Origin of the sequence: Cupriavidus phytohabitans, from assembly GCF_017815025.1 — a bacterium.
In the GTDB taxonomy this organism is placed as follows: Bacteria; Pseudomonadota; Gammaproteobacteria; order Burkholderiales; family Burkholderiaceae; genus Cupriavidus.
Genome location: NZ_JAGIQB010000030.1, coordinates 1 through 55814 on the forward strand (window position 1 = coordinate 1; position 55814 = coordinate 55814).

54 protein-coding genes (1 of these 54 running past the window's edge) are annotated in these 55814 nt (G+C 67.3%); 25 read left to right on the forward strand and 29 right to left on the reverse strand.

Features of this window, described 5'->3' with window-relative positions:
- Positions 1 to 51: 51 nt before the first annotated feature.
- Positions 52 to 3237: an efflux RND transporter permease subunit gene (locus J8I34_RS20365; RefSeq protein WP_209806830.1), complete on the reverse strand. Its 3186-nt coding sequence runs from the start codon at positions 3235 to 3237 to the stop codon at positions 52 to 54.
- A gap of 103 nt (positions 3238 to 3340) precedes the next feature.
- The gene (locus tag J8I34_RS20370) at positions 3341 to 4588 is read right to left on the reverse strand and encodes an efflux RND transporter periplasmic adaptor subunit (RefSeq protein WP_209806831.1); all 1248 of its coding nucleotides are present in this window, start codon (positions 4586 to 4588) and stop codon (positions 3341 to 3343) included.
- 724 nt (positions 4589 to 5312) lie between these two features.
- On the opposite strand from J8I34_RS20370, the gene J8I34_RS20375 reads away from it, so the two are divergent.
- Complete coding sequence (locus J8I34_RS20375; RefSeq protein WP_029048501.1) at positions 5313 to 5792, forward strand: YbhB/YbcL family Raf kinase inhibitor-like protein; 480 nt, start codon at positions 5313 to 5315, stop codon at positions 5790 to 5792.
- 190 nt (positions 5793 to 5982) lie between these two features.
- Here the strand turns inward: J8I34_RS20375 and J8I34_RS20380 are convergent, their stop codons facing one another.
- Both J8I34_RS20380 and J8I34_RS20385 read right to left on the reverse strand, forming a co-directional pair.
- A complete protein-coding gene (locus tag J8I34_RS20380; RefSeq protein ID WP_209806832.1) occupies positions 5983 to 6927 on the reverse strand; it encodes a PDR/VanB family oxidoreductase in 945 nt (314 codons plus the stop codon).
- Positions 6924 to 7976 (reverse strand): aromatic ring-hydroxylating dioxygenase subunit alpha, encoded by a 1053-nt coding sequence (locus tag J8I34_RS20385; protein ID WP_209806833.1) that lies wholly within the window; start codon positions 7974 to 7976, stop codon positions 6924 to 6926. Before J8I34_RS20385 ends, J8I34_RS20380 begins: the two co-directional genes overlap by 4 nt.
- Positions 7977 to 8083: 107 nt before the next feature.
- On the opposite strand from J8I34_RS20385, the gene J8I34_RS20390 reads away from it, so the two are divergent.
- Positions 8084 to 9067, forward strand: a complete 984-nt coding sequence (locus J8I34_RS20390) for a LysR family transcriptional regulator (RefSeq protein WP_209772427.1) — start codon at positions 8084 to 8086, stop codon at positions 9065 to 9067.
- A gap of 174 nt (positions 9068 to 9241) precedes the next feature.
- Here J8I34_RS20390 and J8I34_RS20395 read toward each other — a convergent pair whose 3' ends face one another.
- The 3 genes from J8I34_RS20395 to J8I34_RS20405 all read right to left on the reverse strand — a co-directional run bounded on the left by J8I34_RS20395 (position 9242) and on the right by J8I34_RS20405 (position 11921).
- A complete protein-coding gene (locus J8I34_RS20395; protein WP_209806834.1) occupies positions 9242 to 9796 on the reverse strand; it encodes an AAA family ATPase in 555 nt (184 codons plus the stop codon).
- Between the two features lie 135 nt (positions 9797 to 9931).
- Positions 9932 to 10945, reverse strand: coding sequence for a hypothetical protein (locus tag J8I34_RS20400; RefSeq protein ID WP_245176031.1), 1014 nt, complete (start codon positions 10943 to 10945; stop codon positions 9932 to 9934).
- 241 nt (positions 10946 to 11186) lie between these two features.
- On the reverse strand, positions 11187 to 11921 hold the full coding sequence (locus J8I34_RS20405; protein WP_209806835.1) for a GntR family transcriptional regulator: 735 nt from the start codon (positions 11919 to 11921) through the stop codon (positions 11187 to 11189).
- A gap of 126 nt (positions 11922 to 12047) precedes the next feature.
- On the opposite strand from J8I34_RS20405, the gene J8I34_RS20410 reads away from it, so the two are divergent.
- Genes J8I34_RS20410 through J8I34_RS20420 form a run of 3 tightly spaced genes read left to right on the forward strand, consistent with a single transcriptional unit; the run spans position 12048 to position 15898 of the window.
- Positions 12048 to 13463: a class-II fumarase/aspartase family protein gene (locus tag J8I34_RS20410; protein WP_209806836.1), complete on the forward strand. Its 1416-nt coding sequence runs from the start codon at positions 12048 to 12050 to the stop codon at positions 13461 to 13463.
- Positions 13464 to 13508: 45 nt separating this feature from the next.
- On the forward strand, positions 13509 to 14498 hold the full coding sequence (locus J8I34_RS20415) for a tripartite tricarboxylate transporter substrate binding protein BugD (protein WP_029048496.1): 990 nt from the start codon (positions 13509 to 13511) through the stop codon (positions 14496 to 14498).
- Positions 14499 to 14503: 5 nt separating this feature from the next.
- Complete coding sequence (locus J8I34_RS20420; protein ID WP_209806837.1) at positions 14504 to 15898, forward strand: class II fumarate hydratase; 1395 nt, start codon at positions 14504 to 14506, stop codon at positions 15896 to 15898.
- Between the two features lie 46 nt (positions 15899 to 15944).
- Here J8I34_RS20420 and J8I34_RS20425 read toward each other — a convergent pair whose 3' ends face one another.
- Positions 15945 to 16553, reverse strand: a complete 609-nt coding sequence (locus J8I34_RS20425) for a cysteine hydrolase family protein (protein WP_209806838.1) — start codon at positions 16551 to 16553, stop codon at positions 15945 to 15947.
- A 170-nt stretch (positions 16554 to 16723) separates the two neighbouring features.
- Between J8I34_RS20425 and J8I34_RS20430 the strand changes: the two genes are divergently transcribed.
- Positions 16724 to 17698, forward strand: a complete 975-nt coding sequence (locus J8I34_RS20430) for a GlxA family transcriptional regulator (RefSeq protein WP_209772402.1) — start codon at positions 16724 to 16726, stop codon at positions 17696 to 17698.
- 6 nt (positions 17699 to 17704) lie between these two features.
- Positions 17705 to 18049, forward strand: coding sequence for a hypothetical protein (locus tag J8I34_RS20435; RefSeq protein ID WP_348635722.1), 345 nt, complete (start codon positions 17705 to 17707; stop codon positions 18047 to 18049).
- Between the two features lie 63 nt (positions 18050 to 18112).
- On the opposite strand, the gene J8I34_RS20440 is transcribed toward J8I34_RS20435, so the two are convergent.
- From J8I34_RS20440 to J8I34_RS20500, 13 genes are all read right to left on the reverse strand, one after another.
- Positions 18113 to 18556, reverse strand: coding sequence for a PaaI family thioesterase (locus tag J8I34_RS20440; RefSeq protein WP_245176032.1), 444 nt, complete (start codon positions 18554 to 18556; stop codon positions 18113 to 18115).
- Between the two features lie 28 nt (positions 18557 to 18584).
- Positions 18585 to 19376 carry an enoyl-CoA hydratase/isomerase family protein gene (locus tag J8I34_RS20445; RefSeq protein ID WP_245176033.1) on the reverse strand — a complete coding sequence of 264 codons (792 nt, stop codon included), beginning with the start codon at positions 19374 to 19376 and terminating at the stop codon, positions 18585 to 18587.
- Complete coding sequence (locus J8I34_RS20450; RefSeq protein WP_156914419.1) at positions 19363 to 20025, reverse strand: 4-carboxy-4-hydroxy-2-oxoadipate aldolase/oxaloacetate decarboxylase; 663 nt, start codon at positions 20023 to 20025, stop codon at positions 19363 to 19365. Before J8I34_RS20450 ends, J8I34_RS20445 begins: the two co-directional genes overlap by 14 nt.
- Before the next feature lie 2 nt (positions 20026 to 20027).
- Positions 20028 to 20690 carry an RraA family protein gene (locus J8I34_RS20455; protein ID WP_029048488.1) on the reverse strand — a complete coding sequence of 221 codons (663 nt, stop codon included), beginning with the start codon at positions 20688 to 20690 and terminating at the stop codon, positions 20028 to 20030.
- A gap of 5 nt (positions 20691 to 20695) precedes the next feature.
- Positions 20696 to 21358 carry an RraA family protein gene (locus J8I34_RS20460; RefSeq protein ID WP_195427601.1) on the reverse strand — a complete coding sequence of 221 codons (663 nt, stop codon included), beginning with the start codon at positions 21356 to 21358 and terminating at the stop codon, positions 20696 to 20698.
- Between the two features lie 63 nt (positions 21359 to 21421).
- Entirely contained in the window at positions 21422 to 22429 is a 1008-nt protein-coding gene (locus J8I34_RS20465) for a DODA-type extradiol aromatic ring-opening family dioxygenase (RefSeq protein ID WP_209772391.1), read from the reverse strand.
- Between the two features lie 15 nt (positions 22430 to 22444).
- Positions 22445 to 23674, reverse strand: a complete 1230-nt coding sequence (locus J8I34_RS20470) for a CaiB/BaiF CoA transferase family protein (RefSeq protein ID WP_051320552.1) — start codon at positions 23672 to 23674, stop codon at positions 22445 to 22447.
- A 16-nt stretch (positions 23675 to 23690) separates the two neighbouring features.
- The gene (locus J8I34_RS20475) at positions 23691 to 24110 is read right to left on the reverse strand and encodes a Zn-ribbon domain-containing OB-fold protein (RefSeq protein ID WP_051320551.1); all 420 of its coding nucleotides are present in this window, start codon (positions 24108 to 24110) and stop codon (positions 23691 to 23693) included.
- Between the two features lie 4 nt (positions 24111 to 24114).
- Positions 24115 to 25278 (reverse strand): thiolase family protein, encoded by a 1164-nt coding sequence (locus tag J8I34_RS20480; RefSeq protein ID WP_029048483.1) that lies wholly within the window; start codon positions 25276 to 25278, stop codon positions 24115 to 24117.
- Positions 25279 to 25297: 19 nt separating this feature from the next.
- Complete coding sequence (locus J8I34_RS20485) at positions 25298 to 26278, reverse strand: Bug family tripartite tricarboxylate transporter substrate binding protein (protein WP_029048482.1); 981 nt, start codon at positions 26276 to 26278, stop codon at positions 25298 to 25300.
- A 42-nt stretch (positions 26279 to 26320) separates the two neighbouring features.
- Positions 26321 to 27460 carry an acyl-CoA dehydrogenase family protein gene (locus J8I34_RS20490; RefSeq protein ID WP_209806839.1) on the reverse strand — a complete coding sequence of 380 codons (1140 nt, stop codon included), beginning with the start codon at positions 27458 to 27460 and terminating at the stop codon, positions 26321 to 26323.
- Between the two features lie 14 nt (positions 27461 to 27474).
- Positions 27475 to 28680 (reverse strand): acyl-CoA dehydrogenase family protein, encoded by a 1206-nt coding sequence (locus J8I34_RS20495; protein ID WP_029048480.1) that lies wholly within the window; start codon positions 28678 to 28680, stop codon positions 27475 to 27477.
- A gap of 10 nt (positions 28681 to 28690) precedes the next feature.
- Positions 28691 to 30853, reverse strand: coding sequence for an acetate--CoA ligase family protein (locus J8I34_RS20500; RefSeq protein WP_209806840.1), 2163 nt, complete (start codon positions 30851 to 30853; stop codon positions 28691 to 28693).
- Between the two features lie 470 nt (positions 30854 to 31323).
- On the opposite strand from J8I34_RS20500, the gene J8I34_RS20505 reads away from it, so the two are divergent.
- From J8I34_RS20505 to J8I34_RS20545, 9 genes are all read left to right on the forward strand, one after another.
- Positions 31324 to 32082 carry a GntR family transcriptional regulator gene (locus tag J8I34_RS20505; protein WP_084402498.1) on the forward strand — a complete coding sequence of 253 codons (759 nt, stop codon included), beginning with the start codon at positions 31324 to 31326 and terminating at the stop codon, positions 32080 to 32082.
- 11 nt (positions 32083 to 32093) lie between these two features.
- The gene (locus J8I34_RS20510) at positions 32094 to 32495 is read left to right on the forward strand and encodes a RidA family protein (protein ID WP_209806841.1); all 402 of its coding nucleotides are present in this window, start codon (positions 32094 to 32096) and stop codon (positions 32493 to 32495) included.
- 5 nt (positions 32496 to 32500) lie between these two features.
- Positions 32501 to 33505, forward strand: coding sequence for an amidohydrolase family protein (locus tag J8I34_RS20515; RefSeq protein WP_029048476.1), 1005 nt, complete (start codon positions 32501 to 32503; stop codon positions 33503 to 33505).
- A gap of 1 nt (position 33506) precedes the next feature.
- Positions 33507 to 34745 carry a Rieske 2Fe-2S domain-containing protein gene (locus J8I34_RS20520; protein ID WP_209806842.1) on the forward strand — a complete coding sequence of 413 codons (1239 nt, stop codon included), beginning with the start codon at positions 33507 to 33509 and terminating at the stop codon, positions 34743 to 34745.
- Between the two features lie 50 nt (positions 34746 to 34795).
- The gene (locus J8I34_RS20525; protein ID WP_029048474.1) at positions 34796 to 35791 is read left to right on the forward strand and encodes a tripartite tricarboxylate transporter substrate-binding protein; all 996 of its coding nucleotides are present in this window, start codon (positions 34796 to 34798) and stop codon (positions 35789 to 35791) included.
- Between the two features lie 53 nt (positions 35792 to 35844).
- Positions 35845 to 36813, forward strand: coding sequence for a PDR/VanB family oxidoreductase (locus tag J8I34_RS20530; RefSeq protein WP_029048473.1), 969 nt, complete (start codon positions 35845 to 35847; stop codon positions 36811 to 36813).
- Between the two features lie 66 nt (positions 36814 to 36879).
- Positions 36880 to 37677, forward strand: coding sequence for a crotonase/enoyl-CoA hydratase family protein (locus tag J8I34_RS20535; RefSeq protein ID WP_209806843.1), 798 nt, complete (start codon positions 36880 to 36882; stop codon positions 37675 to 37677).
- A gap of 4 nt (positions 37678 to 37681) precedes the next feature.
- A complete protein-coding gene (locus tag J8I34_RS20540) occupies positions 37682 to 39052 on the forward strand; it encodes a 3-hydroxyacyl-CoA dehydrogenase (protein WP_209806844.1) in 1371 nt (456 codons plus the stop codon).
- A gap of 223 nt (positions 39053 to 39275) precedes the next feature.
- Positions 39276 to 40355, forward strand: a complete 1080-nt coding sequence (locus J8I34_RS20545) for a porin (protein WP_209772325.1) — start codon at positions 39276 to 39278, stop codon at positions 40353 to 40355.
- 20 nt (positions 40356 to 40375) lie between these two features.
- Here the strand turns inward: J8I34_RS20545 and J8I34_RS20550 are convergent, their stop codons facing one another.
- The 4 genes from J8I34_RS20550 to J8I34_RS35255 all read right to left on the reverse strand — a co-directional run bounded on the left by J8I34_RS20550 (position 40376) and on the right by J8I34_RS35255 (position 43393).
- Positions 40376 to 41173, reverse strand: a complete 798-nt coding sequence (locus tag J8I34_RS20550) for a GntR family transcriptional regulator (protein ID WP_084402496.1) — start codon at positions 41171 to 41173, stop codon at positions 40376 to 40378.
- A gap of 145 nt (positions 41174 to 41318) precedes the next feature.
- Positions 41319 to 41699, reverse strand: a complete 381-nt coding sequence (locus J8I34_RS20555; protein ID WP_029048469.1) for a hypothetical protein — start codon at positions 41697 to 41699, stop codon at positions 41319 to 41321.
- Between the two features lie 342 nt (positions 41700 to 42041).
- Complete coding sequence (locus J8I34_RS20560; RefSeq protein WP_209806845.1) at positions 42042 to 43145, reverse strand: mandelate racemase/muconate lactonizing enzyme family protein; 1104 nt, start codon at positions 43143 to 43145, stop codon at positions 42042 to 42044.
- A 119-nt stretch (positions 43146 to 43264) separates the two neighbouring features.
- A complete protein-coding gene (locus J8I34_RS35255) occupies positions 43265 to 43393 on the reverse strand; it encodes a hypothetical protein (RefSeq protein WP_256441837.1) in 129 nt (42 codons plus the stop codon).
- 151 nt (positions 43394 to 43544) lie between these two features.
- On the opposite strand from J8I34_RS35255, the gene J8I34_RS20565 reads away from it, so the two are divergent.
- Genes J8I34_RS20565 through pcaD form a run of 3 tightly spaced genes read left to right on the forward strand, consistent with a single transcriptional unit; the run spans position 43545 to position 45794 of the window.
- Positions 43545 to 44684: a muconate/chloromuconate family cycloisomerase gene (locus J8I34_RS20565; RefSeq protein WP_209806846.1), complete on the forward strand. Its 1140-nt coding sequence runs from the start codon at positions 43545 to 43547 to the stop codon at positions 44682 to 44684.
- A 34-nt stretch (positions 44685 to 44718) separates the two neighbouring features.
- Positions 44719 to 44997, forward strand: a complete 279-nt coding sequence (gene catC / locus J8I34_RS20570; RefSeq protein WP_029048466.1) for a muconolactone Delta-isomerase — start codon at positions 44719 to 44721, stop codon at positions 44995 to 44997.
- Positions 44998 to 45011: 14 nt separating this feature from the next.
- Positions 45012 to 45794, forward strand: coding sequence for a 3-oxoadipate enol-lactonase (gene pcaD / locus J8I34_RS20575; RefSeq protein WP_029048465.1), 783 nt, complete (start codon positions 45012 to 45014; stop codon positions 45792 to 45794).
- A 31-nt stretch (positions 45795 to 45825) separates the two neighbouring features.
- Here pcaD and J8I34_RS20580 read toward each other — a convergent pair whose 3' ends face one another.
- On the reverse strand, positions 45826 to 47235 hold the full coding sequence (locus J8I34_RS20580) for an aminotransferase-like domain-containing protein (protein WP_245176034.1): 1410 nt from the start codon (positions 47233 to 47235) through the stop codon (positions 45826 to 45828).
- A gap of 152 nt (positions 47236 to 47387) precedes the next feature.
- Here J8I34_RS20580 and cyoA point away from each other — a divergent pair, with 152 nt between their 5' ends.
- Genes cyoA through J8I34_RS20610 form a run of 6 tightly spaced genes read left to right on the forward strand, consistent with a single transcriptional unit; the run spans position 47388 to position 53405 of the window.
- Positions 47388 to 48395: a ubiquinol oxidase subunit II gene (cyoA, locus tag J8I34_RS20585; protein WP_209806848.1), complete on the forward strand. Its 1008-nt coding sequence runs from the start codon at positions 47388 to 47390 to the stop codon at positions 48393 to 48395.
- Position 48396: 1 nt separating this feature from the next.
- Positions 48397 to 50373: a cytochrome o ubiquinol oxidase subunit I gene (cyoB, locus tag J8I34_RS20590; RefSeq protein WP_209806849.1), complete on the forward strand. Its 1977-nt coding sequence runs from the start codon at positions 48397 to 48399 to the stop codon at positions 50371 to 50373.
- A gap of 2 nt (positions 50374 to 50375) precedes the next feature.
- A complete protein-coding gene (gene cyoC / locus J8I34_RS20595) occupies positions 50376 to 51020 on the forward strand; it encodes a cytochrome o ubiquinol oxidase subunit III (protein WP_029048461.1) in 645 nt (214 codons plus the stop codon).
- The gene (cyoD, locus tag J8I34_RS20600) at positions 51017 to 51394 is read left to right on the forward strand and encodes a cytochrome o ubiquinol oxidase subunit IV (protein ID WP_029048460.1); all 378 of its coding nucleotides are present in this window, start codon (positions 51017 to 51019) and stop codon (positions 51392 to 51394) included. Before cyoC ends, cyoD begins: the two co-directional genes overlap by 4 nt.
- A gap of 26 nt (positions 51395 to 51420) precedes the next feature.
- Positions 51421 to 53130 (forward strand): nitrite/sulfite reductase, encoded by a 1710-nt coding sequence (locus tag J8I34_RS20605; RefSeq protein ID WP_209806850.1) that lies wholly within the window; start codon positions 51421 to 51423, stop codon positions 53128 to 53130.
- Positions 53131 to 53159: 29 nt separating this feature from the next.
- The gene (locus J8I34_RS20610; RefSeq protein WP_029048458.1) at positions 53160 to 53405 is read left to right on the forward strand and encodes a hypothetical protein; all 246 of its coding nucleotides are present in this window, start codon (positions 53160 to 53162) and stop codon (positions 53403 to 53405) included.
- A 74-nt stretch (positions 53406 to 53479) separates the two neighbouring features.
- Here J8I34_RS20610 and J8I34_RS20615 read toward each other — a convergent pair whose 3' ends face one another.
- The 3 genes from J8I34_RS20615 to J8I34_RS20625 form a co-directional block, all read right to left on the reverse strand.
- Positions 53480 to 54982 (reverse strand): tripartite tricarboxylate transporter permease, encoded by a 1503-nt coding sequence (locus J8I34_RS20615; protein ID WP_209806851.1) that lies wholly within the window; start codon positions 54980 to 54982, stop codon positions 53480 to 53482.
- A 9-nt stretch (positions 54983 to 54991) separates the two neighbouring features.
- On the reverse strand, positions 54992 to 55498 hold the full coding sequence (locus J8I34_RS20620) for a tripartite tricarboxylate transporter TctB family protein (protein ID WP_029048456.1): 507 nt from the start codon (positions 55496 to 55498) through the stop codon (positions 54992 to 54994).
- Positions 55499 to 55608: 110 nt separating this feature from the next.
- On the reverse strand, positions 55609 to 55814 hold the 3' portion of the coding sequence (locus tag J8I34_RS20625) for a Bug family tripartite tricarboxylate transporter substrate binding protein (protein WP_209806852.1). The gene runs 796 nt beyond the window's last position; the window shows 206 of its 1002 coding nt (coding positions 797-1002); its start codon lies off the right edge, out of view; the stop codon is at positions 55609 to 55611.

The window sequence follows — 55814 nt, forward strand, 5'->3', positions numbered from 1 at the left end:
CACCGAGGTAGCTCCCCTCTCCCGCTCGCGGGAGAGGGGAGCAAACACGCGCTATTCAGCGGACGCCATCGCCTGGTGTTCCACCGACGCCGACGCCTTGCGCCGCTCCCCCCGCGTCGCCAGCAAGCGCAACGCCACATAGAACACCGGCGTCAGGAACAGCCCGAAGAAAGTCACGCCGAGCATACCCGCGAACACCGCCACACCCATGGCCTGTCGCATCTCCGCGCCGGCACCGCTGGACACCACCAGCGGCACCACGCCCATGATGAAAGCGAACGACGTCATCAGGATCGGACGCAGCCGCAGTCGGCTGGCCTCGATCGCAGCCTCGACCACGGTGCGGCCGTGATGCTCCAGCTCGCGCGCGAACTCCACGATCAGGATCGCGTTCTTCGCGGACAACCCGACCAGCACGATGAAGCCGATCTGCGTGAAGATGTTGTTGTCGCCCTGCGTCAGCCATACGCCCGTCATGGCGGCCAGCAGGCTCGTCGGCACGATCAGGATCACGGCCAGCGGCAGCGTCAGGCTTTCATACTGGGCGGCCAGCACCAGGAACACCAGCAGTACGCACAACGGGAAGATCCACACCCCCGCATTACCGGCCAGGATGTCCTGGTAGGTCAGCTCGGTCCATTCGAAGCCGATGCCCTTCGGCAAGGTTTCGGCAGCGATGCGCTCGGCGGCGGCCTGTGCCTGGCCCGACGAGAAGCCCGGCGCCGGGCCGCCATTCAGGTCGGCTGCCGTGAAGCCGTTGTAGCGGATCACGCTATCCGGGCCAAAGCCCTGCCTGACCTGCACCAGCGACGACAGGGGCACCATCTCGCCGCTGGCGCTGCGCGCCTTCAGCTGCAGGATGTCCTCGGCATGCTGGCGGTACTGCGCATCCGCCTGCACCTTGACCTGGTAGGTCCGGCCGAACTTGTTGAAGTCGTTGACGTAGGCCGAACCCAGGTAGGTCTGCAGCGTATCGAACACATCGGTCACCGGCACGCCGAGCTGCTTGGCCTTGACGCGGTCGAGCTGCACGTCAAGCTGCGGCACGTTCACCTGGTAGTTGCTGAAGATGCCGGCGAGCTCGGGCGCGGCGCGCGCCTTCGCCATGAACGCGTTGGTCGCATTGAACAATTCGTCGTAGCCGAGCGCGGCGCGGTCCTCGATCATCAGCTTGAAACCGCCGATCGTGCCGAGCCCCTGCACCGGCGGCGGCGGGAACACGGCAATGAACGCGTCCTGGATCGCGGCATACTCCTTGTTCAGGTCCGCGGCAATGGCCTTGCCCGACAGCTCCTTGCCCTTGCGCTTCTCGAACGGGTCCAGCGTGACAAAGACGATGCCGGCGCTCGGGCTGTTGGTGAAGCCGTTGATCGACAAGCCCGGATAGGCAACGGCCGATTCCACGCCCGGGTGCTTGAGCGCGATCTCCGACATGCGGCGCGTCACGTCCTCGGTGCGGTCCAGCGTGGCGCCGTCCGGCAACTTGGCGAAGCTGACCAGGTACTGCTTGTCCTGCGCCGGCACGAAGCCCTTGGGAACCAGCTGGAACACGCCCCAGGCAGCCACCAGCATCACGGCGTAGACGCCAAATACCGAACCCTTGCGGCGGATCACACCCTTCACGCCACGGCCATAGCTTTCGGAGCTGCGGCCGAAGAAGCGATTGAAGCGGACGAAGAACTTGCCGAAGACCTTGTCCATGCCACGCGTCAGCCAGTCCTTGGGCGCGTCATGGCTCTTCAGCAGCAGGGCCGACAGCGCGGGCGACAACGTCAGCGAGTTGAAGGCCGAAATGATGGTCGAGATCGAGATCGTCAACGCGAACTGCTTGTAGAACTGGCCGGTCAGTCCCGTCATGAACGCCAGCGGCACGAACACGGCGATCAGCGTCAGCGCGATGGCGATGATGGGACCACTGACTTCACGCATGGCCTTGTAGGTGGCTTCCTTCGGCGACAGCCCTTCCTCGATGTTCCGCTCGACGTTCTCCACCACCACGATCGCATCGTCCACCACGATGCCGATCGCCAGCACCAGCCCGAACAGGCTCAGCGCGTTGATCGAGAAGCCGAACGCATGCATCAGGCCGAAGGTACCGACGATCGACACCGGCACCGCCAGCAGCGGGATGATCGATGCGCGCCAGGTCTGCAGGAACAGGATCACCACCAGCACCACCAGCAAGATCGCCTCGAACAGCGTGTGGACCACCGCATCGATGCTGTGGCGCACAAACTGGGTGGGGTCGTAGACGATGCTGTAGGCCACACCTTCCGGCATGTTCTGCTTCAGCTCGGCCATGGTCTTGCGCACCTCGTTCGAGATCTCGATCGCGTTCGCTCCCGGTGACTGGAAGATGAGCAGTGACAGCGCGGACTTGTTGTCCAGCTGCGAACGCAGCGCATATTCCGACGCACCCAGTTCGATGCGCGCAATGTCCTTCAGGTACGTGACCACACCGTCTGGCGAAGTCTTGACGATGATGTCGCCGAACTCCTCTACCGTCTGCAGCCGACCCTGCGCATTCACCGACAGCTGCAGGTCGGTGCCCGGCAGCGCCGGCGACTGGCCGAGCACGCCTGCCGCCACCTGCACGTTCTGCTCGCGGATCGCGCGCACCACGTCTGACGCGGCGAGCCCGCGCTCGGCGATCTTCTCCGGATTCAGCCACACGCGCATCGAGTAGTCCCCCGCGCCGAACAACCGCACCTGGCCCACGCCCTGGATCCGCGCGATGCGGTCCTTCACGTTGATCAGCGCGTAGTTGCGCAGGTAGGTCGTGTCATAGCGGTCGTTGGGCGAGACCAGGTGGACCACCATGGTCAGGTCGGGCGAGCTCTTGACCGTGGTGATGCCCAGGCGGCGCACGTCTTCCGGCAGGCGCGGCTCGGCCTGCGAGACACGGTTCTGCACGAGTTGCTGGGCCTTGTCCGGGTCGGTGCCCAGCTTGAAGGTCACCGTCAGCGTCAGCGTGCCGTCGGTATTGGCCTGCGAGTTCATGTAGAGCATGTCCTCGACGCCGTTGATCTGCTCTTCCAGCGGCGTGGCCACGGTCTCGGCGATCACCTTGGGGTTGGCGCCAGGAAATTGCGCGCGCACCACCACCGACGGCGGCACCACTTCCGGGTACTCAGAGACCGGCAGATTGAACATCGAGATGGCGCCGACCAGGAAGATCAGCACCGACAGCACGCCCGCGAAGATGGGGCGGTCGACAAAGAATTTAGAGAAATTCATCTTGGTCTCGGCAAAAGCAGTTCCCGCTGGCGGTCCGCCAAGGCGGAGGCCATGTGCAACCTCAGGGGAGAATTCCAGTTCGGGCTGTGGCGGAGGGCGGGACTCAGCTCACCGTGGCCTTGCCGGCCTCGCCGGCCTTCCCGTCAGCCTCGGCCTGCTTGCGGTCGGTCGAGCTGCCACGCGACTCCAGTTCGCTGCGGTAGGCCATCGCCACCGGCTTGGGGGTCACGGTGTCGCCGGGGCGCACGCGCGTCAGGCCGTTCACGACGATGTTCTCGCCCGGCTGCAGGCCCTTGCGGATCACGCGCAGCCCTTCGTAGGTCGGCCCCAGTTCGACTTCGCGGTACGCAAGCTTGTTGGCCTTGTCCACCAGCAGCACGAACTTCTTGCCCTGGTCGGTGCCGATGGCGCGGTCATTGACCAGCGCGGCGGGATACGGCGAGCCGCCGCCGAGCTTGACCTTCGCGTACAGGCCGGGCAGCAGGCGGCTGTCCTCGTTGTCGAAGACCGCGCGCACGCGGATGGTGCCGCTGCGCGTGTCGAGCCGGTTGTCTATCGAATGAATCCGGCCCTTGTGCGGATTGCCAGTCTCGTTGGCCAGGCCCAGGAATACCGGCAGGTCGCTCTTGCCGCCGCCAGCGCTCGGCGCCGTGTAGCGCAGGTAGCTCTGCTCATCGACATCGAAGCTCGCGTACACCGGCGACACCGATACCACCGTGGTCAGCGGCGGCGATGCCGCGCCGGCCGCCACGAGGTTGCCCACCGTGATCTCCGCACGCGACACCCGGCCTGTGACCGGTGCAACGATGCGCGTGTAACCCAGGTTCAGCTTCGCCACTTCCAGTGCAGCCTGCGCGCCACGGACGTCGGCCGACAACTCGCTGGCCGCGTTGATGCGCTCGTCGAACTCGCGGCGCGAGATCGCGTTGTCGTCGAGCAGGCGCTGGGCGCGCGCCTTTTCGGTCTGCGCATGCGACGCACGTACCTGCGCCGCCGCCAGCGCGGCCCCGGCGCGCGCCACTTCGGCCGCATACGGGCGCGGATCAATCGTGAACAGTGGGTCACCCTTCATCACGATCGAGCCGTCGCGGAAATGCACCGTTTCGATCGTGCCGGACACACGCGGACGGATCTCCACACGGTCCACGGCCTCGATGCGGCCCGAGAATTCATCCCATTCGGTGATGGTCTTGCCCACCACTGCCGCCACCTCAACCGCCGGGGCGGGCGGCGGCGTGGCAGCCTGTGCGTCCCCGCCGTGCCGGGGACGCAGTACCGAAGCTGCCACGCCGGCCCCCAGGATCGCCACGAGGGCAGCGGCGAGCAGCGTTTGTCGAGACTTGCGATTCATCCTTCTTCACTCCATGCATCGTTGAGACTCTCGAGTCGATGCGCCCTTCCCTCAATCCAGCCTCAAGCTGGAGGTCGCAGGTGCGCTAGTGGCCATGAAGGCTCCGATCGCAATTTCAGCGTATCGGAACATTCAGTCCCCGGCCCTTAGCCCAGTGCCGCGCACCCTGGCATATCGGTGGCACCCGAACGGCACCATAACTACGATCTTAATAGTCGTAGTTACAAGACGCAAGGAATTTGTGGTGGAGCAACGCTGTGCACCTCCATGTGCAGCAGTGGGATCTTGTCGCTGGCCGATGCCAACAGCCTGCGCAGCTGTCTGCGGCAGACCAGGGCCCGTGCGTGCGTCCAGCCCATCACGCCGGACCTAGCCAGCACTTTCAAGACGTGGATCCGGGCAGTACGTTTCGACGGGGCCCTGGTGTTATGGCCGGGGCCTTCACCAATGAGGCAGTCTGATGCGGCGCGACGTTTGGGGACGGGTGAACGGAACGCTCACTGACGGAAACAGCCATTCACTGCAGGCGTGGTCCATGGCTGTTGCGGGTCGGGGTTCGGAAGACTGCGCGGTTCCTTGCGCATGGGTTGTATCCGGGCTAAGTTGGAATTGCCGTCATGCGCCGGCGGGGGCAGATATGGTGCGATTGGCACTTCTACCGAGGTTGCTGGCCTTTGCGGCCATGCTGTTCGGAACAGCACTACTTGCCCAGCAGAGGCCATCGATGCCGCTCATACTGACATCCCCCGCGTTTGCCCAAGGCGGGGAGATTCCCACCGTGCACACGTGCGAAGGCGCCGATGTGTCACCTCCCCTGGCGTGGTCAGGCTTGCCACCCTCCACTGCCAGCCTGGTCTTGGTTGTCGATGATCCGGATGCGCCGGACCCGGCGTCACCGCAAATGACATGGGTCCATTGGCTCGTGTACAACCTGCCTCCTCAGCCCGGCTCGCTTGCGCAAGGTATGAGCCGGCATAGCTTGCCGCCCGGCGCTCGCGAAGGTTTCAACGACTGGCACCGCGCCGATTACGGCGGGCCGTGCCCTCCGGTTGGCCGGCACCGGTATTTCCACAAGCTATATGCCTTGGACGTCGTGCTGCCGGATCTCGGCAAGCCGGACAAGGCGGCGCTGGAACAGGCCATGCAGGGGCACATACTGGCCCATGCCGAACTCATCGGGACCTACCAGAAGCACGCGCGCTGACGTAGTCGTGCACCCGGCCCCGGCAGAGGCAGTGCGAAGGCACCGGTCTGCTCGCCGGCCGCGTACGGAAATATCAACGAAGGGGGCCGCCTTGGCGGCCTCGCCCGACTCGCGCGAACGCGACAGGATTGCCTGAGCTTCATCGGCCAAGAAGGGCACCTGGTTCAAGTCCATGCCCGTTCTCGCGCGCTCATATGTCCAAAACCAGCTCCGCGCACTTCGCTCGAGAGACGCAGATCAAGATCGACTTGTTTGCGATGCGCTCGTCTTCGCTCAACACGTAGTCGCGATGATCGGCCACGCCGGAAGCCAGCGGGACTTCGCAGCTTCGACACAACCCCTCGCGGCAGGAAGACGGAAGGCACACGCCGTTCGCCTCAAGTACCTCAAGGATGCTGGCACCTTGCGGGACCGTGAATCGTGCCCCATGCCTGAGCAGACGCACCTGAAACGCGTGGGGTTCGGCGGTCACTTGCGAACCGGCGCTGAACCGTTCGACATGCACGGCAAGAGGATCGATGCCGAGCGTCTGCGCGTGACCGCACACTGCATCCATCATGGCACCAGGCCCGCAGGTGTAGACATGCCAGCCCGATGGCATCCGCCGCAACGCCGCCTCGAAGTCGGCCCGGCCGTCATGTTCGTCATCGGCATGCAACACGATCCGATCCGCAAATGGCGCGAGCTGCTCAAGATACCCGGCATGGCGCCGCGAGCGCGCGCAATACAGCAGACTCCACGCGTACCCGAGGTCGATACACCGGCGGATCATGCTCAGGATCGGTGTAATGCCAATGCCTCCGGCTACAAACAAATGGCCTGGAGCCGCCTCCTCCAGCCCGAACAACGATCGCGGTACTCCCACATGCAGGGAATCACCGAGCCGCAACTGCTCATGGGCAAAACGGGAGCCGCCGCGAGACGCTGCAGCCAGACCGATGCCGAGCCAATAGCGGGTCCTGTCGGTCGACGAACTGGCAATCGAATATTGCCGCGTAAGGCCATTTGGAAAGCCTACGTCAACATGTGCGCCCGGTTCAAACGGCGGCAACGCCTCACGCGAAGGATGCTGAAGCTCGACACCGAGCACGCCTTCGGCCTCCAGCCGAAGGCCAGTCACGAGAAGTTCCATCATGCCGCCCTGGTCTGACTGTCCCGGGTCTGCGCAGACTCCTCGGCGAGCCTGCGTTCGACGACCCACCGGAACTGCGATAACGCTGCGTCGATGGAAAACGGGACCATCTTGAAGCCGGGTGCCAGAGCCAGCGAACGTTGCTGCGCCGTGATAATGTCGCGATCCTCATCGAACGCTGTGACCACGCTTTGGTGAATCGAACGCGTGACCTCCGGATTGTCGATCGCGAAATTGTGGGGATGCGCGAAGAAGTAATGCGTGGAGGTTTCCGTTTCCGGCGTCAGCGCCTGGCAACCGCGAAACTCCGCAGCATCGGCACGCGTTCCGTCAGGCGCACCGGTGCCCGTGGGCGCCATGCCCGAATCCATCAGCAGGATGGCAGGAATCGTGAAGTTGTAGATATTCCAGCGATCGACCCTGCCGGGCCAGTTCTTCACTTGCCTGGCGAATGGCGGCGCTTCCGTATTGATGGCCCAGCGCGTAATGCGCACGCCATCCTCCAGCCGCTCGACTTTGGGCTGTGCGGCGGCATAGTCCTCGCCGCCACCGAGCGTGGTGGGATGCACAAACGGCAAGTGCGAGAAATCGAGCAGGTTGTCGGCGATCAGCAGATAGTTCACGTCGTAGTGAATGTACCCGTCGAGGCTGCGCCAGGCGGGATCGGCGAGCCAGTGCGTATCGGGGATCAAATCAGGATCCGCCGCTTCGGGATCGCCCATCCAGATCCAGATCCAGCGGTTGCGCTCGACCACCGGAAATACGCGCACACGCGCCTGTGGCGGAATTCTTTGCTGCGCTGGCGCCTCGACGCACTTGCCAGACGTGTCGAACTTCAGGCCGTGGTACATGCAGCGCACGCAGTCGCCTTCCCGCCGACCGACCGACAACGGCGCTCCACGATGGCAGCAACGGTCCTCCAGTGCGTGAAGCGTACCGTCCTCGGAGCGGTACATCAGTACCGGAATTCCGATGATCGTACGACTGAACAGATCGCTTGCGCCGACCTCATTGTCCCAGCCAGCCACATACCAGGTGTTCCTGACGAACATGCATGTCTCCTGTTGAGTGAACGCCCTCTGCGAGGCGTGTTGACAGGAGATTAGGTAAGAGGCCAACATGCGTCAATATCATGCCAGTCATTGATGGAATGTACGACATGCATACTGACGATTTCGACTACAACCTGCTGACGGTGTTCGACGCCATGCTCCGCGAACGCAGCGTCACGCGCGCAGCCCAGCAGCTCGGCCTTACGCAGAGCGCAATGAGTCATGCCCTGAACCGCTTGCGCGAGTACTTCGACGATCCGCTGTTCGTCAAGACGTCCGCAGGGATGACGCCGACGACCAAGGCCGAAGCTCTGGCAGAGACCGTCCTCGATGTCATGACCGCAATGCGCACGCGCGTACTGCCGCAGGCGAGCTTCGATCCGGGATCGATGCAGCGCACCTTCACGCTCTGCATGACCGATATGGGTGAGCTGGTGTTCCTGCCGCCGCTGATGAAGCGGCTGCGCGTGGTGGCGCCGCGTTGCAAATTGCGTACGCTGCAGGTGCCGATTCCCCAGATCGAAGCGCTGCTGGCAGCGGGTGACGCTGACCTGCTGCTGGGTTCCGTGCAATCTGCGCCGGAATCGCTGTTTCAGCAGCAGCTGTTCATGCATGGCTTCGTGACCATCGTCAGCAAGAAGAACAGGCAGGTACGCGACGCCCTGACGCTCGAGCAATTCGAGTCGATGCCACACGTCGCCGTCAGCCTCGCCGGCCGGTCAAGCCCCTCCTACGATGAGGCATTCGAACGCCACGGGCTCAGGCGCAATATCTACCTTCATACGCCTCACTTTCTCACTATTCCACTGCTGATGGAGCAGCAACCCGAGCTGATTGCAACGGTGCCTGAAGAGCTGGCGAACGTCTTCAGCCGCTACGGCATCGTGCGGGTGGTAAAGCCACCCGTTGCGTTGCCTCCCTACGCACTGAGCCAGTACTGGCATCCGCGGTTTCACCACGATCCGGCGATAGTGTGGTTGCGTCAACTAGTGAAGCAAACTTTTGAGCGGTACCCGGAAACCGATCTGTCGCCGGACACCGTGCCGGCTCCATTTCGCGGCAAGCCAGCACGAAGAAAGCACAAGGCCTGACTACGTTTCGCTGCCGTGGTGGGACTAGAGTGGGCGGACGTCCACGATGACCGAAAGAGCGCCACAAATCCAGGCCGTCAGAATTGGCTGTTGTGCCCTTGTGGACGGCCCTTTGGGCCGCGCGCGATCGAACTTCGGCAACGGGTCGGTCAGCGACCCTCAGCCCCTGTTCGTCTATGCAAACAACTTCCGCATGCGTGTACGCAGAGCACCCAGGACAAAGTCGGCCCGCTCAACAACGGTGGCCTTCGGTACGATGCAGACATCGTAGCCAAGCGCCGGATACGCTTCAAGAAGCCGCGAGTACTCCGCCATGGCGTCGGCCAGGCCATGCCGCCGCTCTGAGTCCTGGATGTAGATCTCCGGCCAAGGTGGTACCAGGAAGGCGAGTTGGTGATAGTGCTGCGCCTCGCCTGCAAGCGCCTTCAACAGCGGTTCACCTGTGACATGCTGAAGCGCGGCCATCGCATCGACTAGCCCTCGGTCCAGGAAAATCCATTTATCGGATGGGCTTGCGGCCTTCAGGTCGCGCCTCGCCAGTTCAATCACACGATGCAGGAACGCCGTCATATCGACCCAAGGCAGTGCCCCTCCCCCGCTGCGCGTTTGTTCCGCCACGATGCGGCGGCCGGGCTCTTCTACCACCGGATAGCCACGTCGTCCAAGCTCCGCCAGCAGCGTGGATTTGCCACCGCCCGAACAGCCGGAAATGACAATAAGTCGATTCATCTTTCATCCTCTATAAAACGGGCGCCGCCATGTTGTGCCGGCGCTTGGCGGCGGCTCTTGGACGAAAGCATTGACCTCGTTGATCAGAGGTACCCTGGCTCCAAGGGCTCAAAGGGCTCAAAGGGCTCAAAGGGCTCAAGGGCGGCCGTCGTCAAAGCCAGCAAAGCGTATATCGGGCGCGTCGGCATTATGCCGCGACGGCACCACCCTGCCGAAACGCACGGAATGCGCCTGTAGCGCGGCGGTGTCGGCCACAGAGGCGTGGTGCGCGCGGCCGGCGGCATCACGCCACTCGACGCGGCTCACATCGGCGTTGTCTTCGGCGACATACATCGAGCGCAACATCGCGAAGCCTGACATGCCCCCCGCCGCGGACACGTTGGAGTGTCGATAGCCAGGCTTGAATTTCACATCGAGTGCGGTGCGCTCGCGGCTCACTTCGATCAGTTTCACGCTGGCCTCGCCGCCTGCGACGAAGCGCAGCCGAATGGTTCGCCCTTTGGGGTCGATATCGATATCTGCGATCTCTACGATAGGTCTGCCAGCCTCCGTGATCGGGCCGATCAGAAACGATGAGCCGTATGAATTCCTGCTAGCGGGTGTTGCCGGCAATGGCTTGGCCCGCCAGTATCCGTCAGGGGGATACAACACCAGCACCTGCGTCTCGCGCAATTTGCCAGCATGCGGGTGCTTCACGTAGAACTGCAGCAGATGGAAGTCGTCATACACGCTGCCCCAAACCGCCACTGGCACGGACCCTGGCCGCCAGAACGTCTCGTAGGTATTGCCTTCGATGGCGAAATCAGGCCCGTCGTAGATTCGCACCTTACGTGGCGTGAAGCGACGACCCGGATCCGTGCGGGGCGAATTTTCGTCGAAATCGCAGTTGGAGAAGTCCGCCGGCGGAAAGCGGGATCCGCGAAGCTTGCTGAGATATGGCGGATGTAGCGCCTCTACGCGGAAGCGCTGGATTGCCGGCGAACTCATGACGAACGAGACATTGTCCTCCTCGGTGCATTGGGTCGGTGTGGTGAAGTTGCGTACCTCGACGATCACCGGCGCGGCACTTGCTGATCGGACTGCGCCAAGCGTAAGCGCATGGAATGTCGCGATTATGGCGGCGAGCGCCGAGAAGCGTAGGGTTGTCATGACAGGGTGCCAGCGGCCGGCCACATCAAGAGCGGGTGTAGAAGAGCGGGTGTAGATCAGCCGGTTGCGCCTGCACCCTTTGGGCTATCGATCTTGCTGTCGATTCTTCGCTCGAGTTTCAGATAGGATAGGCGCTGCGGCGACCAGGCTGTCGGCGCTTTCCGTTGACAACACTTGACAACACTTTGCCTGCCCACCCCGCGGAGCGACGAAGCACCATTTGTTTATCGGCTGCGCTGCCCTACCCCGCCGAGCGCTGCAAGCGCATCGATACCGAAAAGCTGTCGGCGGGGTGCACGGTCACCGAGACTTCGAACGTCTCGCCAGCGGCGTCCAGGTAGCGCCGCACGATCTTCAACGCGGCCGCGCCCGCTTCCAGTTTGAGCGCTTCGGCGATGCGCCGGTCGCCGATGGCGAATGCGCGCACATCCTGGTGGATCTCCGCGATCTGCCGGTCATAGCGTGACTCGATCAGCGCGCTGACCAGCGTGTCCGGCGACGCGCGCACCAGTTCGCCGAGCTCGGCATAGGCCGGATCCACGTAGACGTCGGTCCAGGCCATCGGCGTGCCGTCCTTGCCGCCATCCATCCGCAGGCTGGAAATCCGCAGCCAGCGCGCTCCTGGCTCGCAGCCGATTTCGGCCGCCACCTCTGCCGTCACCGCCACTTCCTTCACCGACTGCACCACGCGCAGGTGCTCGGCGCCGAACTGCACCAGGTCGTCCACCGACGCCAGCGAGGGCCGGAACACCGGCCGCGGCCGCGCCGATTCCACGCGCGTGCCCACGTTCTTGCGCCGCGACACCAGCCCCAGCTGCTGCAGTTCCTGCAGCACCGCGCGGATGGTGTAGCGGCTGGCCTGGTACTGCTCGCACAGCTCGAATTCGGTGGGCAGCAGCGAGCCGACCGCGTAGCGGCCGGTCGTGATGCCCTCGATAAGTTGCCTGCTGATCTCTGCCGGATTGGTTTTGCTCATGACTGCCCGCCCGCGGCCTCGTCGGACGCGGGTTTACCCTCCTTTTCTAAATATGTTCGAACATATTTAATGCCGCATATGTTCGAACATATTAATGAACTGCCCTCTTCCCCTCAAGGTAGCAACATGACCCTGTTCCCGGCCCCAAATGCCCCGACTGCCAGCACCGTCGTTGACTCGATCCTGTTCCGCGATGCCTTCGGCACCGCCGGCATGCGCCAGATTTTCTCCGATGTGGCCCTGATCCAGCGCTATATCGATGTCGAGGTCGGACTCGCCAAAGCCGAGGCCAAGGTAGGCGTCATCCCCGCGGAAGCGGCCGAGGTCATCGCCCGCGAGTCGCGCCTGGAGCGCATCGACTTCGACCACATGCGCGCGGAAACCGACATTGTCGGCTATCCGATCCTGCCCCTGGTACACCAGCTGGTGGCAATGTGCGGCGAGGCCGGACGCTACGTGCACTGGGGCGCCACCACGCAGGACATCATGGACACCGCGGTCGCGCTGCAGGTGCGCGACGCGCTTGACAGCATCGACGCCGATATCCGCGCGCTGCGCGGCATCCTGGCCGGCCTCGCGGTCAGGCACCGCGACACGCCGATGGCGGGCCGCACCCACCTGCAGCAGGCGCTGCCGGTGACCTTCGGCTACAAGGCGGCGATCTGGCTGGCCATGTTCGACCGCCACCAGCAGCGCCTGGCCGAACTGCGGCCGCGCGTGGCCGTGGTCGAGTTCGCCGGCGCGGCCGGCACGCTGGCGTCGCTGGGCGGAGAAGGCGACAGCAAGGAAGGCGGCAACAAGGGTTTCGCGGTGCAGGAAGCCCTGGCGCAAGAACTGGGGCTGGGCGTGCCGGCCACCACCTGGCACGTGGCACGCGACGGCTTTGCCGAAGCGGTCAACCTGCTCGCGCTCATCACCGGCTCGCTGGGCAAGATCGCGCTCGACATCATGATCATGGCGTCGACCGAGTTCGCCGAGGTGTACGAACCCTTCGTCAAGGGCCGCGGCGCCAGCAGCACCATGCCGCAGAAGCGCAACCCGATTTCCAGCGAGCTGATGCTGGCGGCTTCCAAGGCGGTGCGCCAGCACGCCGGCCTGATGGTCGACGCAATGGTGCAGGACTTCGAGCGCGCCACCGGGCCGTGGCATGCGGAATGGATCGCCATCCCGGAGAGCTTCATCCTGACCGCCGGCGCACTGCACCAGGCGAAGTTTGCGCTGGGCGGCCTGATCGTCGACGAAGCGCGCATGAAGCACAACCTCGGCATCTCCAACGGCCTGATCGTGGCCGAGGCCGTGATGATGGGGATGGCCCCGCATATCGGCCGCCAGCAGGCGCACGACGTGGTCTACGACGCCTGCCGCACGGTCAACGAGCACGGCGGCACGCTGGCCGACGCGCTGGCCGCGTTGCCGGCCATCACGCAGCATTTCGACCGCGCCGCCATCGACCGGATGACCGATCCGGCCAACTACCTCGGCCTCGCGCCGCAGATGGTCGACCGCGCTGTCGCGCTGTCCCGAGAGCAATCCGCGGCCTGAGGCAGCAGGCTCACACATCATCATTTCAAACCAGGGAGACAACCCATGAACCCCATCCGCAAAGTGGCCGCCTGCGCGGCGCTGGCGCTCGCCACGGCCGTGGCCGCATCCCCTGCCGTGGCACAGGCCTGGCCGGGCAAGCCGATCACCTGGATCGTCCCGTTCGCCGCCGGCGGCCCCACCGACGCGCTGGCGCGCACCATCGCCGAGCGGGTCGCGCGCGAGGTCGGCCAGTCGATCATCATCGACAATTCGCCCGGCGCCGGCGGCACCGTCGGCACGGCCAAGGCCGCGCGTGCGCCGGCTGACGGCTACACCATGCTGGTCGGGCACATGGGCTACATGGGCGCCGCGCCCGCGCTGTACAAGAAGCTGTCTTACGACCCGGTCAAGGACTTCGCGCCGGTGTTCCGCTTCCCGGATACGCCGATGGTCCTGATGGTGCGCAAGGACCATCCCGCGAAAAACGTGCGCGACCTGGTCGAGTTCGGCAAGAAGAACCCGGGCAAGCTCAACCTGAGCAATGCCGGCGTGGGTTCCACCTCGCACCTGGTGGCGGCGCTGTTCGCCTCGTCGGCGGGCATGCAGGTATCGCTGGTGCCGTACAAGGGGGCCGGCCCGGCGCTGATCGACGTGATCGGCGGGCAGGTGGATGGCATGTTCGACCAGACCAATACGGCGCTGCCACAGATCACCGAATCCAAGGTGCGGCCGCTGGCGGTGACCTCGGCGACCCGCGTGGCGCAGCTCAAGGACGTGCCCACGCTGGCCGAATCGGGACTGCCCGGCTTCGAGGCCAGCACCTGGTACGGCATCTACGCGCCCAGGGGCACACCGCAGGCCGTCATCGACAAGATGCAGCAGGCCTACCTGAAGGTCATGGCCGACAAGGCCTTCACCGGCAAGATGTCGGCGCAGGCGATCCAGCTGCTGCCGCCTGAGCAGTACACCGCCAGCGCGCTCGGCAAGCACACCCAGGCAGAGATCACGCGCTGGAAGGCAGTGGCGGCCAAGGCCAATATCTCATTGGACTGAGCGCCATGACGGCATACCGCGTAGAGAACGACGCCTTCGGGCCGGTCGACATCCCCGCCGACCGCTACTGGGGCGCCCAGACGCAGCGGGCACTGGCGATCTTTGACGTCGGCGAAGAGCGCTTTCCCGACTGCCTGCTCCATGCCTTCGGCGTCCACAAGATGGCGGCGGCCCGGGCCAACCTGCGTTGCGGCGTGCTCGACACCGCCATCGCCGAGGCAATCGTCGCCGCCGCCGACGAGCTGCGCCGCGGCCGCTTCGACAGCCATTTCCCGCTGACGATCTGGCAGACCGGCTCGGGCACGCAGACCAACATGAACGCCAACGAGGTCATCGCCAACCGCGCCAACGAGCGGCTTGGCCAGCCGCTGGGCACGCGCGCGCCGGTGCACCCGAACGACCATGTCAACGCGTCGCAGTCTTCCAACGACAGCTTCCCGACGGTCATGCACCTGAGCGCGGTGCTGGAGCTGGAAGACCGGCTGCTGCCCGCCCTGGCGCTGCTGCGCGACGCCCTGCGCGAGCGCGCCCGGGCCTTTGCCGATGTGCTCAAAATCGCGCGCACGCACCTGATGGATGCCGTGCCCATGACCATGGGGCAGGCGTTCGACGGCTTTGCCGCGCAGCTCGACAACGCCATCGGGCGCGTACGCGGCACCCTGCCGCGCCTGCTGGTGCTGCCGCAGGGCGGTACCGCGGCCGGCACCGGCCTGAACGCGCCGGCGGGCTTCGCCGAGGCCTTTTGCGAGGAAGCCAGCCAGCTGACCGGCCAGGCCTTCCGCGCCAATCCCTGCAAGGTCGAGGGCATGGCCGCGCACGATGCACTGGTCGAGCTCTCGGGCGTGCTCAACGTGGTTGCCGTCTCCTTCACCAAGATCGCCAACGACCTGCGCTGGCTGGGCTCGGGCCCGCGCTGCGGGCTGGGCGAGCTGGTGCTGCCGGACGATGGCCTGACCTCGTCGATCATGCCCGGCAAGCGCAATCCGACCATCGCCGAGGTCGTGGCGCAGGCCGCCATGCAGGTGGCCGGCAACCACGTCACCGTGACCATGGCGGGCGCCTCCGGCAGCTTCGAGCTGAACGTGGCCAAGCCGGTGCTGATCTACAACGTGCTGCAGTCGATACGCGTGATGGCGGACGGCGCACGCGTCTTCGCCCTGCGGCTGGTGCAGGGGCTGGCGGTCAACCCTGAACGGCTGGCGCGCAACCTGGACAACCCGCTGCTGGCGGTCACCGCGCTCAACCCGGTGCTGGGCTATGACCGGGCGGCGCAGATCACCAGGCACTCGCTGGCGCAAGGCATCTCGCCGCGGGAAGCGGCGATCGCGCTGGGATTGCTGAGCGGCGAGGCGTTCGACCGCCTGGTGGATCCGATGCGGCTGGCCAAGGGGCAACCGTAGTCCTGCAGGCGCACGGCGTCAGCGGGCGAGCGCGCGTCCCCCGCTGTCAGACCACCGGCAGCTTGAGCACCTGCTCCGTCGTCAGCACGTCCCCGAACGTGTCTTCGATACTCGCCAGCGCAGCCTGGTGCAGGTCACGATGCCGCACCACGCCGCCGGGCCGGTCCAGGTCGCGCGTCGCGCAGGCGTCTTCCGCCACGATCACGCCATAGCCCAGCGGCACCGCATCGCGCGCGGCGCCCGCGACGCAGGCGTGCGTCATCAGACCGGTGATGACCAGCGTCTTGATGCCGGCGGCCTTGAGGCGCTGGTCCAGGTCGGTGGTGGGAAACACGCTGACCGAAGTCTTCCGCACCACCGTGTGGTGGCCCGCGGGACGCAGGTCCTGGTGGAACTCCGCGCTGGCGCCCTGCTCCGCAAAGACGGGGCTGCCCGCCGGCGCCAGGTGCTGGACGTGGACGACGGGAATGCCGGCGGCGTCCGCATGCGCGACCAGGCGCCGGGCGTTGCCGAGCGCGGCCGCGCCGTCCGGGATCGGCAGCTTGCCGTCGAAGTACTCGTTCTGGAAATCGATCACCAGCAGCGCCGTGCTGGCGGCTGCGATCGCGGTCGGGGCGCTGGCGCCGGCCAGGGTGCGGATCGTCGGGTGTGTCATCGTTGTCCTCGTCGTGATGGGAAGGAGAGCGCGCTTGCCTGGCGGGACAGCCGCCGCGGCCACATCGCTGCACGCAGTTTCCATCGACCGCCGCCGACCCGAAAGCGTCCCGATGGACAACATCCGCTAGAATCGGGCCAACTTCAGACGCCCCTGCTTGCGAGGAAGCGATGCACACCGTCGCCGTGATTGCCTTCGAAGGCATCAGCCCGTTCCACCTGTCGGTGCCCTGCATCGTGTTCGGCGACGATCTCGCCATGCTGGGCGTGCCGCGCTACCGGCTGCTGATCTGTGGCGAGCAGACCGGCCTGATCCGGACCATGTCGGGCTTCCGCATCGAGGTCGAGCACGACCTGTCCGCGCTCGAACAGGCCGATACCGTGATCATGCCGGCCTGGCGCGACCCCGCGGAACGTCCGTCACCGGCCTTGCTGGCGGCGCTGCAGGCCGCCAGCGCCCGCGGCGCGCGCATCGCCGGGCTGTGCCTGGGCACCTTCGTGGTCGCCGAGGCCGGCCTGCTCGACGGCCGGCCGGCGGCCACCCACTGGGTCTGGGCCGATGACTTTGCCGCGCGCTATCCCAGGGTCCGGCTCGATCGCCGTTCGCTCTACATCGACGATGGCAGCATCCTGACCTCGGCCGGCACCGCCGCCGCGCTGGACTGCTGCCTGCACCTGGTGCGCCGCGACCATGGCGCGGACGTCGCGAACCGCGTGGCGCGCCGCATGGTGGTGGCGCCGCACCGGCATGGCGGGCAGGCGCAGTACATCGAGCAGCCGCTGCCGCAGACCGCGGGTGCCGACAAGCTGAGCACCACGCTCGACTGGGCCATCGAGCACCTGGAACAGCCGCTGACGCTGGACCTGCTGGCCGACAAGGCAGGCATGAGCCGGCGCAATTTCACCCGGCGCTTCAAGGCCAAGACCGGCACCACGGTGACGCAGTGGCTGCTGAACCACCGGCTCACCGCGGCGCAGCGGCTGCTGGAGACCACCAGCAAGAGCGTCGACGTGATTGCCGGACTGGTCGGGTTCGGCTCGGCGGTTTCGTTGCGCCAGCACTTTGCCCAGACCTTTGCCATTTCGCCATCCGCCTACCGCAAGCAGTTCGGCACCACGGCGCCGTCGGCCCGCGCCGCTGCATAAGTCGTCATGACCCGCTTCTTCCGCTTCCGCCTTATGCACTGCTGCATCGGCGCCGTTGCCCTTGCACTCGCCGGCGCAGCCCATGCCGCCACCGATATCGACTGCGACCCGTCAACTGCGCCGGCCGGCCGCGTGCCATCGCAGCGGCTCATCTGCGAGTCGGCGCTGTTTTCGATGGGCTACCAGCGCATCCATGCCGACCAGCAGCGGCAGCTCAAGGCCGGCACGATCACCGAGGCGGACATCTCCGCGTTCCGCAGGAAGCGCGACAGCTGCGCGACCGCGGCTTGCCTCGATGCCGTGTTCCGGGAATGGCGGACGTTCGCCGCGCAAGCCGGCGGCAAGCGCTGAATGCCGGGGGCGGCGGCCTGGCAGCGCCGGCTCATACCGGGATCCGCATTCCGCGCGCACCGGTCAGCCAGATACCCGGCTGACGACCATGCAGGTTGCCGTCGCGGTGGCGACCGCCCGGCCGTCCTGCAGCAGCTCCGCCGCGACGTGGCAGACGTTCCTGCCGCGTCGCTCCAGCCTGGCGCGTCCGAGCAGCACGCCGGTCCTGGCCGGCCGCAGGAAGGAGAGGTTGAGGTTCAGCGTTGCGCAGAATTCCTCCTCGCCCAGCGTGGCCGTCACCAACATGGCAGTCACGTCGTCGAGCATCGCTCCCAGCATGCCGCCCTGGACCTGGCCGGCCGGGTTCAGGAAAGCCGGCGTGGCGTGATAGGCGGATTCCAGGGTTCCCGCCTGCAGGTCAACCGCGCCGATGCTGCCGCCAAGCAATTCACAGATGGGCGGCGGCGGCACCTGTCCGCGCTGCATCCTGGCGAAGTAGTTGTCCGAGGCCATATCAACCGGCGTCATCGACGATGTCATTCCCGATCCTCTCTTCTCAGCAGCCGCGAAAGCGCGGTGCGCGCTTTTCCAGCCAGGCACGCGAGCCTTCGCGCAGGTCTTCGGACGCCTCGGCGCGCGCAATATCGGCGGCAATCTCCGCCGGGTCGAGCGTGCCGGCCGCGATCCGGTTCAGGTATTTCTTCATGCCCAGCAGGGCCAGCGGCGCCATGCCGGCCAGCTTTTCGCTCAGCGCAGCGGCCTGCGCCCGCAGCGCCTGCGGATCGGAGGCCAGGTGGTCGAGGAAGCCGCATGCCTGCAGTTGCGCCGCATCGAGTTTGTCGACAGCCAGCAGCACGCGCTTGGCGGTGGCCAGGCCCAGCCGCGCCACATAGCGCTCGAGCCCGCCGCGGTAGAACAGCAGCCCCAGCCGCGCCGCCGGCACGAACATGTCGACGCCCTGCGCGCCCAGCCGGAAATCGCAGGCCAGCGCGAGATCGGACGCGCCGCCGTAGAGTCCGCCCTGGATCACCGCGATGGTGACGGGCCGCGCCGCTTCGAGCGCGTTGGCGAGCGCTTCGAAGCGCTCGCCGGCATCGCTGCCGCCTGCCTTGCCGATATTGAAGCCGCTGCAAAAATGCTTGCCCTGTGCCTCGATCCGCAGCACCAGCACTTCGTCGCGGGCATTGACGGCGGCGATGTGCTCGCGCATCAGGTCGAGGTCTTCCGGCTCGAGGCGGTTCGCAACCTCGGGCCGGCGCAGCGTGATGACCGCCACCGCACCGTCGATAACGAGGGCGGGCGGCTGCCCCGGCGCGCTCGCCTTGTTCATGCCGTCAGTGGAAGCCATAGATCTGCATGGTCGATTCGCCCGCGCGCACGCGGCCGAGAATCGCCGCTTCGGCGGCTTCGCGCTGCTGCGCGCGCGCCACCACGTCGGCCGCGCTCCGCCGCGGCACCACCACCACGCCGTCCGCGTCGCCCACGATCAGGTCGCCGGCTTCCACGCGGGTTTCGCCGAACAGCACCGGCTCGTTGAGCCAGCCGATGGCGCCATAGTCCTTGCCCGTGCCGCGTATGCACAGGCCGCGCGCAAAGACGGGGAAGCCGATCTCGTCGAGCAGCACGCCATCGCGCACGCAGCCGTCGATCACCAGCCCCGCCAGGCCCTTCACCTTGGCGGCGGTGGTCATGATCTCGCCCCAATAGCCATGCTCGTAGGCACCGCCGACATGGACCACCAGCACATCGCCAGGACGCGCGGCTTCGATGGCGCGATGCAGCCACAGGTTGTCGCCGCCGGGCGAGTGCACGGTCAGCGCCGGCCCGCACAGGCGGAAGCGGGACGCCACCGGCTTGATCCCCGGCGGCAGCACGCCGATCTTGCCGCCGGCCTCGTGCAGCGTAGCGGTTGGCAGCGTTGCAGCGGCCGCGGCGACCTCCGCCGGCACGCGCTCGAAATCAGCACGCGTGGTGCTGGCTGCGTCATGTTCCTTCATGCTCATGCCCCCTTCGTCTGCAGCTGGTGATAGCGGAACTGGCGGCGCGCCTCGTCCAGCCGCATGCCGCCGCGCACGGCTTCGCGGATCGCGTTCTCGGCGTGCTCGACGGCCTCGGCCGTGTCCAGCACCGCCGCTTCATGCTCGCGCGGGATCACCACCACGCCGTCGGCATCGCCGCGCACGATGTCGCCGGGCTGCACGCGCGCGTCGCCGATATTGACGGGGATATTGGTGGCTTCCACCTGCACGCGGTCCTTGCCGGTGCGCATCCAGTGGTCCTTGCTGAAGACCGGGTAGCCGAGCTGGCGGCACAGCGCCACGTCGCGGCACACGCCGTCGATCACGGTGCCGGCGATGCCGCGGCGGTGCGCGATCTCGGTGAGGATGTCGCCCCACACGGTGGCGTTGTCGCGCCCGCCGTTGTCAAGCACCAGCACGCTGCCCGGCGGCACGTCGTCGATGTAGTCGCCCACCGTGCCCGGCGGGTTGGCGGCCGGGCCATACAGCAGCGTCCAGGCGCGCCCCGCCATGGCGAAACTGTCGCCGCGCGGCTTGATGCGGTAGCACTGCCCGGCGATGCCGAGCTTGTCGAGCGCGTCGCTCAGGGTGGCGGTATCGAGCCGCGCCGCGCGGCCCACGTTGATGTCCGTTGATTCGCTCATGGTCTTCAGTCCTTCAGCATGTGTTCGTAGTTGCCGCCCATCACCTGCCCGATCGGCGTGCCGGCCAGGATGGCCTTCGACATCGCGGACTCCTTGAGGACGATGGCCTCGGCGGTGTCGAGCACGCGCTCGATATCGCGCGCCGCGATGAAGATCACCGCGCTGCGGTCGGCAAGCACGTAGTCGCCGCCGGCCACGGTCACGTCCGCGATCTCGACCGGTACGTTGGTGCCCTTCTCCACCACGCGGCCACGTGCGGTGAAGGACGTCAGGCCCCGGCTGAACACCGGGAAGTCGAACGCAATGGCCTCGTCGATATCGCGCACCGGGCCGTCGGCGACCACGCCGGCCACGCCGCGCACCTTGGCGCCCAGCGACAGCAGGCCGCCCCAGCTGCCGGCTTCGACGCCGCTGCGCTGCTCGACCACGATGATGTGGTCGGGGCCGGCCGCTTCGATGGCGGTGCAGCCCAGGTGCCGCACCGGGCCCGCCGGGGGCGCGCCGGTGCCGAGCTTGACGGTGATGGCGCGCCCGGCAATGCGGCCGGCGCCGCTGCGCTGCGGCAGGCCCGTGACCACGCCGGGCAGTTGCAGCTTGTCGAGTGCGTCCGAGACGGCGCAGCAATCGAGCCGGCGCAGGCGCTGTACGTAGGAATCAGGTTGGGTCATGGTGTCGTCTTGCCTTGTCTTGTCTTGTCTTGTCTTGTCTTGTCTTGCGGGATGCGGTACGCCTCAGGCCAGCGTGCGCCAGGCGGCAAAGCACAGCCCGGTGCCGGTCAGCGCGGGGGTTCGGTAGCCCGGCACGTAGCTGACCCATTCCAGGTCCAGCTCGCGCACCGCTTCCACCGCGATCAGCCAGTTGCGGATCTCTGAGCTGCCGGCCTGCAGCTGCTTCGGATCGAGCGAAGCCAGGAAGGCGGTGTCCTTGTTGCGGATCGCGGCGATGATGGCTTCGTCCAGCGCTTCATCGACCACGAAGTGGCTCAGGCCACCGGAGGCCAGCACGCCCACGCGCAGGTCTTCCGGATAGCCCGCGATCAGCTCGCGCAGCGCGGCGCCGAGCTGGATGCAGCGCCGTGGCGTGGGCTGGTTGGGCGGGTCGAAGGTGTTGACGATCACCGGCACTATCGGCACCACGGGCAGGTCGATGTCCTGCAGGTAGCGGCGGTGGATGAACGAGAACGCATGGCCCTCGAACTGCCCGCGCTCCAGGCCGTCCATGGCGGTGATGTCGAAATCGCGGTCGCACAGCGCGCGGATCAGCCAGCGCGCCAGCGGCGCATGCACGGGGTAGTCGCGGTCGGCCTCCGGCTCCTGGCGCGCCATGCGGGCCTTCTTGTACCAGCCGTCGTTCGCGCCCGTGTCGCGCTTGGCATTACGAATGGTGTCGCCGTAGTAGATCGCGAAGGCCGGGTTGTTGGTGGTACGGAACAGCTCGGTCTGGTCGTCCCCCACCACCAGCAGCACGTCCAGCCGCGCGGCGCGGATGCGCGCGCGCAGCTCGTCCATGGCGGCCTCGGCACGGTCGTAGCGTTCGCCCATGCGGTCGGGCGTGACCATGGCCTCGGCCTCGGCCGGCGCCGCGGCAAGCAGCTTCTCGTAGGTGGTGGGCTCGCCTGCGCGGTCAAAGTAATACGGGTTCTTGGGATCGACCTGCGGGAAGCCGTATTGCCAGTCCTCGCGCTGGGCGGCCAGCATGATGCTGTGGGAAGAGCCGAATGCGGCAACGATCTTTGCCATGGGAATGTCCTTCGATCAAACGATGTATGCCGCGCGCAGTTCGGCGATGCGCGCCGCGCTGTAGCCAAGCTCCGCGAGGATGGTGTCGGTATCGCCGCCCTGCTCGGGCGCCATGCGCGGCGGCGCTTCGCGCGGATAGCGCGACAGGCGCATGGGCTGGCCCACCAGCGAGACGTCGCCGAGTTCCGCATGCCGCATCGGCCATGCCATGCCCAGGTGGCGCACTTGCGCGTCGGCGAATACCTGGTCGATGCTGTGGATCGGCCCGCACGGCACGCCGGCCTTGAGCAGGCGCTCGGTCCACTCCGCGGTGGTACGCCCGCGCAGCGCGGCCTCGATCGCCGCATTGACCGCGTCGCGGTTGCGCACGCGTTCCGGGTCCGAGCCCATGCCCGGCTCATCAACGAGATGCGGCACTTCGAGTGCCTCGCACAGCCGCTTCCACATGGTCTGGCCGATCGCGGCGATATTGAGGTAGCCGTCCTGCGTGGCGAACACGCCCGTGGGCACGGTAAGCGGATGCTCGTTGCCGCTCTGCGCCGGCACCTTGCCGTCGATCAGCCATTGCGCGGCCTGGAAGTCCAGCATGGCGATCTGCGCTTCCAGCAGCGAGGTCTGCACCCACTGCCCCTGGCCCGAAGCTTCGCGTTCGAGCAGCGCGGTCAGGATGCCCATGGCGCAGAAATGCCCGGCGCACAGGTCGGCAATGGGGATGCCCACCCGCATCGGCCCTTCGCCCGGCTTGCCGGTCACGCTCATCAGGCCGCCCATGCCCTGGGCGATGGAATCGAAGCCGGGCCAGCCCGCATAGGGACCGTCCTGGCCGAAGCCGGAGATGCTGGCGTAGACCAGGCGCGGATTGATCTCGCGCAGCGCATCGGGGCCGATGCCAAGGCGATGCTTCACGTCCGGCCGGTAGTTCTCGATAAAGACATCGGCGCGCCTGACCAGGTCATGCAGGATCGCCACGCCCTGCGGCGACTTCATGTTGAGCGTCAGGCTTTCCTTGTTGCGATGCAGGTTCTCGTAGTCGGCACGGTTGTGGTCGCGCCCGCCGATCATGTCGTCGCCGCCGGCTGCGCCGGGCGGGATCTCCAGCTTGATCACGCGCGCGCCCATGTCGGCGAACAGCCGCACCGCGGTAGGGCCGGCCCGCACGCGCGAGGCGTCGATCACGGTGAAGCGCGACAAAGGTCCGTGGCGCTTCGGTTCCGACTGGCGCGGGTTGGTTGCGTTGTCTTCCATCTTCAACTCTCTCAGGTCATGCCGGCGTGAACATGGGCACCGCGTAGCCGCCGTCGCTGGGCTTGAACACCACCCGCACGCGCTGGCCGATGGCCACCTCGCGCGGATCGCAGTCCACCAGATTGCTCATCATGGTCACGCCCTCGTCCAGCTGGATGAAGGCCAGCGTGTAGGCCGCCTCGGCCCGCCCCATGGTGCTGTGCGAATAGACCGTGCCCCGGCCGCTGGCCTCGCGCCATTCGGTGCGCAGGGACTGGCAGTGCGGACAGATGTCGCGCGGGTAGTGATGTGCCTCGCCGCAGTCCAGGCAGAACTTGACCAGCAGGCGGCCCTGGCCGGCGGCCTCCCAGAATGGGAGGCTTTCCGGCAGCGTGCGCGGCGCGGGGATCTTGCGCGCGGCGGTGTTGGTGGTGCTGGTGGTAGTAGTGGTGCTCATGGTTTCAAACCCTTTCCAGGATGAGCGTGGCCGCGGTATGGCGCGAGGCGAGCGCGCCGCCGATGCCGCTGGCCAGCGCCAGGTCGCAGTCCTTGACCTGCACGGCGGGATGCGCTTCGCCGCGCAGCTGGCGGACGGCCTCGATCACCTTGGTGACGCCGCCGCGATTGGCCGGGTGGTTGTTGCACAGCCCGCCGCCGTCGGTGTTGAAGGGCAGCTTGCCCACGCCGGAGATCAGGCCGCCGTCGGCGACGAATTTCCCGCCCTCTCCCTTCTTGCAGAAGCCGAGGTCTTCCAGCTGCATCAGCACGGTGATGGTGAAGCTGTCGTAGAGCGACGCGTACTTGATGTCGGCTGGCGTCACCCCGGCTTCGGCGAATGCCGCGGGGCCGGACCACGCCGTCGCGGACCAGGTCAGGTCGATCTTGCCGCCCATGGCGTGCTTGGGCGCCTCGCCGGTGCCCTTCACCTTGACCAGCGGGCGCCTGAGCTGCCGGGCAATCTCGGGACGCGCCACGATCAGGGCACCGCCGCCGTCGCTCATCACGCAGCAGTCGAGCCGGTGCAGAGGATCGGAGACCATGGGCGAATTCACCACGTCTTCGACCGTCACCACATTGCGCAGCATCGCGTGCGGGTTGTGCTGGGCGTGGTGCGAGGCGGCGACCTTGATCCACGCCAGCTGCTCGCTGGTGGTGCCGAACTCGTGCATGTGGCGCCGTGCCACCAGCCCATACAGGTTCTGCGTGGCCGGACCGAACGGCAGCTCGAACGCCAGCTCGGGCGCGTCCGGGTCCGGCGCCTTGAGCGAGAGCGCCGCGCCCGCCGCGCGGGGACGCCCGGCCAGCGTGATCAGCGCCACGTTGCAGCGGCCCGCGGCAATCGCCTCGGCGGCGTGGGCCACGTGCAGGATCGGCGCCGAGCCGCCGCATTCGGTGGAATCGACGTGCCGCGGGCGCAGGCCGAGGTATTCGACGATGGTGGTGGTGCCGAGGCCGGGTGCGTCGCCGGCGCAGAAGTAGCCGTCGATGTCGCTTGCCGAGAGGCCGGCATCGGCCAGCGCCCCGAGGGCGACGTCGGCGTGCAGGCGGGCCACGGAAAGATCGTCGGCCTTGCGGGTGGGGTGCTCGTAGGCCCCCACGATGTATGCGGATCCGTTCAGAGTCATAGCGGGATGGATGGAGGGGTCACTGTTCTGGCTTGAAGCCGCTGGCCTTGATGACGGGGCCCCAGTAGGCCAGCTCTTTGCGCTGCAGGCGGTCCAGGTCCGCGGCGTCGCGGTAGTCCGGCTGCAGCACCGCCTTTTCTTCCAGCATGCTGCGCACGTCGGGCATGGCCAGCACCTTGCCGAGCGCTGCCTGCATGCGTTCGAGTTCGGCCCTGGGCGTCTTCGCCGGCGCCCAGACGCCGGTCCAGGCTTCGCCGGAATCCACCTTGACGCCCTGCTCGGCCACCGTGGGCACATCGGGCAGCAGCGGCGAGCGCCTGGCGCTGAACACGCCGATGATGCGCACCTTGCCGCCGCGCGCGTGCGGCAGGATGTCGCCGGCGGTCATCACCGCGGCGGCGAGCTGGCCGCCGATCAGGTCTGTCGCCAGCGGCCCGTTGCCCTTGTACGGCACCACGTTGAGCGGCACGCCGGCTGCCTTGCCGAACTGCAGCCCGGTAAAGTGCGTCTGGCCGCCAAGGCCGGCGCTGCCGAACACGGCCTCCTTGGGGTGGGCCTTGAGCCAGGCCACGTATTCCTTGACGTTGCTCACGCCGGTCTGGCTGCTCACCACCAGCGCCAGCGGGTAGGAAATCACCACGGCGACGGGGCTCAGGTCGGTCAGCAGGTCGTACTTGAGCGTTGCCGGCGGATAGAGCAGCGTCGGGAAGATCGCGGTGGCATTCGGCGCCACCATGTAGGTCAGTCCATCGGGGGCGCTGTGCTTGAGCATGCCGGTGGCGATGCGCCCGCCCGCGCCAGGCTTGTTGTCGACGATCACCACCTGGCCGAGCACGCCTTGCAGCTTGTCGGCCAGCACGCGGGCAACGGTATCGGTGGAGCCGCCCGGCGGAAAGCCAACCAGCAGCCGGATCGGCTGCTTGTCCTGGGCGTGGGCCGCCAGCGTAAAGCCCAGCGCCAGCGCGCAGCACACCGTCCTGAGGGTCTTGAAAATGGCCATGCGTTGTCTCCTTTTATCTTTATGGATGCGCGGTCCGCGCGGCTATGCTTGTCCGCCGAAGCGGCGCAGGTGGTGCGAGACGTCGCCGAACAGCTGGTTGATCACCATCAGCCGCTTGGCGTAGTGCCCCACGCGGCATTCGTCGGTCATGCCCATGGCACCGTGCATCTGGATGGCCCATTGCCCGAGCTGGCGGCCAGCCTGGCCGGCCAGCACCTTGGCCGCGGATACCAGCCGGCGGCGTTGCGCCGGCTCGCCTTCCAGCACCGCCACCGCGGCCGCGCAGGCCATCGACTTGCACTGCTCCAGCGCGATCAGCATGTCGGCGATGCGGTGCTGCAGCACCTGGAACTTGGCCAGCGTGGTACCGAACTGCTTGCGGGTCTTGAGCTGTTCGGCGGTCAGGTCGATCAGCACCTCCAGCGCGCCCACCGCCTCCGCGCACAGCATGGCGCTGGCGCGGTCGGTGGCGGCTTCGACCAGCGGCAGCGCGGCGCCGGCCTCTCCCACCAGGGCATCGGCCGCTACGCGCACGCCACGCAGCGTGAGGTGCGCGGCGCGGCGCCCGTCGAGCGTGCTGAATTCCTTCAGCGAAAGGCCGGACGCGCCCGCCTCGACCAGAAAGAGCGAGAGGCCGGAATCGTCGTCGGAATCGTCGTCGGCATCGCCGGCGGTACGCGCGACAACCAGGAACACGTCCGCGCTGCCGGCCTCCAGCACCAGGGTCTTGGTGCCGTCCAGCACCCAGCCCGCGCCTTCGCGCCGCGCCAGCGTGGCGACGCGGGACAGGTCATAGCGCGCATCGGCTTCACTGCATGCCAGCGTCATGCGCGCTTTTCCGGCAGCCAGCGCCGGCAGCCAGCGTTGGCGCTGGGCCTGGCTGCCGGACTCGTCCAGCAACTGGCCGGCCAGCACCACGCTGGAGAGCCAGCCCGCGCCACCAAGCGCGCGGCCGAGTTCCTGCGCCACCAGCATCATTTCCACGGGGCCCTGTGCACTGCCGCCGACATCGTCGGCCAGCGGCAGCCCGAGCAGGCCCAGATCGGCCATGCCGGCCCAGCGCGTGGCGGCCAGTCCGGCCGGCTCGGCCTCGCCGCGCCGGTGGGCGGGATACTCGCCGTCGCAGAATCGGCGCACCGCATCGCGCAGCGCCAGGTGTTCGTCGCTAAGAGAAAAATCCATGGTCGGGTACGGTGTCAGGCCGAAAGGAAGGCCTTGCTGATCAGGTTGCGCTGCACTTCATTGACGCCGCCGTAGATCGACAGCTTGCGCGCATCGAGGTAGTTGGCCGCCAGCGCGGCGAGCTCCGGCGGACTGGCTGCGTCAGCGCCATCGCCGCCATCACCGCCCTCGCCCAGCAGCGCGCCTTCGTCGAACGGCACCGCATGCGGGCCGGCGATCTCCACCAGCAGCTCATAGATGGCCTGGCGCAATTCGGTGCCGCGCACCTTCAGCATCGAGGCCTCGACGGCCGGCACGCGGCTTTGCTGGTTCGGGCTCAGCAGGCGCAACGCGGTGAATTCCAGCGCCAGCAGCTCGATCTCGAACTGCGCGAGGCGCGCTTGCAGCACCGCGTCGTGCTCAAGTCCCTGCTGTACGGCCAGCGTGCGTGCCCGCTCTAGCTGCTGCTTGCACGACCCGATGCCGGCGATGCCGGTGCGCTCATGGCCGAGCAGGTACTTGCCGTAGGACCAGCCCTTGTGCAACTCGCCGACCAGGTTCCCGACCGGCACGCGCACGTTGTCCAGGTAGCACTCGTTCAGGTCGGTGCCGCCTTCGAGCATGCGGATCGGGCGCACATCCACGCCGGGCGATTTCATGTCGATCAGCAGGAAGGAGATGCCCTCCTGCGGCTTGGCGGCATCCGGATCGGTGCGCACCAGCGCGAACATCATCGAGCACCAGTGCGCGTAGGAGGTCCACACCTTGTGACCGTTCACGACGAAATGCTTGCCGTCGGGCTCCAGCACGGCGGTCGTGCGCACCGCCGCCAGGTCCGAACCGGCGCCCGGCTCGGAAAACCCCTGCGCCCACCAGGTGTTGCTTTGCCGGATGTCGGGCAGGTACCTGGCCTTTTGCTCGGGCGTGCCGAAGGCAATCAGCACCGGTCCCAGCATCTGGATACCGCTGGCGATGATGCGCGGCGCGCCGCCGAGCATGGTCTCTTCATCGAAGAGGTAGCGCTGCACGTGGGTCCAGCCCGGGCCGCCGTGCTCGACCGGCCAGCCCGGCGTCAGCCAGCCGCGCGCTTCCAGGATGCGGAACCAGGTCACGTAGTCGGCATGTTCGAGCCGCAGGCCGAGTTCGACCTTGCGCTTGATGCCGGCAGGCAGGTGTTCCTTCACGAAGGCGCGCACTTCCTGGCGAAAGGCCTCTTCTGCGGGGGAAAAAGTCAGTCTCATGGTGCTTGCCTCATGCCTGCGGCTTCAGGAGGACCGCCTGCGGCTGCAGGACGACCAGCGCATCCAGCGCCAGCACGCGATCGGGATAGGCCACCAGCGGATTGATGTCGATCTCCGCAATCTCGGGATTGGCCCGCATCTGCTCGCCGATCAGCGCAACCACCCTGGCAATGGCCGCGGTGTCGACCGCTGCCGCGCCGCGGATGCCGCGCAGCAGCGATGCCGCCTTCAGCCGGCCAAGTTCCTGCAGGATGTCGGCCTCCGCGAGGTCGGCCGGCAGCAGGCGCACGTCCTTCAGCGCCTCGATCCAGACTCCGCCCAGGCCCACCAGTACCACCGGCCCCCAGTCGGCATCGCGCCGCGCGCCGACCACCAGCTCGAGCCCGCGCGGGCCCATGGCCTCGACCAGCACGCCATCCAGGCGCACGCCGGGACGGTGCTTGCCGATGTTGTCGTGCAGCTGCTGCCAGCCGGCACGCAAGGCCGCCTCGTCCGCCAGTCCGACGATCACGCCGCCGACGTCGCTCTTGTGCGGCAGCTCGCTGGCCTGCGCCTTGATCACCACGGGATAGCCAATGCGCGCGGCCACCGCGACGGCTTCATCGGCGCTGGCGGCGAGGCCACCTTGCGGCACCGGCAGTCCGGCGCCGGCCAGCCAGGCTTTGCCCTGGTACTCGGCAAACACACCCGACGGCGGCACTGGGCCGGGCAGCGGCAGCGCGCGTGGCGCACCCTGCGTGGCACGATCCGCACGCTGCAGCGCCTCGCCGTAGGCGGCCACCCGCGCCAGCGCGCGCAGCGCGCGGTCTGGCGAACGGAAGAACGGCACGCCGCTGGCGCGGATCGCCTCCACGAAGAACGGTTCGATCGGTCCGCTGTCGCCGGTCACCACCAGCACCGCCGGCTTGTCCGCGCGGGCCAGCGCCGGCACGATGTGCTCGGCCTTGTCGCGCTGGGCCACCTGCGGGCCGGCCGGAATGCTCAGCACGATGCTGCCGACGTTGGGATCGGCCAGCATGGTAAGCAGGATGTCGCCGATCAGGCCGGGCTGGCGCACGCCGATGGTGGTGTAGTCCAGTGGATTCTCGGCGACGGCGTAGCCCGGCAGCATCCCGGTCAGGCGCTGCGTGGTCGGCGCGGTCAGCGCGGGCAGGTCCAGGCCGAGGCCGTCGCAGAAGTCGAGCGCGATGTTCTTCATCGCGCCCGATCCGGTCATAAAGGCCGGCCCGCCGCTGGGCGGGACCGGAAAACGCAGCAGGATCGCTGCCGTGTCGAACAGTTCGTCGAGCGAGTCGACCAGCACCACCGCCTCGCGCGCCAGCAGCACCGACGCCGTGGCGTGGTCGCCGGCCAGCGCGCCGGTATGCGACTGCGCCGCCTCGCGCGCCCGGGCGCTGCGGCCCGGCATCAGCATCACCACGGGCTTGCCGGCGGCGCGGGCTGCGCGCGCCAGTTGCAGGAACAGGCCCGGCCTGCGCACCTGCTCGGCGTAGACCGCGATGACGCGCGTCTGCGGATCGGCGATGTAATACGACAGCACATCCTCGATGCCGACCGACGCCTCGTTGCCCGTGGATACCGTGGCCGTCATCGGCAGCCCGCGGCCGATAAAGGCATCGCGCAGGTTGGCCGCCATGGCGCCGCTCTGCGCCACCACGCCGATGCCGGGCCGGCCGCCGCAGGGATACGGCTGTACCGGCTCGAAGGTGACCGGCACGCCGGCCTCGAAGTTGGTGAAGCCCATGCAGTTGGGGCCCAGCAGCATGATGCCGGCCGTACGCGCGGCGGCAGCCAGTTCCTCCTGCTTCGCGCGGCCTTCGTCGCCGGTCTCGGCATAGCCCGAGGCAAACAACACCGCCGCGCTGGCACGGCGGGCGGCCAGCGTGCGCACCGCATCCAGCACGCCGGCCTCGGGAATGGCCAGCACGGCCAGGTCGATGCCCTCCGGCAGTTCATCCACGGTCTTCACGCAGGCGCGGCCGTTGATCTCGGTGCTGCTGCGGCTGACCAGGTGGATGGCGCCGGCATAGCCGAAGCGCTCCAGGTTATCGAGCACGAAGCCGCCGAACGACCTCGGATCCGCCGAGGCGCCGACGATGGCGATCGAACGCGGCTTCAGGATGCGATCCACCGGCACCAGCTCGGATGCAGGGACGGGAGTGGGACTGTTCATGGAATTGCAGCTTCCTGTTGGATGTTGCGGCCCGGGCCGTGCAGGCCCCACGCAGCCGTGGTTGGTTCGTGAATCAGGTTCGTTGAGTTCATTCTGGCATACCAGAATACCAATTTCAACACACCACATAAAATTCTTGGCATTCTTTGGTTGGTGTTTTCCCTAGGCGAAGATTGCCGGCCCGCGGACGGCGCGGCGCCGAAGACACAGCACGCCGGGCCTCTCCCGCAGCAACAGATTAGGACGCCTTTTCCGCGCCAGCAAAGGCATTGGCGGCGATGCCGCGCCGCCACGGCAGGTGGTGGAGGCGGCGCGGGCGCCCGCCGGCGGGCATGGCGCCAGGGCGTTGCCAGCGGCGTATCGGGCCCACCGAAGCAGAATGCCTGAAATCTTTATTTGCATACCACAAATCATGTGTTGTATATTTTTTCGCAACCAGACTTGCTTTGCGCCGACCGGCAGAAACACCAATGACTTCGCACGCACTCCACCCACACTTGCCCGCCCCGGCGGCAGGCCATGGCACCGCCGCCGCTGATGCGCCGGCGCGTGCCGGCCTGGCCAACGACATCCGGGCCACGCTCGAGGACGAAATCGAGAAGGGTGTGCTGCCGCCGGGCGCGCTGCTGGACGAGCGCGCACTGGCCGACCGCTTCGGCGTGTCGCGCACGCCGGTGCGCGAGGCGCTGCAGCAACTGGCCGCGCGCGAGCTGGTATGCATGTCGCCGCGCCAGGGCGCCACGGTGGCGCGCATGTCGATCGCCAAGGTGCGGGCGATGCTCGAATACGTGGGAGAACTGGAATCGCTGAGCGCCAGGCTGGCCGCGCGGCGCATCGACGGAACCGTGCAGGCGGCCCTCGACGAAGGCCTGCGCTGCTGCCAGGCGGCCGCCGACAGCGGCGACGCCGCCGGATACGCGGCCGCCAACGTGGTGTTCCACGAGGCCATCTATGCCGGCAGCCGCAATGACTACCTGGCCGACCACATCCGCCACGCGCGCCGGCGCCTGCAGCGCTATCGCACGCGCGACTTCATCAGCCCGGCGCAGATCGCCAGGTCGCTGCACGACCACCAGCAGATCGCCCGCGCCATCCAGGCCGGCGACGAGGCACAGGCCGGCAAGGCCATGCTGCTGCACGTGCCGGCCGGCACCACCGGCTTTTCCGAATTCCTGGCCACCGTTCCCCGCCATTTCTTCGACGGCGACCACGGCGCCGAAATCTCCTGACAGAGGACTCCATGACCCGTCCGCTCCGCTCACTCGATGTTCCCGGCCTCGCGCACAAGGCTCCGATCCCGGTCGGCGCGCGCGTGGGCAACCTGATCTGCACGTCGGCGATCGCCGGCAAGGACGCACGCAGCGGCGAGTTGCCGCCTGATGCCGCCGCGCAGGCCGCGCTCGCCTTCCACAACCTGCAGTGCGTGCTCGATGCCGGCGGTGCCTCGCTTGGCGATGTGCTCAAGCTCACCGTGTACGTGAAGGACGACAGCGTGCGCGATGCCATCAACGGCGAATGGCTGCGCCGCTTCCCGGACCCGCGCGATCGCCCCGCGCGGCACATCGTCGTGCACGACCTCCAGCACGGCATGTTGCTGCAACTCGAATGCCTGGCCGTGGTGGCCAGCGATACCCAAGGCTGAAACCCATGATCATCGATTCCCACGCCCACATCGTCATGCCCCCCGAGAGCTTCCGCTACATGGCGGAACTGGTCGGCGGCCGCGCCAATCCCTCGACCACGCCGCGCATCCCCGATGAATCGGTGCGCAAGGTGGCCGAGGAGCTGGTGCGCAGCATGGACAACGTCGGCACCGACGTGCAGTTCATTTCCCCGCGTCCCTACCTGCAGATGCACTCGGTCAAGCCCGGCCGCGTCACGGAACTGTGGTCGCGCCATTGCAACGACCTGATCGCGCGCTTTGTCGAGTTGTTCCCCGACCGCTTCCGTGGCGTGGCGGGCCTGCCCCAGTACATGGATGAATCGCCGGCGCTGCGCGCGGTGCCCGAGCTGGAACGCTGCGTCAAGGAACTGGGCTTTGTCGGCTGCCTGATCAATCCGGATCCCACCGAAGGCGAAGGCCCGACCCCGCCTGGGCTGGGTGACCCGTTCTGGTATCCGCTCTACGACGCCATGACGCGCCTGGACGTGCCGGGCCTGATCCACTCCGCGGGCAGCTGCAGCGCGCGCGAGTCGTACACGCTGAAGTTCATCAACGAGGAAAGCATCGCCATCGTCTCGCTGCTGGGCGCCAAGGTGTTCGACAAGTACCCCGACCTGAAGATCGTGGTGGCGCACGGCGGCGGCGCGATTCCCTACCAGATGGGCCGCTTCCGCGCGTGGAACGTGCGCAAGGGCGAAGCCACCAGCTTCGACGACCAGCTCAGGCACCTGTACTTCGACACCTGCAACTACTCGCGCGAGGCAATCGAGCTGCTGCTCAAGGTGGCCGGCACCGACAACGTGCTGTTCGGCACCGAGAAGCCCGGCACGGGCAGCGCGCGCGACCCGGTCTCGGGCCGCGATTTCGACGACATGAAGCCGGTGATCGAAAGCATCGACTGGCTGACCGAGGAACAGCGCCGCAACATCTTCGAGTGCAACTGCACCCGTCTCTACTCGCGCGCCTTCCGCAAGGACGAGGAGTGCTGACATGGCAATGACCCGCGAAGACAACGACCTGCTCACCCGCGTCGAAGGCGGCGCGCCGATGGGCGAAATGATCCGCCAGCACTACTGGCTGCCGGCGGTGCCGTCGGCCAGGCTGGTGGCGGACGGCGCGCCGGTGCGCGTGCGCCTGCTGGGCAGCAACTACGCGGCCTTCCGCGCGACCGACGGCAGCGTGGGCGTGGTCGACGAGCTGTGCCCGCACCGCAAGACCTCGCTGCTGATGGGCCGCAACGAAGACAACGGCCTGCGCTGCATCTTCCACGGCTGGAAGCTCAACACCCGCGGCGAGGTGGTGGAGGCGCCCAACCACACCGGCGACCAGGCGCAGTTCTGCAAGCATGTGCGCGTCAACCGCTATGCGGTGGAGGAGCGCGGCGGCATCGTCTGGGTGTGGCTGGGCAAGGGCGAGCAAGCACCGAAGTTCCCCGACCTGCCTTTCACCAGCCTGCCGGAAGACCAGCGCTCGGTCACCAGCCAGGAAGTGCCGACCAACTGGGTACAGGGCGTGGAAGCCTCGATGGATTCCTCGCACGTCGGCGTGCTGCACGAGTCCACCACGCAGATCACCGCCGGCTCCGGCAACGAGCGCCTGCACATGACGCAGGCCCTGGCGCCACGGCTGGAGTTCGAAGACCGGCCCTACGGCTACCGTTACGCCGCCATCCGCCCCCTGGCCGACGACAAGGTCTATGCCCGCGTCAACAATTTCGTGATGCCGTGGTACGGCATCATTTGCGCCCCCGACGCCAAGGGCCCCGGCACGGTGTTCTTCTCGACGCCGGTCGACGACGTCACGCACCGCGCCTGGTTCGTCCATTTCAACCCGCACCGGCCGCTGGGCATGACGGTGATGTCGGCCACGCCGGACGTGTGGAACTTCCCGCCGCTGCCGCCGGGCGGCCCCGACAACAACTGGGGCCAGAACCGCGACCTGATGCGCCGCGGCCACGCCACCGGTTTTCCGCAGCACCTGGGGACCGAAGACTTCGCCATGTTCCTGGGGCAGGGCCCGATCGCCGACCGGACCACCGAACAGCTGTGCTCGGCCGACGGCGCCGTGCTGCGCGTGCGCCAGGCGCTGCTGAAGTCGGTGCGCGAGTTCATGGCCGGCAAGACCCCCACGCTGGCGGACAACCCCGAGCTCGACTACACGCAAGCGGTATCGGTCGGCGGGGTGCTGCCCGCCGGCACCGACTGGCGCGTGCTGACCCAGGCGGGCTGAAACGCACACGCCTACGACAAGCACTACGACAAAGAGAAACGGAGACAAGCATGACAAGCATGCGCCGACGCCGGCTGTTGCTGGCGGCCTGTGCCGCCATCGCCGCCCCGGCCGCCCCGGCCGCCCCCGCGGCGTACGCCGGCATGCAGGGCAAACCGGTGATCCGCATCCTGCTTGGGCTGCCGCCCGGCGGCGGCACCGACGCGATCGCCCGCTACTTCGCCGACCGGCTGCCCGCACTGCTGGACCAGCCGGTCATCATCGAAAGCCATGTCGGCGTGGGCGGCCGCATCGCGGCCGATGTGCTGATGGCGGCCAAACCCGATGGCCTGACCTATATGATCGCCCCCAACGCGACGCCGACCTTCCAGACCCTGGTGTTCGGCAAGCAGCTCAAATGGGACCTGTGGCGCGACTTCGCGCCGGTGGCCGGGCTGGTGTCGTACCCGCTGGGCATGGCCGTGCGCCCGGATACCGGCAAGAACGCGCAGGAGTTCATCCGCTGGGCCAAAAGCCATCCGGCGGAAGCCACCTTCGGCACGCCCGGACTGGGCGGGCAGAACCATTTCCTCGGCATGCAGTTCGCGCGGGCGGCCGGTATCGCGCTGACCGCGGCGCCCTACAAGGGCACCCCGCCGATGATCACCGACCTGGTGGGCGGCCATGTGCCGGCGGCCGTCACGCTGCTGGACGACATGATGAAGTACCACCGCAGCGGCAAGGTCCGCGTGATCGGCATCTTCAGTCCCAAACGCTCGCCGCTGGCCCCCGAGATCCCGACCATGGCCGAGCAAGGCGTGAACATGCCGTTCGCCGAAGGCTGGACCGCGATGTGGGCACCCGCCCGCACGCCGCCGGCCGAACTCGAGCGCATGCAGCAGGCCCTGCGCAAGATCCTGTCCGCACCCGAGACCGGGACCTTCCTGATGCAGCGCCTGTCGGTCGTGCCCGACTTCCTCGACGCCGCGGACATGGCCCGCCGCCAGCGCGCAGAGCTGGCGGCGTGGGAACCCATCATCAGGTCGTCCGGCTTCCGCCCGGAATGACAACGCCCCGGCAGGAAGAACCCCGCCCGACAGCAAGAACCGAAGGAAGCACCATGAGCATTTCCGAAACACTGCAGGTCAGGGTCAAGTCCATGGCCTGGGAGGCCGACGGCATTCTCAGCTACGAGTTGTGGCCCGAGCCGCCGCGCAAGACGCTGCCGCCGTTCTCGGCCGGCTCCCATATCGACGTGCACCTGCCCAACGGCCTGATCCGCAACTACTCGCTGCTCAACGCGCCGCACGAGCGGCACCGCTACGTGATCGGCGTAAACAAGGATCCGGACAGCCGCGGCGGCTCGCGCTACCTGCACGAGGTGCTGCGCCCGGGCGACACGCTGGCGATCAGCGCGCCGCGCAACAACTTCCCGCTCGATGAGTCGGCCGCGCTGAGCGTGTTTATCGCGGGCGGCATCGGCATTACGCCGATCCTCGGCATGATCCGCCGCCTGCAGGCGCTCGGCCGGCACTGGCAGCTGCACTACGCGGCACGCACGCGCCGCAATGCCGGCTTCCTCGACGCCGTGCAGGCGCTGCGCGATGAAGCCAGCGCCGAAGTCCAGCTGTGCTTCGACCGCGAGCCCGGCGGACGCATGCTGGACATCGCCGGCATCGTCCGCGCGCTGCCGGCCAGCGCCCACGTCTACTGCTGCGGCCCGCTGCCGATGCTGGAGGCGTTCGAGCAGGCCACTGCCGGCCTGCCCCCCGGGCAGGTCCACCGCGAGTATTTCGCGGCACGCGAGAGCGCCGCCACCGAGGGCGGCTTCACCGTCGAGCTGGCCCGCAGCGGCCGCAGCGTCGAAGTGCAGGCGGGGCAGACCATCCTGGACTGCCTGCTCGGCCAGGGGATCGAGCCGCCGTATTCGTGCCAAGAAGGCATCTGCGGCACCTGCGAGGTGCGCGTGCTCGACGGCGTGCCGGACCATCGCGACCTGGTGCTCAGCGAAGCGGACAAGGCCACGAACCAACGCATGATGATCTGCTGCTCCGGCGCCAGGAGCCGCAAGCTCGTGCTGGACCTGTGACTGCCCCACCCACCGATCGAATGAACGAACGAGCGATATCCGCTCCTGCCAACTGGAAACCCCATCATGAGCACCGAACTGGTTACCTATGAACTCGACGGACCGGTCGCGCTGATCGGCCTGAACCGCCCGGACAAGCGCAACGCCATCAACGAAGACGTGGTGTGGGCGCTGCGCGACGCCGTGGTGCGAGCCGGCGAAGAAGCCAGCGTCGGCGTGCTGTTTGGCCATGGCAGCAACTTCTGCGCGGGCCTGGACCTGAAGGAAGCGCTGGCGCGCGCTGCAGGCGCCGCGCCGCGGCCACGCAAGCGCCAGCGGCATTCCTGGCACACCGTGTTCGACATCATCGCGCGCGGTCCCATCCCCTTCGTCGCCGCGCTGCACGGCGCGGTGGTCGGCGGCGGACTGGAACTGGCCACCGCGGCGCATGTGCGCGTAGCGGACGAATCCGCCTTCTTCGGCCTGCCCGAAGGCCAGCGCGGCATCTTTGTCGGCGGCGGCGGCACGGTGCGCGTGCAGCGCGTGGTGGGCTACACCGTGATGGCCGACATGATGCTGACCGGCCGCCTGCTGTCGGCAGCCGAGGGCGAGCGCGAGCATATCGTGCGCTACGTCGTGCCGGCCGGGCAGGCGCTGGACAAGGCCCGCGAGCTGGCCGCGAAGATCGCCCGCAATACGCCCGACACCAACTGGCGCATCACCAATGTGCTGCCGCGCATCAACGACCTGTCGCATGACGACGGCCTGTTCATGGAGTACCTGAACTCGAACAGGGAACGTTCCCCCGAAACCGCCGAGCGGCTGCGCGAATTCGTCGAAGGACGCGCCCAGCCGCTGGTCTCCCCGGCAGGCAAACAGGACTAAGGCCATGACCAACCCCACTTCTACCCTTGCCGGCAACGCCGTGAGCCAGCCGGAACGCGACGCCGCGCAGGCGCACATCCGCATGGCGCAGGCCGAAGCGGCCAGGATTCCCGACATTCCGGCGGAGTTGCCGCTGCGCCCGGTGGAACACGTGGCCGTGATCGGCGCCGGCACCATGGGCGGCGGCATCGCCATGGCGCTCGCCAATGCCGGCATCCCGGTGACCGTGATCGATGCCGAGGCGGCCGCGCTGGACCGTGGCCTGCAGCGCGTGCGCGACAACTATGCGGGCAGCGTGGCGCGCGGCCGGCTGCAGCAGGCGCAGATGGACGAGCGCCTGGCGCTGATCCGCGGCTCGGTCGATCTCGCCGACGTGGCGCAGGCAGACCTGATCGTGGAAGCCGTGTTCGAAGACATGGCGCTCAAGCAGGAGATCTTCCGCAAGCTCGATGCGCTGGCCCGGCCCGGCGCGATCCTGGCCACCAATACCTCGGGGCTGGATGTGGACGCCATCGCCGCGGTCACGCAGCGGCCGCAGGATGTGGTCGGCGCGCATTTCTTCAGTCCCGCCCATGTCATGCGGCTGCTTGAGGTCGTGCGCGCGGAGCGGACCGCGCCGGACGTGATCGTGACGCTGATGGACCTCGGACGGCGCCTGGGCAAGGTCTCGGTGCTCGCGCGCGTCTATCCGGGCTTCATCGGCAACGCGCTGTTCCGCAACTACACGCGCGAGGCGCATTTCCTGCTGGAGGAAGGCGCGCTGCCGCACGAGGTCGACCAGGCACTGACACGCTTCGGCTATGCGATGGGGATCTTCGCCGTGCACGACATGGCGGGCAACGACGTGGGTTACCAGACCCGCAAGGCACAGGTGGCGACGCGCCCCACCGACCGGCGCTGGAACGACCTCATCCTGAAGCTGACCGAGATGGGGCGCCTGGGCCAGAAGTCCGGTGCTGGCTGGTATCGCTACGAACCGGGCAGCCGCACGCCGCAGCGCGATCCGGTGGTCGAGCAGTTCATCGTCGACGAATCCGCCAGGCTGGGCATCGAGCGCCAGCCGGTCGACGAGGAAGAGATCCTCAAGCGCTGCCTGTACGGCATGATCAACGAAGGCGCGAAGCTGCTCGAACAGGGCATTGCGCTGCGCGCGAGCGATATCGACATCGTGTACGTGACCGGCTACGGCTTCCCGGCGCACCGCGGCGGACCGATGTATCTGGCGGACCAGCTGGGCCTGGCCAACGTCTGCGCGGACATCGAGCGTTTCCACGCCCGCCATGGCTACTGGTGGACCCCGTCCGCGCTGCTGCAGCGCTTGGCACGCGAAGGCCGCCGCTTCGCCGACCTCGAGCCTGGCATCGTGCCTGCCTGAGTTTTCCACCCCTCGCCACGCAAGAAAAGCAGTCGCCCGAAGGATCGGCAGCCCGGCCGGGCTGCGCCTCGGGCGCGGGTTCGTGCCGCCAGAACACTCCGTTTCCAGCCCTTTCGTTCACGCCATTCACGCCATTCACGCCATTCACGCCATTCGCGCAATGGCATCCCGATGCAGCGGCGGGATCAGCCGCGCAATCCGTTCATCCTGGAGGAGAAAATCAATGAAAAAACGCACCATCGGCATCGCGTGCGCCCTGGCCGGCCTGGCCGGCACGGCGCAGGCTTCGGTCACGCTGTACGGCGTGGTCGATGCCAATATCGAGTACAGCAACAACAACCTGGCGACGGGGCAGCCGGACGGCAAGTCGAAGGTGGCGCTCAGTTCAGGCGGCCTGTCGCCGAGCCGATGGGGCCTGCGCGGGGTGGAAGACCTGGGCGGCGGCAAGCAGGCGATCTTCGCGCTGGAAAGCGGCTTCAGCGTCGACACCGGCATTTCCACGCAGGGCGGCCGGCTGTTCGGGCGCCAGGCCTGGGTCGGTCTGGCGGCGGGCCAGCACAAGCTGACCTTCGGCCGGCAATACTCGTCGCTGTTCCTGACCATGGCCAACTACTCGCCCACCGCGTACGCGACCCTGTACGAACCGGTGACCACCATCGCCGGCATGGGGCTGCGCCAGGACAACATGGTGAAGTACCAGGGCGACTTCGGCCCGCTGTCCACCCAACTGCACTGGAGCTTCGGCGAGCAGCCAGGCTCGATGACGGGTTCCGCCGGCTACGGTGCCGGGGTGGACTACCGCATCGGAGCGTTCGGCATCGCGGCGGCCTATGACAATGTGAACAGCCCGAAGGTGGCGGGCGACTACCAGCGGAACCAGAAGGCCGCGCTGGGCCTGCGCTACAAGATCACGCCGCAGTTGCTGGCCCAGGCCGCATACCGCTACGGCAAGAACGATGTCGCGACGCCAGGCGCCATCGGGCGCGACGACCTCTGGTGGTTCGCCCTCAACTACCAGGCCACCCCGGCGCTGCAGCTGACCGGCGCGGTCTACTACGACAAGCTCAGGTCGGTCTATGGCGCCGCGGGTAGCGCCCCGACCGATCCGGCCAACCCGTGGCAGGTCACGATGATCGCCGACTACAGCTTGTCCAAGCGCACCGATGTCTATCTCAGTGCAGCCTTCACCAGGAACGCGGCGCTCAACTTCGAGAACTTCAACGGGGCCACGGCGGCCTACCGGATCGCGCCCAACGAGGACAGCCAGTTTGGCGTCGCGGTCGGCATGCGGCACCGCTTCTGAGCGCCGGCGGGACGCGTCATTCAGGCCGTGCTGACGCGGCCTGGCGTGCGCCGGGCCCGCGGCCTGGCTTCGCCCTCTTCTTCCGTCCCGGTCCGCCGGGCCCGCTTGCCGGTGGCGGGCGCAAGGCCGGCGGCCGGTCCGCTGTCGGTTTCGAGGTAGCTCATCGGCAGCGTCGACAGGAACTCCGAGAACCCGGTGGTTCCCACCGGCGCATGCTCCAGCATCGCCGCATGCGCCGCGGCCTCGTCGCCACTCAGGATCGCATCGGCCAGGCGCTGGTGGTCCGCCAGCGCGCGCTGGCGCTGGCCCTGGGTCAGGAAGATCTTGGGCCGGTAGCGCTGCATCAGCCGGCGGATGCCCTGGATCTGCTCGACCAGGTATTCGTTGTGGCTGCCGGCATAGACCAGGTCGTGAAAGCCGGCATTGGCCTCGGCGAACTTCTTGCCATCCTCCTGGACGAACGCTTCGGCGCACTGCTGCATGCTGGCCTTGAGCCGGAGGCGCTGCTCGTCGTCCATGCGCCGCGCGGCGAGCTTGGCGGCAACCGCTTCCAGTTCACCAAGCAGTTCCAGCGTCTCCCGCAACTGAGTGATCGACATGCGCGAGACAAAGACCCCTACGCGCGGGGCGATGCGCACGAGATTCTGCACGGCGAGTTGCTGCAGCGCCTCCCGCACCGGCGTGCGCGATACGCCGAAGCGCTCTGCCAGGCTGCGCTCGTCCAGCGGCGTGCCGGGAGGCAATGCGCCGCTTTCGATCTCGGCCTCGATGGCCGCGCGGATCTCGGCGGCCATGCTCTGCTTCTGCGGTTGGGTCATGGCGGATCTTTGGTATGGGTGGCCCGGCAAGGGCCGGAAATTGCCTTGAAGTATACCAAATGGACCCGCTGGCATTCCAGCCGCGCCACGGCGCCAGGGGCCGTGCCGGCTTCCCATTCCCACGCCGTGCGCGCGGCGGCGGGACTCAGAAGTTCGTCTCGATCGCCATCCTGGCGCCGTCCGGCACCTGGTTCGGAATAACCCGGTGGGCAAGGATCGCATAGTCCCGGGCAGCCGCCACCGACGCGGGATTTACCAGCCGCTTCGGGCCGCCCAGCCAGGCGAAATGGTCCGTACCGTCGTCGCTGCTGAACCAGGCAAAGTCGCCGATGCGGTCCAGGCCGCGTTTCACCATCTTCAGCAGCGCCAGGGCTTCTTCGGAAACACCCAGGTGCCGTCCGGTGTCATGGATGACCGTGGCCAGGTTGCGAAGCTTGTTGGTCGGGGTCCCTTCCCCGTTCTCCTGGTCAGGCACCAGTTCGACAACCAGAATTCCCTTGTGCGCGGTGATGCGTGCTTGATGCATGGCTTCTCCCAACGGATGAATGTCCCCTGTCGGCCAGATGCAATCAACAAGCAAGTTTGCTGCCAGGCCTCGCGGGATGTGCAGCGTACCCGCCTCGCATGACAGTTTCGGGCGTGCGGCGCGGGAATCGACAGCCGGCGGGCTCGCCCGGCCCCCCTCGCTGGCGCGCGTGTGGCGGAACAGGCGCGGTGTTGGTACCGGCCGTGCACTTCCCCCAAATCGTTGGGCCGCGGGCAACTTTGCCTGCATTGACTCGCCGCCGTCGCCGGCACAAGACAGGCACGGAACTGGTGCACGCATTGGATACCGCGGTGTGCGGGGCCGCGTTCCCGGCGAAGCCTTTCAGCCGACCTGGTAGCGCCGGATCACCTCCAGATCGGGATCGATGCCCAGCCCCGGCCCGTCCGGCACCCGGATCATCCCGTCGCGCGGCAGCACCGCCTCGCCGAGCACCGTGGCCTCCATGTCAAAGTAGCGCCATTCGATCATGGCACGCGCATCGCCCAGCGCCGCCGTGGCATGGATGCTGGCCAGCAGCCCGGGGCCGTCGTAGAAGGTGTGGACCATCACCTGCGTGTTGTGTGCCTCGGCCAGCGCGAACACCTTGCGCAGCGGGCTGATGCCGCCCATCTTGGCCGGGCTGGGCTGAATCACGTCGACCGCGCCGGCGCCGAGCATCTGGTGGAAGTCCATCAGCGTCGAGGCGTTCTCACCTGCCGCAATGGGAATGCTGCATAGCCGGCGCAACGCGGCCAGGCCGGCGTAGTTCTCCGGCGGCCACAGCGGCTCCTCGAGCCAGCGCAGCGACAGCGGCGCCAGTGCGCGCGCCATGTCGATGGCCTCGGCCAGCGACCAGGGACAGTTCACATCCAGCGTGATTTCGATATCCGGCCCGGCTGCGTCTCGCGCGGCCCGTATGACGCCGAGGTCGACTTCGTGCAGCTTGACGCTGCGGTAGCCGTCGGCGATCGCCCGCCGCATGTTGGCCGCGATGGCCGCCCGGTCGGCGTAGCGGATCAGGCTGGCATACGCCGGCAGCTGCTCTCGCCGCGTTCCGCCCAGCAGCCGGTACAGCGGCAGGCCGGCGGCCTTGCCGCAGATATCCCACAGCGCGATATCAAGCGCCGACAGCCCATACAGCACGGCGCCGCTGCGCCCGAAGACGTGGAAGCGGCGCTGCAGGTCCAGGCTGAGCGCCTCGGGCTGCGTGGCATCCATGCCGATGCACGCGGGCGCCAGCAGTTGGTCGAGCGCCGCCTTGACCATCGGGATGCCGATAAAGCCGAAGGTTTCGCCCCAGCCCACGATGCCGTCGTCGGTGGTCACCCGGACCAGCAGCGAATCCGCGGCCTGCAAGCCCGCCCCGCCCCACACACCGGCGGCGGAAACCCCGCCGACCGTGAATGGCACGCGCAGCACGATGGTGTCGATCGACGCAATCTGCATGGCTCGCCTCCCGCGGCCGCTGCAGTCTCCGAGGGCCGGCTGGCTGCATGGCTGGGTTCACTATAGGGAAGCGCGCGTTATCCCGCCCGCACCGCAACGGAGGACACCAGCGCGTGCAGTCAGCCCTGGTCCCCGCCGCCGACCGGCAAGACCGTACCGGTGATGTATGAGGCTTCGTATCGGATGGTGCCGCCGACATTGTTGACGAGGATGTCCAATGCGAGGCAGGCCCACAAGGTCGATATCATTCGTGACGCCGTAGACCATGCGCACCGGATGCGCGCAAGGCGCCGGCGGCAATTCATACTCTTGAAGTATCAAATCAGACGACAACGGTCTTGGACAGCTGAAAAATAGCCATCCATACTCCGATGCAACATTCAACTGCATCAGGAAGGTATGAAAGTGGCAACACAATCCAGCCCCACGGCCATCGAGTCGATCGAGGCCATCCTGGTCGACCTGCCGACCATCCGCCCGCACCAGCTCGCCATGGCGACCATGCAGCGGCAGACCCTGGTGATCGTCCGCCTGCGCTGCGGCGACGGCGTGGAAGGCATCGGCGAGGCCACCACCATCGGTGGCCTGTCCTATGGCGATGAAAGCCCCGAGGGCATCAAGCTGACCATCGACACCTACCTGGCGCCGGCGTTGCTCGGGCAGGATGCCACCAACGTGCACGCGGCCATGGCACGGCTGAACAAGGTCGCGCGCGGCAACCGCTTCGCCAAGTCGGCGCTGGAAACGGCGCTGCTCGACGCGCAGGGCAAGCGCCTGGGCGTGCCGCTGTCGACGCTGCTGGGCGGCGCCGTGCGCGACACGCTGCCGGTGCTGTGGACGCTGGCCAGCGGCGATACCGCGCGCGACATCGACGAGGCCGAGCGCCTGCTGGCCGAGCGCCGCCACGACACCTTCAAGCTCAAGATTGGCCGCCGCGGCGTGCGCGAGGACGTGGCCCACGTGTCCGCGATCAAGCGCGCGCTGGGCGACCGTGCCCGCGTCACCGTCGACGTCAACCAGGCCTGGAACGAAGCGGAAGCCGCCACCGGCATTGCCATGCTCGAAGCCGCCGGCATCGACCTGATCGAGCAGCCCACGCCGCGCGAGCAGCGCACCGCGCTGGCGCGGCTGGCGGCGCGCTTTGTCGTGCCCATCATGGCCGACGAAGCCGTGTGCGGCCCCGAGGACGCGATGGAAGTGGCCCGCCTCGGCGCCGCCGACGTGTTCGCGCTGAAGATCGCCAAGTCCGGCGGCATCTTCGGCATGCTGCGCACCGCCGCGGTCGGCGACGCGGCCGGCATCGCGCTGTATGGCGGCACCATGCTGGAAGGCAGCGTCGGCACCATCGCCGCCGCCCACGGCTTCGCCACGCTGCCGCAGCTGGCCTGGGGCACCGAACTGTTCGGGCCGCTGCTGCTGAAGGACGATATCGTGGTGGAGCGGCCGGTGTACCGTGACTTTGCGCTGCACCTGCCGCAAGGGCCGGGGCTGGGGATCGCGCTCGACGAAGACAAGCTGGCGCACTATCGACGCGACTGATTTTTCACCACCGGACTAAAACGAGGAGAACCCGATGCTGTATCTGGTAAGAATGGACGTGAACCTGCCGCACGACATGCCCGCCGCGCAGGCCGACGAGATCAAGGCGCGCGAGAAGGCCTACGCGCAGGACCTGCAGCGCCAGGGCAAGTGGCTGCACCTGTACCGCGTGGTCGGCGAGTATGCCAACTACAGCGTGTTCGACGTCGAGTCGAACGAGGCGCTGCACAACCTGCTGTCGGCGCTGCCGCTGTTCCCGTACATGAAGATCGCCGTCACGCCGCTGGCGCCGCATCCCTCTTCGATCCGCTGAGCGAGGCCCGCGTCATGAGCATTGCCTCCCGTGACGGGCTCCGCCTGCACTACGAACTCCAGGGCCCGGCCGGCGCGCCGGTGCTGGTCATGTCCAATTCGCTCGGCACCAACCTGTCGATGTGGGATCCGCAGATGCCGGCGCTGCTCGAGCGCTTCCGCGTGCTGCGCTACGACACGCGCGGCCATGGCGCCTCCGCCGTGCCGGCCGCGCCATTCGGCATGGCCGAGCTGGGCGCCGACGTGCTGGCGGTGATGGACCACGCCGGCATCGGGCGCGCGCACTTCTGCGGCCTGTCGATGGGCGGCATGACCGGCATCTGGCTGGCACGTCATCACCCCGAACGCTTCGGCCGCTTCGTGCTGGCCAATACCGCAGCGCTGATCGGCCCGCCTTCCGGCTGGAATACCCGCATCGAGCGCGTGCAGGCCGAAGGCATGGCGGCCATCGCCGAGAGCGTGCTGGCCCGCTGGTTCACTCCCGCCGCGCTCGCCGGCGATCCGGCGCGCCTGGCGCCGGTGTTGTCGATGCTCGCCTCGACCGATGCCGACGGCTATATCGCCAACTGCGCCGCGGTGCGCGATGCCGACCTGCGCGGCCTGCTGGCCGGCATTGAGGCGCGCGTGCTGGTGATTGCTGGTGTCCAGGATGCCGCCACCACGCCCGAACAGGGGCGCGAGCTGGCTAATGGGATTGCCAACGCCGAGTATCTCGCGCTCAATGCGGCGCATCTGTCGAACTGGGAACTGCCGGCGGAGTTTTCTGACGCGGTGATCAACTTCGTTTTACACGCCTGATGTCGGCGCCGCCTGCGCGACGCCAGGCGGTTCACACCACCATCTCCACGCCCGGCGCCGGCCGGCGCTCCAGCAATGCCGCCAGCTTCCTCAGCGCCAGCGACAGCTGCGCGTGATTGTCGACACCGCCGAGCGAAATGCGGATGGCATTGGGCGCGTCGGGCCCGTCCCAGAACGCGTCGGAAGGCGTGACCCGCAGGTCTTCCGCCAGCGCGGCCCGGGTGAGCTGCTGCGCCGACCACTGGGCGGGCAAGCGGTGCCATACGTGGATGGCGCTGGGCGGCAGCTGGCCGATCCCGCTCAGCCACCGGCTTGCCAGCGCGCACCGCGCCAGCGCTTCGGTGCGGATGCCGTCGAGCAGCTGCATGGCCGAGCCGTCATGGATCCATTGCGTGGCAAGTGCCGCGGTCATCGGCGCGGCCATCAGCGCGAAGGCGCGCAGCGCTGCCAGCAGGTCCTCGCCACCACTCCCCTCCGGCAACAGCACATACGCCGTGCGCAGGCCCGGCGTGAGCGCCTTGGACAGCGTCGCGACGTAGCAGGTGCGCTCGGGCGCAAAGGTGGCGAGCGGCGGCGGCGCTGACGGCGTCAGCAGCCAGTACGGGTCGTCCTCCAGCAAGGCGATATCGCATTGGCGCGCGGCCCTGGCGATCTCTGCCCGGCGCGCGGCCGGCATGGTGTGCGTGGTCGGATTCTGGGCCGTGGGATTGAGGTAGGCCAGCGTGGCGCCTTCGGCGCGGGCCGCCGCGAGCGCGTCGGGCAGCATCCCGTCCGCGTCGCACGGCGCGATCAGCACGCGCCGGCCCAGCTGCGCCGCCGCAGCGCGGATGCCCGGGTAGGCCAGCGGCTCGGTCACGATCGCCTCGCCGGGCCGCGTGCGGCTCAGGATCACCGCGGCCAGCGCGGCCTGCGCGCCGGGGCACACCACCAGCCGCGCGGTATCGACCTGCCCGAACATCGGCGCCAGCCAGAGCGCGCCGGCCGACCGGTCCGAAGCACTGCCGCCGCCAAGCTGGTAGGTCATCAGCAGGTGCGGGTCGCTGCGCAGCAGGACCTGGTTCAGGCCACGCCGCAACAGGTCCTGGAAGTCCACGCCCGCCGGCGGCGGCGGCACGTTCATGCTCATGTCGACCACCCGCGCCAGTTCCGCGCGCGGCGCGGCGATGAAGGTGCCGAGCGCGCCCCTGGCTTCGATCAGTTGTCGCCGCCGGGCCTCGTTATAGGCGCGCGTCACCGTGGTCAGGTCGACGCCGAGGACTTTCGCCAGGCTGCGCTGCGGCGGCACGCGGTCACCCGCCATCAGCCGGCCTTCGCCGATCGCCTGCTCGATGAAATCGACGATCTGCAGGTACCGGGCCCCGCCGGATGCAGTGATCCGCAGATCCCATTGGGTAGCGATTCGGGCAGCGTTTTCGCCATCTTGTATGGATTCTGTCGCCAAAGTTTCCTCGATGTATGGCCTTTGTCTTCGACTAGCATGCCAGACATTGTCGAGGGAATCCATACAAACCCGTCTCGCACGGGGCTGACGCAGCACTTGAATCGGCGCGCGTGGCCGGATGCCTTCGGTAATCCGTAACCAAGGTGTCCGACATGCTCAAACCTAACGCCGGGCCGGCAAACCAAGATCGACAAGGCCCGCCCTCCCCGTCCCCTATCCGTAGCGCATCGCGCGCCGTGCCGCTGCGCATCGGCGCCCTGCTGCTGGCCGCCGGCCTGAGCGCCCTGCTCAGCGGCTGCAACCTCGAACTGCTCGATCCCAGGGGCAGCATCGGCGAGCAGGAGAAATCGCTGATCCTGATCGCGCTGTTCGTCATGCTGATGGTTGTCATCCCGGTGATCTTCCTGACGCTGTGGTTTGCCTGGCGCTACCGTGAAACCAACACCAGCGCGACCTACGCGCCCAAGTGGTCGCACTCGACCAAAATCGAGATCGTGGTGTGGGGTATTCCGTGCGTGATCGTGGCTTGCCTGGCCGTGCTGATCTGGGACTCGACGCACAAGCTCGACCCCTATCGGCCGCTCGAGTCCGAGGTCAAGCCGCTGCAGGTCGATGTCATCGCGCTGAACTGGAAATGGCTGTTCATCTATCCCGAGTACGGCGTCGCCTCGGTGAACCAGCTCGCCATCCCGGTCGGCACGCCGGTCAATTTTCGGCTGACCGCGGAATCGATGATGAATGCCTTCTTCATTCCGCAGCTTGGCAGCATGGTCTACACCATGGCGGGCATGCAGACCCGCCTGCACCTGATCGCGGACACGCCGGGCGTCTATCTCGGCCAGTCTGCGGCCTACAGCGGCGCGGGCTTCTCGGACATGCATTTCAAGACGCTGGCGACCTCGCGCGAGGACTTCGACGCGTGGATCGACAAGGCGCGGGCCTCGGCGCAGGCGCTTGACGCCGACACCTACCGCGCGCTGGAGCAGCCCAGCACCAAGGACCCCGTCGCGCTGTACGCATCGGTGACGCCGAAGCTGTTCGACCAGGTCGTCGACAAGACCATGCAGGCCAACGGCGCGATCTGCCGCGCCAACACCCCCGAATCACTGCAGGCCTTCCAACGCGTCCCGTCGGCGCTCCCCGGCCGCATGGAGCAATGACATGCTAGGAAAACTCAACCTCGAGGCGATCCCCTACCACGAGCCGATCATCATGGGGACGCTGGCCGTGGTGCTGGTGCTGGGCGCGGCGCTGCTCGGCGCGATCACGAAATTCGGCAAGTGGAAATACCTGTGGACCGAATGGATCTGCTCGGTCGACCACAAGAAGGTCGGCGTGATGTACATCATCCTGGCGCTGGTCATGCTGCTGCGCGGCTTCGCCGACGCGATCCTGATGCGCACGCAGCAGGCCGTCGCCTACGGCGATGCCGCCGGCTACCTGCCGCCGCACCACTATGACCAGATCTTCACCGCCCATGGCGTGATCATGATCTTCTACGTGGCCACGCCGCTGGTGGTGGGCCTGATGAACGTGATCGTGCCGCTGCAGATCGGCGCGCGCGACGTGGCCTTCCCGTTCGTCAATTCGCTGAGCTTCTGGCTGTCGGCCATGGGGGCGGTGCTGGTGATGCTGTCGATGTTCGTGGGCGACTTCGCCGCGACCGGCTGGGTGGCCTACCCGCCGTTGTCCGAACTCGGCTACAGCCCCACCGTCGGCGTCGACTACTACATCTGGTCATTGCAGATATCGGGGCTGGGCACCACGCTGACCGGCATCAACTTCATCGTCACGATCCTGCGCATGCGCGCACCGGGCCTGACCCTGATGAAGATGCCGGTCTTCACCTGGACCGCGCTGATCACCAACATCCTGATCGTCGCCATCTTCCCGGTGCTGACCGCCACGCTGGCCCTGCTCACCGCCGACCGCTACCTCGGCATGCACTTCTTCACCAACGAGCTGGGTGGCAACGCCATGATGTACGTGAACCTGATCTGGATCTGGGGGCACCCCGAGGTCTATGTGCTGATCCTGCCCGCGTTCGGCGCGTTCTCGGAAATCATCGCCACGTTCTCGCGCAAGCCGCTGTTCGGCTACAAGTCGATGGTGTATGCCACCTCGTCGATCGGCGTGCTGTCCTTCTTCGTCTGGCTGCATCACTTCTTCACCATGGGCTCGGGCGCCAACGTGAACGCCTTCTTCGGCATCATGACGTCGATCATCTCGATCCCCACCGGCGTGAAGCTGTTCAACTGGCTGTTCACCATGTACCGGGGCAGGATCCGCTTCCATACCTCGACCATGTGGACCATCGGCTTCATGGTGACGTTCGCGGTCGGCGGCATGACCGGCGTGCTGCTGGCGGTGCCGGGCGCGGACTTCGTGCTGCACAACAGCCTGTTCCTGGTGGCCCACTTCCATAACGTGATCATCGGCGGCGTGCTGTTCGGCTGCCTGGCGGCGATCAGTTTCTGGTTCCCCAAGGTGTTCGGCTTCAAGCTGAACGAGTTCTGGGGCAAGGTCTCGTTCTGGTGCTGGCTGGCCGGCTTCTTCCTCGCCTTCATGCCCCTCTACGTGCTGGGCTTCAAGGGCATGACGCGCCGGATGAACCACTACGCCAATGTGGACTGGCATCCCTACCTGGTGGTGGCGATGATCGGCGCCTTCGTCATCGGCGCCGGCATCCTGGCCATGATCGTGCAACTGGCCGTCAGCATCCGCGACCGCAAGCAGAACCAGGACCTGACCGGCGACCCGTGGGACGGCCGCAGCCTGGAATGGTCGACCGCATCGCCGGCGCCGTTCTATAACTTCGCGAAGGTGCCGCACATCACTTCGCTGGAACAGCACTGGGACGACAAGGAAGCCGGACGCGCATGGCGCCAGCCGGCCCACTACGAGGACATCCACATGCCACGCCCCACCGCGGCCGGCTTCCTCGTGTCGGTGTTCGGGCTGGTGTTCTGCTTCGCGCTGGTCTGGCACATGTGGCTCGTCGCCGTTGCCGGGCTGGTTGGCGCGATCGCAACCTTCGTGCTGCGCAGCTACGACCGCAACGTGGACTACTACGTCCCCGCCGCCGAAGTCGAGCGCATCGAGCGCGCCCGCTACGCCCAACTGCAGCAAGCTGCCTGACCATGATCCCGACGCTATCCCCTACCCTGCACCACCCGGGCCCGGACGCCACACACGCGACCACCCACGCCGCCGACCACGGCCATCACGATGCCGCCGCCCATACCACGCTGGGCTTCTGGCTCTACCTGATGAGCGACTGCCTGATCTTCGCGGTGCTGTTCGCCACCTTTGGCGTGCTGTCCGGCAACACCGCTGGCGGGCCCGGCGGCCAGCAACTGTTCGAGCTGCCGTTCGTGTTCGCCGAAACCATGGTGCTGCTGCTCAGCAGCTACACCTTCGGCCTGGCGATGCTGCGGCAGGACGCGAATGCCGCGCCGCGCATGATCCGCTGGCTGGCGGCCACCTTCGTGCTGGGCGCGCTCTTTGTCGCCATGGAGGTCTACGAGTTCGCCCATCTGCTGCACCAGGGCGCCGGCCCTGGCGTGAGCGCCTACCTGTCGGCCTTCTTCACGCTGGTTGGCACCCACGGCCTGCACGTCACCGCGGGCCTGTGCTGGCTGGCGGTGATGATCCACCAGGTCCGCCGCTTCGGCCTCGACGACATCGTGCGCCGCCGGCTGGCGTGCCTGAGCCTGTTCTGGCACTTCCTGGACCTGGTCTGGATCTGCGTCTTCACCTTCGTCTACCTGCGGGAGTTCGCATGAAGCCGTCCCATCTTCACTCAGTCCATCCGGGCGAGCACCCCAGCCATGGCAGCGTGCGCAGCTACACCATCGGCCTGCTGCTGTCGGTCGCGCTCACCGTGGCGTCGTTTGCCACGGTCATGACGGGCGCGCTGCAGAGCCACGCCGCGATCGCGCTGGTCGTGGGCCTGTGCGTCGCGCAGCTGCTGGTGCAGCTGGTGTACTTCCTGCACCTGGGCACCGGCCCCGGCCAGCGCGGCAACACCGCCATCTTCGCCTGCACCGGCTTCCTGATCGTCATCGTCGTCGCCGGCTCGTTGTGGGTGATGCACAACGCCGACATCAACATGATGCCGACCGACATGTCCATCGAACGGGCACGCGCAAAAGACTAGCGCCCCGGCGCAAGGAGACCTTCACCATGTATGTCTATGACGAGATCGACCAGAGGCTGGTCGACGAACGGGTCGTGCAGTTCACCGACCAGACCCGCCGCTTCCTGGACGGCGAGCTCGACGAGGAAGAATTCCGCGTGCTGCGGCTGCAGAATGGCCTGTATATCCAGCGCCATGCCCCCATGCTGCGCGTGGCCATTCCCTACGGCATGCTGGCGTCAAGGCAGCTGCGCAAGCTGGCGGAGATCGCGCGCCGCTGGGACCGCGGCTACGGCCATTTCAGCACGCGGCAGAACCTGCAGTTCAACTGGCCGCGCCTGGAAGACGCGCCTGCCATCCTCGCGGAACTCGCCACCGTGCAGATGCACGCCATCCAGACCAGCGGCAACTGCATCCGCAACACCACCACCGACCACTTCGCCGGCATCGCGCCCGACGCGCTGGTAAACCCGCTGGTGTGGTGCGAGATCGTGCGGCAATGGTCGATGCTGCACCCCGAGTTCGCCTACCTGCCGCGCAAGTTCAAGATCGCGATCAGCGGCGCCACCACCGACCGCGCCGCGGTCGGCGTGCACGACATCGGACTGCAGGCGGTGGAGCAGGACGGGCAGGTCGGCTTCCGCGTGTGGGTCGGCGGCGGCATGGGACGCACGCCCATGGTCGGCAAGCTGATCCATCCCTTCGTGGCGTGGCAGGACCTGCTGACCTACCTGCAGGCCACGCTGCGCGTCTACAACCTGCATGGCAGGCGCGACAACAAGTACAAGGCGCGCATCAAGATCCTGGTGAAAGACCTCACGCCCGAGGTTTTCCGCGAACAGGTTGCGGAGCAGTGGCAGCGCATCCGGGGAGGCCCGGATACCGTCACCGAAGACTTTGTCGCGTCGGTGTCGGCGCGCTTCACGGTGCCGCCTTATGATCCGGCCGCGGCGCACGATGCCGATGAGAGCGCGGAACTCGCCCGGACCGACCGCGCATTCCGGCTCTGGCTGCGCAGCAACGTCCATCCGCACCGCGTTCCCGGCTATGCGGCAGTGACCGCGTCGCTCAAGGCAACCGGCCCCGCACCCGGCGATATCACTGCCGGGCAGATGGACCTGATGGCCGAGCTCGCCGAGCGGCACGGCTTTGGCGAGCTGCGTGTCTCGCACGAGCAGAACCTGATCCTGGCCGACGTGCGGCGCAGCGGCCTGCCCGCGCTCTGGCGCGCGCTGGATACCGCCGGCCTCGCCACGCCCAATGTCGGCAGGATCACCAATATCATCGCCTGCCCGGGCGGCGACTTCTGCTCGCTCGCCAATGCGGTGTCGATTCCGCTGGCGCGGGCGATCCAGGAACGTTTCGAGGATCTCGACCATGTGCACGACATCGGCGAGCTCGACCTGAACATCTCGGGCTGCATCAATTCGTGCGGGCACCACCATGTCGGCCATATCGGCATCCTTGGCGTCGACAAGGCCGGCGAGGCCTGGTACCAGGTCACCATCGGCGGGCGGCAGAACGGCGCCGACAGCCGGGACGGCCACGCGGGCGGCGGCGCGGCGATCGGCCGCATCATCGGCCCGTCGTTCGCGCAGGAACAGGTGCCGGACGTGGTCGAGCGGCTGATCGGCACCTATCTCGCGCACCGCGACAGCGATGCCGAGCGCTTCGTCGACGTGGTCGCGCGGATCGGGCTCGAACCGTTCCAGGCGGCCGTGTACCCTGACGGAAACAAGCGCAGCGCGGCTCGCTAGCCATCATGGGTCCACGTTGAGGATGACCGATGTTTGCCCCATTCATGCCATGTACCTGCGCCAGCCCCGACGACCTGTGGTCTGCCATCGCCGGCCTCTCCGCCGGGCAACTGCATACGATCATCGATTGCGCAAGTGCCTCGCCTGAGCCGACAGCCGACCTCGATGCCTTCAGGCGGCGCATCCTCGGCGTTTTCGGCAATGTCGCAGGCTTCGCATCGGCGCCGCCGCCGGAATCGGTTCTCCGGGAAATGTGGGAAAAATACCGGGCCTGAAGGAAAACCGCGGGAAAACCGCGGGAAAACCACGGGAAAACCGCGCGTCACGGCGATGCGCGGACTCCCCGAACTCAGGCGATCCCCTTTGCCCGTGCCCTGGAACGCAGGTCGCTCACCAGCGGCCACACCAGCACGAAGATCGCCAGGCCCATGATCGTGCCGACCAGCCCGTTCGACCAGAACACATCCAGTTCGCCGGATGACACCAGCATGGTCTGCCGGAAAGCGTCTTCCGCGCGGTCGCCCAGCACCAGCGCCAGCACCATCGGCGCCAGCGGATAGTCGAGCTTCTTCAGCACATAGCCGATCACGCCGAAGACCAGCATCAGCCAGACGTCGAACAGCGCGCCGTTCACCGTGTAGGCGCCGATCGCGCAGATCACCAGGATCAGCGGTGCGATGATCGAGAAGGGAATGCGCAGGATCGCGGCAAAGAGCGGTACGGTCGACAGCACCACGATCAGGCCGACGATATTGCCCAGGTACATGCTGGCGATCAGCCCCCAGACGAACGGCCCCTGCTCGGCGAACAGCAGCGGCCCCGGCTGCAGGCCCCAGATCATCAGGCCGCCCAGCAGCACCGCTGCCGTGGCGGAGCCCGGGATGCCGAGCGCCAGCATCGGCAGCAGCGCGCTGGTGCCGGCTGCGTGCGCCGCGGTTTCAGGTGCCACCACGCCTTCAACGTTGCCCTTGCCGAACGAGTCCGGGTTCCTGGCCATGCGCTTGGCGACACCGTAGCCCATGAACGATGCCGCGGTGGCGCCGCCCGGGGTAATGCCGAGCCAGCAGCCGATCACGGAGGAACGGATCACGGTCATCCAGTAGCGCGGCAGCTCGGCCCAGGTCTTCAGGACCACCTTCAGGTCGATGCGCGCCTGCTTGCCGCGGAACGCCACGCCTTCTTCCATCGTCATCAGGATCTCGCTGATGCCGAACAGCCCGATCACGGCGACCAGGAAGTCAAAGCCGCGCAGCAGCTCGTGCGAGCCGAAGTTCATGCGCAGCGTGCCCGATACCGTGTCCATGCCGACCGCCGCCAGGATAAAGCCCAGGCACATTGCGATCAGGATCTTCGGCTTGGACTCCTTGCCCATGCCGACGAAACTGCAGAACGTCAGCAGGTACACCGCGAAGAACTCCGGCGGCCCGAAGCGCAGCGCGAACTTCGCCACCATCGGCGCCAGGAAGGTGATCAGCAGCACCCCCGCCATCGCGCCCAGGCAGGAGCCGGTGAAGGCGGAGGTCAGGGCCTTGCCGGCCTCGCCCCGCTGGGCCATCGGATAGCCGTCGAAGGTCGTGGCCACCGACCACGCCTCGCCGGGGATATTGAAAAGGATCGAGGTGATCGCGCCGCCGAACAAGGCTCCCCAGTAGATGCAGGACAGCATGATGATGGCGGAGACCGGGTCCATCGAAAACGTCAGCGGCAGCAGGATCGCCACGCCGTTCGGGCCGCCCAGTCCGGGCAGCACGCCGACCACGATCCCGAGCAGGATGCCGGCGAACATCAGGCCGACGTTCTGCCACGACAGGGCGACCGCGAAGCCGCCCATCAATGCGTTCATTTCTTCCATCGCGCCTCCTCAGTAGCCCAGCGCAGCTTCCAGCGGCCCCTTGGGCAGCGGCACGCGGAACTGGATCTCGAAGATCCAGAACAGCAACAGGTTGATGCCGGCGCCAATCAGCAAGGCCCTGGGCCAGCCCGACTTGCCCACCCACACCATGAAGCCGACGATGAAGATCGCCGACGCCACGTAGATGCCGAGCACGCCGATCAGGCCGACATACCCCGTCAGCGGCAGCACGATCACGCTGACCTGCCGCAGTTGCTGCCAGGTCGCGAAGACCGCCTTGCCGTCGCCGCGCAGCGCCTGCATCGCCACCAGCACGCTGCAGGCCAGCACGATGATGCCGACGCGCATCGGGAAGTAGCCGGCTTCAGGCCCGTCCGGCGCCCAGCCCGCGCCAATGCTGTAGTTGCTCCAGATCACCACGATCGCGCCTGCCAGCAGGCATAGCGCGACCACAAGCTCCACGGCCTTGACCGAGAGCCCGGCGCCAGCCGGCTCTCCTTGATGCTGTGAATCCATCTCTGCCCCTTGATATCCCATCAGCCATCGGCTCCGGCGCCGGCGCCGGAGCCTTGCGAATGCGGCGCGCTTCTTCAGCGCACTCCTCAGCGCATTCGTCAGCGCATTCGTCAGCGCGCGGCGACGAAGCCCGCTTCCTTGATGATGTCGCGGTGCGCGGCCTCGTCCTTCGCCAGGAAGTCGGTCAGCGCCTTCGCCGTCAGAAACTCGTTCTTGAGCGCGTTCTTTTCCAGGTATTCCTTCCACTCCTGCGTGGCCACGATCTTCTGCATCAGGTCGACGTAGTACTTCTGCTGCTCGGGTGTGACGCCGCCGG

Excerpts from the sequence above, each read along its gene's own strand:
- J8I34_RS20365 (WP_209806830.1), bottom strand. The coding sequence starts at position 3,237 with ATGAATTTCTCTAAATTCTTTGTCGACCGCCCCATCTTCGCGGGCGTG.
- J8I34_RS20370 (WP_209806831.1), bottom strand. The coding sequence starts at position 4,588 with ATGAATCGCAAGTCTCGACAAACGCTGCTCGCCGCTGCCCTCGTGGCG.
- J8I34_RS20375 (WP_029048501.1), top strand. The coding sequence starts at position 5,313 with ATGCCGCTCATACTGACATCCCCCGCGTTTGCCCAAGGCGGGGAGATT.
- J8I34_RS20380 (WP_209806832.1), bottom strand. The coding sequence starts at position 6,927 with ATGATGGAACTTCTCGTGACTGGCCTTCGGCTGGAGGCCGAAGGCGTG.
- J8I34_RS20385 (WP_209806833.1), bottom strand. The coding sequence starts at position 7,976 with ATGTTCGTCAGGAACACCTGGTATGTGGCTGGCTGGGACAATGAGGTC.
- J8I34_RS20390 (WP_209772427.1), top strand. The coding sequence starts at position 8,084 with ATGCATACTGACGATTTCGACTACAACCTGCTGACGGTGTTCGACGCC.
- J8I34_RS20395 (WP_209806834.1), bottom strand. The coding sequence starts at position 9,796 with ATGAATCGACTTATTGTCATTTCCGGCTGTTCGGGCGGTGGCAAATCC.
- J8I34_RS20400 (WP_245176031.1), bottom strand. The coding sequence starts at position 10,945 with ATGACAACCCTACGCTTCTCGGCGCTCGCCGCCATAATCGCGACATTC.
- J8I34_RS20405 (WP_209806835.1), bottom strand. The coding sequence starts at position 11,921 with ATGAGCAAAACCAATCCGGCAGAGATCAGCAGGCAACTTATCGAGGGC.
- J8I34_RS20410 (WP_209806836.1), top strand. The coding sequence starts at position 12,048 with ATGACCCTGTTCCCGGCCCCAAATGCCCCGACTGCCAGCACCGTCGTT.
- J8I34_RS20415 (WP_029048496.1), top strand. The coding sequence starts at position 13,509 with ATGAACCCCATCCGCAAAGTGGCCGCCTGCGCGGCGCTGGCGCTCGCC.
- J8I34_RS20420 (WP_209806837.1), top strand. The coding sequence starts at position 14,504 with ATGACGGCATACCGCGTAGAGAACGACGCCTTCGGGCCGGTCGACATC.
- J8I34_RS20425 (WP_209806838.1), bottom strand. The coding sequence starts at position 16,553 with ATGACACACCCGACGATCCGCACCCTGGCCGGCGCCAGCGCCCCGACC.
- J8I34_RS20430 (WP_209772402.1), top strand. The coding sequence starts at position 16,724 with ATGCACACCGTCGCCGTGATTGCCTTCGAAGGCATCAGCCCGTTCCAC.
- J8I34_RS20435 (WP_348635722.1), top strand. The coding sequence starts at position 17,705 with ATGACCCGCTTCTTCCGCTTCCGCCTTATGCACTGCTGCATCGGCGCC.
- J8I34_RS20440 (WP_245176032.1), bottom strand. The coding sequence starts at position 18,556 with ATGACGCCGGTTGATATGGCCTCGGACAACTACTTCGCCAGGATGCAG.
- J8I34_RS20445 (WP_245176033.1), bottom strand. The coding sequence starts at position 19,376 with ATGGCTTCCACTGACGGCATGAACAAGGCGAGCGCGCCGGGGCAGCCG.
- J8I34_RS20450 (WP_156914419.1), bottom strand. The coding sequence starts at position 20,025 with ATGAAGGAACATGACGCAGCCAGCACCACGCGTGCTGATTTCGAGCGC.
- J8I34_RS20455 (WP_029048488.1), bottom strand. The coding sequence starts at position 20,690 with ATGAGCGAATCAACGGACATCAACGTGGGCCGCGCGGCGCGGCTCGAT.
- J8I34_RS20460 (WP_195427601.1), bottom strand. The coding sequence starts at position 21,358 with ATGACCCAACCTGATTCCTACGTACAGCGCCTGCGCCGGCTCGATTGC.
- J8I34_RS20465 (WP_209772391.1), bottom strand. The coding sequence starts at position 22,429 with ATGGCAAAGATCGTTGCCGCATTCGGCTCTTCCCACAGCATCATGCTG.
- J8I34_RS20470 (WP_051320552.1), bottom strand. The coding sequence starts at position 23,674 with ATGGAAGACAACGCAACCAACCCGCGCCAGTCGGAACCGAAGCGCCAC.
- J8I34_RS20475 (WP_051320551.1), bottom strand. The coding sequence starts at position 24,110 with ATGAGCACCACTACTACCACCAGCACCACCAACACCGCCGCGCGCAAG.
- J8I34_RS20480 (WP_029048483.1), bottom strand. The coding sequence starts at position 25,278 with ATGACTCTGAACGGATCCGCATACATCGTGGGGGCCTACGAGCACCCC.
- J8I34_RS20485 (WP_029048482.1), bottom strand. The coding sequence starts at position 26,278 with ATGGCCATTTTCAAGACCCTCAGGACGGTGTGCTGCGCGCTGGCGCTG.
- J8I34_RS20490 (WP_209806839.1), bottom strand. The coding sequence starts at position 27,460 with ATGGATTTTTCTCTTAGCGACGAACACCTGGCGCTGCGCGATGCGGTG.
- J8I34_RS20495 (WP_029048480.1), bottom strand. The coding sequence starts at position 28,680 with ATGAGACTGACTTTTTCCCCCGCAGAAGAGGCCTTTCGCCAGGAAGTG.
- J8I34_RS20500 (WP_209806840.1), bottom strand. The coding sequence starts at position 30,853 with ATGAACAGTCCCACTCCCGTCCCTGCATCCGAGCTGGTGCCGGTGGAT.
- J8I34_RS20505 (WP_084402498.1), top strand. The coding sequence starts at position 31,324 with ATGACTTCGCACGCACTCCACCCACACTTGCCCGCCCCGGCGGCAGGC.
- J8I34_RS20510 (WP_209806841.1), top strand. The coding sequence starts at position 32,094 with ATGACCCGTCCGCTCCGCTCACTCGATGTTCCCGGCCTCGCGCACAAG.
- J8I34_RS20515 (WP_029048476.1), top strand. The coding sequence starts at position 32,501 with ATGATCATCGATTCCCACGCCCACATCGTCATGCCCCCCGAGAGCTTC.
- J8I34_RS20520 (WP_209806842.1), top strand. The coding sequence starts at position 33,507 with ATGGCAATGACCCGCGAAGACAACGACCTGCTCACCCGCGTCGAAGGC.
- J8I34_RS20525 (WP_029048474.1), top strand. The coding sequence starts at position 34,796 with ATGACAAGCATGCGCCGACGCCGGCTGTTGCTGGCGGCCTGTGCCGCC.
- J8I34_RS20530 (WP_029048473.1), top strand. The coding sequence starts at position 35,845 with ATGAGCATTTCCGAAACACTGCAGGTCAGGGTCAAGTCCATGGCCTGG.
- J8I34_RS20535 (WP_209806843.1), top strand. The coding sequence starts at position 36,880 with ATGAGCACCGAACTGGTTACCTATGAACTCGACGGACCGGTCGCGCTG.
- J8I34_RS20540 (WP_209806844.1), top strand. The coding sequence starts at position 37,682 with ATGACCAACCCCACTTCTACCCTTGCCGGCAACGCCGTGAGCCAGCCG.
- J8I34_RS20545 (WP_209772325.1), top strand. The coding sequence starts at position 39,276 with ATGAAAAAACGCACCATCGGCATCGCGTGCGCCCTGGCCGGCCTGGCC.
- J8I34_RS20550 (WP_084402496.1), bottom strand. The coding sequence starts at position 41,173 with ATGACCCAACCGCAGAAGCAGAGCATGGCCGCCGAGATCCGCGCGGCC.
- J8I34_RS20555 (WP_029048469.1), bottom strand. The coding sequence starts at position 41,699 with ATGCATCAAGCACGCATCACCGCGCACAAGGGAATTCTGGTTGTCGAA.
- J8I34_RS20560 (WP_209806845.1), bottom strand. The coding sequence starts at position 43,145 with ATGCAGATTGCGTCGATCGACACCATCGTGCTGCGCGTGCCATTCACG.
- J8I34_RS35255 (WP_256441837.1), bottom strand. The coding sequence starts at position 43,393 with ATGATATCGACCTTGTGGGCCTGCCTCGCATTGGACATCCTCGTCAAC.
- J8I34_RS20565 (WP_209806846.1), top strand. The coding sequence starts at position 43,545 with ATGAAAGTGGCAACACAATCCAGCCCCACGGCCATCGAGTCGATCGAG.
- catC (WP_029048466.1), top strand. The coding sequence starts at position 44,719 with ATGCTGTATCTGGTAAGAATGGACGTGAACCTGCCGCACGACATGCCC.
- pcaD (WP_029048465.1), top strand. The coding sequence starts at position 45,012 with ATGAGCATTGCCTCCCGTGACGGGCTCCGCCTGCACTACGAACTCCAG.
- cyoA (WP_209806848.1), top strand. The coding sequence starts at position 47,388 with ATGCTCAAACCTAACGCCGGGCCGGCAAACCAAGATCGACAAGGCCCG.
- cyoB (WP_209806849.1), top strand. The coding sequence starts at position 48,397 with ATGCTAGGAAAACTCAACCTCGAGGCGATCCCCTACCACGAGCCGATC.
- cyoC (WP_029048461.1), top strand. The coding sequence starts at position 50,376 with ATGATCCCGACGCTATCCCCTACCCTGCACCACCCGGGCCCGGACGCC.
- cyoD (WP_029048460.1), top strand. The coding sequence starts at position 51,017 with ATGAAGCCGTCCCATCTTCACTCAGTCCATCCGGGCGAGCACCCCAGC.
- J8I34_RS20605 (WP_209806850.1), top strand. The coding sequence starts at position 51,421 with ATGTATGTCTATGACGAGATCGACCAGAGGCTGGTCGACGAACGGGTC.
- J8I34_RS20610 (WP_029048458.1), top strand. The coding sequence starts at position 53,160 with ATGTTTGCCCCATTCATGCCATGTACCTGCGCCAGCCCCGACGACCTG.
- J8I34_RS20615 (WP_209806851.1), bottom strand. The coding sequence starts at position 54,982 with ATGGAAGAAATGAACGCATTGATGGGCGGCTTCGCGGTCGCCCTGTCG.
- J8I34_RS20620 (WP_029048456.1), bottom strand. The coding sequence starts at position 55,498 with ATGGATTCACAGCATCAAGGAGAGCCGGCTGGCGCCGGGCTCTCGGTC.